Annotated in this window: 26 protein-coding genes (2 of these 26 cut by a window edge); 8 read left to right on the forward strand and 18 right to left on the reverse strand. The window is 70.7% G+C overall.

Features of this window, described 5'->3' with window-relative positions:
* The 7 genes from ACM9HJ_RS24410 to ACM9HJ_RS24440 all read left to right on the forward strand — a co-directional run.
* On the forward strand, positions 1–612 hold the 3' portion of the coding sequence (locus ACM9HJ_RS24410; RefSeq protein ID WP_416574391.1) for a TonB-dependent receptor. The gene continues 2,133 nt to the left of window position 1, outside the view; 612 of the gene's 2,745 nt are visible here — the last part of the coding sequence; its start codon lies off the left edge, out of view; its stop codon occupies positions 610–612.
* A 156-nt stretch (positions 613–768) separates the two neighbouring features.
* Positions 769–1,746 (forward strand): ABC transporter permease, encoded by a 978-nt coding sequence (locus tag ACM9HJ_RS24415; RefSeq protein ID WP_416574392.1) that lies wholly within the window; start codon positions 769–771, stop codon positions 1,744–1,746.
* Positions 1,743–3,665 (forward strand): dipeptide/oligopeptide/nickel ABC transporter permease/ATP-binding protein, encoded by a 1,923-nt coding sequence (locus ACM9HJ_RS24420; protein ID WP_416574393.1) that lies wholly within the window; start codon positions 1,743–1,745, stop codon positions 3,663–3,665. The genes ACM9HJ_RS24415 and ACM9HJ_RS24420 overlap by 4 nt, the downstream gene beginning before the upstream one ends.
* Positions 3,662–4,678: an ABC transporter ATP-binding protein gene (locus ACM9HJ_RS24425; RefSeq protein WP_416574394.1), complete on the forward strand. Its 1,017-nt coding sequence runs from the start codon at positions 3,662–3,664 to the stop codon at positions 4,676–4,678. The genes ACM9HJ_RS24420 and ACM9HJ_RS24425 overlap by 4 nt, the downstream gene beginning before the upstream one ends.
* Positions 4,671–6,227, forward strand: coding sequence for an ABC transporter substrate-binding protein (locus ACM9HJ_RS24430; protein ID WP_416574395.1), 1,557 nt, complete (start codon positions 4,671–4,673; stop codon positions 6,225–6,227). Before ACM9HJ_RS24425 ends, ACM9HJ_RS24430 begins: the two co-directional genes overlap by 8 nt.
* A 12-nt stretch (positions 6,228–6,239) precedes the next feature.
* Entirely contained in the window at positions 6,240–8,084 is a 1,845-nt protein-coding gene (locus ACM9HJ_RS24435; RefSeq protein ID WP_416574396.1) for a CocE/NonD family hydrolase, read from the forward strand.
* A 102-nt stretch (positions 8,085–8,186) separates the two neighbouring features.
* Entirely contained in the window at positions 8,187–9,071 is an 885-nt protein-coding gene (locus ACM9HJ_RS24440) for an alpha/beta hydrolase (protein WP_416574397.1), read from the forward strand.
* Between the two features lie 42 nt (positions 9,072–9,113).
* Here the strand turns inward: ACM9HJ_RS24440 and ACM9HJ_RS24445 are convergent, their stop codons facing one another.
* The 4 genes from ACM9HJ_RS24445 to ACM9HJ_RS24460 form a co-directional block, all read right to left on the reverse strand.
* A complete protein-coding gene (locus ACM9HJ_RS24445) occupies positions 9,114–9,542 on the reverse strand; it encodes a CBS domain-containing protein (RefSeq protein ID WP_416574398.1) in 429 nt (142 codons plus the stop codon).
* Between the two features lie 111 nt (positions 9,543–9,653).
* Positions 9,654–10,706, reverse strand: a complete 1,053-nt coding sequence (locus ACM9HJ_RS24450) for an alpha/beta fold hydrolase (protein ID WP_416574399.1) — start codon at positions 10,704–10,706, stop codon at positions 9,654–9,656.
* Between the two features lie 71 nt (positions 10,707–10,777).
* Positions 10,778–11,503: a hypothetical protein gene (locus ACM9HJ_RS24455; protein ID WP_416574400.1), complete on the reverse strand. Its 726-nt coding sequence runs from the start codon at positions 11,501–11,503 to the stop codon at positions 10,778–10,780.
* The gene (locus ACM9HJ_RS24460; RefSeq protein ID WP_416574401.1) at positions 11,500–13,602 is read right to left on the reverse strand and encodes a SpoIIE family protein phosphatase; all 2,103 of its coding nucleotides are present in this window, start codon (positions 13,600–13,602) and stop codon (positions 11,500–11,502) included. Before ACM9HJ_RS24460 ends, ACM9HJ_RS24455 begins: the two co-directional genes overlap by 4 nt.
* 227 nt (positions 13,603–13,829) lie before the next feature.
* On the opposite strand from ACM9HJ_RS24460, the gene ACM9HJ_RS24465 reads away from it, so the two are divergent.
* Entirely contained in the window at positions 13,830–14,864 is a 1,035-nt protein-coding gene (locus tag ACM9HJ_RS24465) for an ABC transporter substrate-binding protein (RefSeq protein ID WP_416574402.1), read from the forward strand.
* A gap of 5 nt (positions 14,865–14,869) precedes the next feature.
* Here the strand turns inward: ACM9HJ_RS24465 and ACM9HJ_RS24470 are convergent, their stop codons facing one another.
* The 14 genes from ACM9HJ_RS24470 to ACM9HJ_RS24535 all read right to left on the reverse strand — a co-directional run.
* Entirely contained in the window at positions 14,870–17,293 is a 2,424-nt protein-coding gene (locus ACM9HJ_RS24470; RefSeq protein ID WP_416574403.1) for an MFS transporter, read from the reverse strand.
* Positions 17,294–19,111 carry a hypothetical protein gene (locus ACM9HJ_RS24475; protein WP_416574404.1) on the reverse strand — a complete coding sequence of 606 codons (1,818 nt, stop codon included), beginning with the start codon at positions 19,109–19,111 and terminating at the stop codon, positions 17,294–17,296.
* Positions 19,108–19,524, reverse strand: a complete 417-nt coding sequence (locus ACM9HJ_RS24480; protein ID WP_416574405.1) for an ATP-binding protein — start codon at positions 19,522–19,524, stop codon at positions 19,108–19,110. Before ACM9HJ_RS24480 ends, ACM9HJ_RS24475 begins: the two co-directional genes overlap by 4 nt.
* Positions 19,525–19,577: 53 nt before the next feature.
* Positions 19,578–19,910, reverse strand: a complete 333-nt coding sequence (locus tag ACM9HJ_RS24485; RefSeq protein ID WP_416574406.1) for an STAS domain-containing protein — start codon at positions 19,908–19,910, stop codon at positions 19,578–19,580.
* Between the two features lie 89 nt (positions 19,911–19,999).
* Entirely contained in the window at positions 20,000–21,784 is a 1,785-nt protein-coding gene (locus ACM9HJ_RS24490) for an acyl-CoA dehydrogenase family protein (RefSeq protein WP_416574407.1), read from the reverse strand.
* Complete coding sequence (locus ACM9HJ_RS24495; protein ID WP_416574408.1) at positions 21,781–25,515, reverse strand: type I polyketide synthase; 3,735 nt, start codon at positions 25,513–25,515, stop codon at positions 21,781–21,783. The genes ACM9HJ_RS24490 and ACM9HJ_RS24495 overlap by 4 nt, the downstream gene beginning before the upstream one ends.
* Complete coding sequence (locus ACM9HJ_RS24500; protein ID WP_416574409.1) at positions 25,512–29,966, reverse strand: amino acid adenylation domain-containing protein; 4,455 nt, start codon at positions 29,964–29,966, stop codon at positions 25,512–25,514. The genes ACM9HJ_RS24495 and ACM9HJ_RS24500 overlap by 4 nt, the downstream gene beginning before the upstream one ends.
* Positions 29,963–34,303, reverse strand: coding sequence for a type I polyketide synthase (locus tag ACM9HJ_RS24505; RefSeq protein WP_416574410.1), 4,341 nt, complete (start codon positions 34,301–34,303; stop codon positions 29,963–29,965). Before ACM9HJ_RS24505 ends, ACM9HJ_RS24500 begins: the two co-directional genes overlap by 4 nt.
* Positions 34,300–39,645: a type I polyketide synthase gene (locus ACM9HJ_RS24510; protein WP_416574411.1), complete on the reverse strand. Its 5,346-nt coding sequence runs from the start codon at positions 39,643–39,645 to the stop codon at positions 34,300–34,302. Before ACM9HJ_RS24510 ends, ACM9HJ_RS24505 begins: the two co-directional genes overlap by 4 nt.
* Positions 39,645–44,705, reverse strand: coding sequence for an SDR family NAD(P)-dependent oxidoreductase (locus ACM9HJ_RS24515; RefSeq protein WP_416574412.1), 5,061 nt, complete (start codon positions 44,703–44,705; stop codon positions 39,645–39,647). Before ACM9HJ_RS24515 ends, ACM9HJ_RS24510 begins: the two co-directional genes overlap by 1 nt.
* Before the next feature lie 3 nt (positions 44,706–44,708).
* Positions 44,709–50,207, reverse strand: a complete 5,499-nt coding sequence (locus tag ACM9HJ_RS24520; protein WP_416574413.1) for a type I polyketide synthase — start codon at positions 50,205–50,207, stop codon at positions 44,709–44,711.
* Positions 50,204–54,601, reverse strand: coding sequence for a type I polyketide synthase (locus ACM9HJ_RS24525; protein ID WP_416574414.1), 4,398 nt, complete (start codon positions 54,599–54,601; stop codon positions 50,204–50,206). The genes ACM9HJ_RS24520 and ACM9HJ_RS24525 overlap by 4 nt, the downstream gene beginning before the upstream one ends.
* Positions 54,602–54,610: 9 nt before the next feature.
* Entirely contained in the window at positions 54,611–55,528 is a 918-nt protein-coding gene (locus ACM9HJ_RS24530) for a class I SAM-dependent methyltransferase (protein ID WP_416574415.1), read from the reverse strand.
* On the reverse strand, positions 55,525–57,671 hold the 3' end of the coding sequence (locus ACM9HJ_RS24535; RefSeq protein WP_416574416.1) for a type I polyketide synthase. The gene runs 3,190 nt beyond the window's last position; only the last 2,147 of its 5,337 coding nucleotides appear in the window; its start codon lies beyond the right edge, outside the window; its stop codon occupies positions 55,525–55,527. The genes ACM9HJ_RS24530 and ACM9HJ_RS24535 overlap by 4 nt, the downstream gene beginning before the upstream one ends.

Raw genomic sequence — 57,671 nt, forward strand, 5'->3', positions numbered from 1 at the left:
CAGATCCTGAACAACTGCGCCAATCTGGGCGGGCCCTATTGCGATCTGGTCCGCCGTGACGCGGCCACCGGTGAAATCCTGAACCTGCGCCAGGTGGTGCAGAATTTCAGCCGCATCAAGGTGGAGGGCGTGGATGCCACCCTGCGCTACGGCTTCGACACGGAGATCGGTCATTTCACCGCACTGCTGGACGCCGCCCGCCTGATCCATTTCATCAATTACGTGCCTCAGGCCGATGGCAGCGTGCTGAAGGATGAACGCACCGGCAAGTCCGACACGCCGCGATCCTCCTACCCCCGCTGGAAGGGTCAGGCGTCGCTACGCTGGAGCAGCGGGGCCTGGGATGCCGGCTGGAAGACCCGCTATATCGGCGACATGGCCGACATCCCCAACAATGCCGTCAATGGCGGCCGCGTGAAGGAGGTCTTCATGCACGACCTTCAGCTTGGCTACACGCTGGAGGAGAGCGGGACGAGCTTCACCCTGGGCGTCGACAATGTCTTCGACCGCATGCCGCCGGCATCGGCCGCCAACAACCCGATCAATTTCGACATCTATTCCTACGATGTGCGTGGCACCTACGCCTACGCCAGGATCATGGTGAAGATGTAAGAAGTTTGCATGTTCCCTCAGGCGCCGGGCGCCGCCATCCGGCGGCTTGGCTTACGCGCCACGTGGCGCGGGCCGGCAGTCGCCGGCCTCCGACGGTCATGGGCAATGACCGTCGGTAAGCTCCTGGCTTCCGGGTAACCGAAGGACCCATCCCCCATGGTCTTCTTCCTCGCGCGCCGCCTGCTGCAGAGCCTGTCCGTGCTGCTGGTGCTGTCGGCGCTGATCTTCACCGGGATCTATATGATCGGCAATCCGGTGGACATCCTGATCAATCCGGAGGCCACGCCGGCCGACCGGGCGGCGGCGATGACCGCGCTGGGCCTGGACCGGCCCTTGCCGGAGCAATATCTCTCCTTCCTGGGCCGGGCACTGCAGGGCGATCTGGGCCATTCCTTCGTCTTCAACGAACCGGCCATCCGCCTGATCATCGACCGGTTCGGCGCCACGCTGGAACTGGCCATCGTGGCCATGGGCATCGCCGTCCTGTTCGGCATTCCGCTGGGGCTCTATGCCGGGCTGAAGCCGGCCAGCATCGCCGGACGGTCGATCGAGACCGGGTCCATCCTGGGCTTCTCCCTGCCCAGCTTCTGGCAGGGGATGATGCTGGTGCTGATCTTCTCCGTCACCCTGGGCTGGCTGCCGTCGGGCGGGCGTGGGGAGACGGGGAGCCTGCTGGGGATCGAGACCAGCCTGGCCACCCTTGACGGCTGGCGCCACCTGCTGCTGCCGGCGGTGAACCTGGCGCTCTACAAGCTGGCCCTGGTCATCCGCCTGGTCAGTTCCGGCACGCGCGAGGCGATGCCACTGGATTTCGTCGGTTTCGCACGGGCCAAGGGTCTGTCGCCGGCCCGCGTCGTTTGCGTCCATATCCTGAAATATATCCTGATCCCCATCATCACGGTGCTGGGGCTGGAATTCGGCGGGGTCATCGCCTTTGCCGTGGTGACGGAGACCATTTTCGGCTGGCCCGGCATGGGCAAGCTGATCATCGACAGCATCAACCAGTTGGACCGGCCGGTCATCGTCGCCTATCTGCTGGTCGTCGCGCTGCTGTTCATGACCATCAATCTGGTCACCGACATCGCCTATACCATGCTGGACCCGCGCCTGCGGCTGGGCGGAGGCAAAGCATGACCACCGCCGCCATCGCCCCCACCCGTCCGCCCCGCCGGCAAGCGGCCCTTGCCCTGCTGCGCGATATCTGCGCCAGCCGCCGGGCGCGTGTCGGCCTGGTCCTTCTCATCCTGCTGCTGACGGCCGCCCTGCTGGCCCCGCTGCTGGCGCCGCAGAATCCCTATGATCTGGCGCAGCTCGACCTTGCCGACAGCCATCTGAAGCCCGGCGCGGTGGGCGCCACCGGCATGGTGCATTGGCTGGGCACCGACCTGCTGGGCCGCGACATGCTGTCGGGCATCCTCTATGGCCTGCGCACCAGCCTGTCGGTGGGCTTGCTGGCCGGTTTGCTGGCCGCCGCCCTGGGCACATCCGTGGGGTTGGTCGCCGCCTATACCGGCGGGCGGGTCGATGCCGCGATCATGCGGCTGGTCGATCTGCAATTGAGCCTGCCCAGCATCCTGGTGGCTCTGATCCTGCTAGCCATTTTCGGCAAGGGGCTGGACAAGATCGTCCTGGCCTTGGTCATCGTGCAATGGGCCTTCTATGCCCGCAATGTCCGCGCCACCGCCCTGTCGGAAGCCGCCAAGGAATATGTGGAGGCCGCAAGGAGCCTGCGCCTGGGCCGGATGCGCATCCTGTTCGGCCATTTGCTGCCCAACTGCCTGCCACCCTTGATCGTCATCGGGTCGTTGCAGACGGCCAGCGCCATCTCGCTGGAGGCGACGCTGAGCTTCCTGGGCATCGGATTGCCGGTGACCCAGCCGTCGCTGGGCCTGCTGATCGCCAACGGCTTTTCCCACATGCTGTCGGGCAAATACTGGGTCAGCGTCTTTCCCGGCGTCACCCTGCTGCTGCTGGTGGCCAGTATCAATCTGGTGGGCGACCAGCTTCGCCTGCTGCTGAACCCCCGCCTGCGGCCACAGCCTTTGCCGCCGGCGATGGACCTGGAACGGCCGGCGCTGGCCGCCGATCCCGGCAAGCTGCTGTCGGTGCGCGGGCTGAAGACCTATTTCTTCACCCGCAACGGGGTAGTGAAATCCGTGGACGGGGTCGATTTCGACTTAGGTGCCGGAGAGGTGCTGGGTCTGGTCGGGGAAAGCGGGTCGGGCAAGTCCATCACCGGCCGGTCCATCATGGGCCTGATCGACCCGCCGGGCCGGGTGGTGGGCGGTTCCGTCCTGCTGGATGGGCGCGAACTGCTGGACCTGGACGAGGAGCATATCCGCGATCTGCGCGGGCGGGAGATCGCCATGATCTTCCAGGACCCGATGATGACCCTGAACCCCATGCTGCGCATCGATACGCAGATGGTTGAGGCGCTGACCGCCCATGGTCCCGTCACCCGCCGGGCGGCGGAGGATCGTGCCGCCGCCGCCCTGTCCAGCGTCGGCATCGCCGATGCCGGGCGCCGGCTGAAAGCCTATCCGCACCAATTCTCCGGCGGCATGCGCCAGCGGGTGGCCATCGCGACATCCATGCTGCACCGGCCCAAGCTGATCATCGCGGATGAGCCGACGACGGCCCTGGACGTCACCGTCCAGGCCCAGATCCTGGCGGAGATGCAGGAGATGGTGGCCGCATCCGGCACCTCGCTGGTCTGGATCACCCATGATATCGGCGTGGTCGCCGGCCTGGCCGACCGTATTGCGGTGATGTATGCCGGCCGCATCGTGGAGATCGGGCCGGCGGATCAGGTGCTGTCCCACCCCCGCCACCCTTACACGAGCGGCCTGCTGGACAGCCTGCCGCACCGGGCGGAACGCGGCAAACCCCTGGCCCAGGTGCCGGGCAGCCCGCCACACCCCGTCCACCGCCCGCCCGGCTGCGCCTTCACCCCGCGCTGCCCACGCGCGACGGAACTCTGCGGGGTGATGCCGGCGATGCAGGGCGACCTGCATCAGGTCCGCTGCTTCCACCCGATGGAAGGTGAGCCATGAGCATGAAGAATGAAGCCATGGTGGCGCTGGACAATGTTTCCATGCGCTTCGGCCCCCGGCCCGGCCCTTTGGCAAGGCTGGGTCTGACCAGGGCGCCCGACATCGTGCAGGCGGTGCGGGATGTGACCCTGGATATAAGACCCGGTGAGGTGCTGGGGCTGGTGGGGGAAAGCGGCTGTGGCAAGTCCACCCTGGGCCGCGTGGTCGCCGGGCTCTACCGGCCCAGTGCCGGAAGATTGCTGGTGGAGGGGCGCGATCCCTGGACCCTGCCGGCTGGAGAAGCCAAGGCGCTGGGCCTGGGCATCCAGATGATCTTCCAGGACCCGATGGCCAGCCTGAACCCGCGCCTGCGCATCCGCCGCATCATCGGGGAGGCGGCACAGGCCCATGGCATCATCGATGGCGGGCAGATGGCCGACTATGTCGCCGGCCTGATGCGCCGGGTCGGCCTGGATCCGGCGATGATGGAACGGTTCCCGCACGAATTCTCCGGCGGGCAGCGGCAGCGCGTGGGCATCGCCCGCGCCCTGGCCGTGAAGCCGCGCCTGCTGGTCTGCGACGAGTCCGTTGCCGCCCTCGACGTGTCGGTGCAGGCGCAGATCCTGAACCTGTTCATGGAACTGCGCCAGGAACTGGGCCTGACCTATCTGTTCATCAGCCACGATCTGGCCGTGGTCCGCCATATCAGCGACCGGGTGGCGGTGATGTATCTGGGCCGCGTGGTGGAGCGTGGTCCGGCAGAGGAGTTGTTCGATGCCCCCCTCCACCCCTATTCCCGCGCCCTGGTGGGTGGGGCGCTGGCCGACCATGTCGGCAAGCGGCGCTTCACCGGCCTGAAGGGGGAAATCCCATCACCGTTGCGCCCCCCGTCCGGCTGCGCCTTCCACCCCCGCTGCCCCATCGCGGTCACCACCTGTCACCATACGGTGCCGGCGATGGCCGACATGGCACCGGGATATCGCGTCGCCTGCCATCTGGCGCCTGCATCCAGCCGGGAGGTCGCCCATGCGTAAGCTGATCCTGGCCCTGCTGTTGCTGCTGGCGCCGATGGAGGCCCCTGCCCAGACGGTGACCATCGCCGTGCAGGCCGAACCCAGCTCCGTCGATCCGCATTTCTCCGCCACCGGCGTGAACCAGGAACTGGCCGCCCATGTCTTCGACACGCTGATCGCGCGGGATGCCACCCTGGCCCTGGTGCCGGGTCTGGCCACGGCCTGGCGGCGGGTCGATGCGGTAACCTGGGAATTTGACCTGCGCGACGGTGTGCGCTTCCATGACGGATCGCCGTTTACGGCGGATGATGTCATCTACAGCTTCCGCCGCGCCCCCACCGTACCCTTCTCCCCCGCCTCTTTCGCAGGGCGGGTGGCGCAGGTGAAGGAGATCGTGGCGCTCAGTCCCAACCGGCTGCGCATGGTGACGCGCAAGCCCTATGCCCAGCTTCCCTACGATATCAGCTTCATCACCATCCTGCCCAAGGGTCTAGGGACCAAGGTGGCGACGGAGGATTTCAACGCCGGCAAGGCCGCCATCGGCACCGGCCCCTACCGCTTCATCCGCTGGGCCCATGGCGACCGCATCGAACTGGTCCGCAATGAGGATTACTGGGGCCCGAAGCCGGGTTTCGCCAATGTCACCTTCCGCTATATCAGCAATGATGCCGCACGCGTGGCGGCCCTGCTGTCCGGCAATGTCGATGTCATCGACGCCGTGCCGCCGGCCGATATCGACTGGCTGCGCCGGCGTTCCGACCTGAACCTGCTGCAAAGCCCCACCGTCACCCTGCTCTATCTGCACCTCGACAGTGCCCGCGATGACAGTCCCTTCGTGCAGGCGCCGAGCGGCGGCAATCCCCTGCGCAAAGCTGATATCCGCCGCGCCCTGTCCCTTGCCATCGACCGGCAGTTGCTGATCGATAAGGTGCTGTCCGGGGCCGGCGTGCCGGCCAACCAGATGGTGCCAATGGGAAGCGTGGGCTTCAATCCCGACATCCCGCCCGCCGCCCATGATCTGACTGAAGCCAAGCGTCTGCTGGCAGCGGCCGGTTTGTCCAAGGGCTTCCGCCTGACCCTGCATGCCACCAACAACCGCTATGTCGGTGACGGGCTGGTGTCCCAAGCCGTGGCCGCCATGCTGGCCCGTGCCGGGATCGAGGTCGCGGTGGAGCCGCTGCCCAAGAGCGTGTTCCTGCCGCGCGCATCGAAGCTGGAATTCAGCGTCCTTCAATACGGCTTCGGATCGGTCACCGGCACCTCCCTGCTGGGCATGCGCTCCGTCGTCGGCAGTTTCGATCCGACGCGTGGCAGCGGCGGCATCAATCGCGGCCGCTATTCCAACCCGGAGGTCGATCGGCTGATCGACGCCGCCGAACAGGCACCCGATGCCGCGGCATACGAGGAAAACCTGCGCGGAGCCGCGGCCATCCTGGCCGCCGACACCGGCATCATCCCGCTCTACCACCCCACGACCAACTGGGCGGCGCGCAAGCACATCAATATGCAGCCGCGCCGCGACGAATGGAGCCTGGCCCAGTTCATGGCGCCAACTCCCGAAAGCCCTTGAGGAACCGAGATCATGACCATCCTGCCCGGCGCGCCCTATGATGTGGCGGTCGATGAAGATGTGGAGATGCGCACCCGCGACGGGGTGCGTCTGGTCGCCGACATCTACCATCCCGTGGCCAACTGCACCCGTCTGCCCGGCCCCTGGCCCGTGCTGCTGGAGCGCACGCCCTATGACCGGCGCGGCGTGAACCTGTCCGAGTACAGCCTCGCCAACCCCAACCCGCGGTCACGGGTGGAGATCGCACAACGTTTCGCATCATCCGGCTATGTGGTGATGATGCAGGATTGCCGGGGCCGCTACGCATCCGAAGGCACGTTCGAGAAATACGTGAACGAGGCCGAGGATGGGTATGACACGCTGGCCTGGATCACGGCCCAGCCCTGGTGCGACGGGCGGGTGGGCACGTTCGGCCTGTCCTATGGCGCGCATGTGCAGATGGCCATGGCCTGCCTGAACCCGCCCGGCCTTGCCTGCATGGTGGTGGATAGCGGCGGCTTCTCCGACGCCTATCACGCCGGCATCCGGCAGGGGGGCGCGTTCGAGCTGAAGCAGCTGACCTGGGCCTATAAGCAGGCCCTGCTCAGCCCGGCGGTGATGGCCGATCCCGCCCATGTCCAGGCGCTGCTGGATGAAGACCTGTTCGACTGGTTCCGCCGCCTGCCCTGGAGCGAGGGCCATTCCCCCCTGCGCAGCGTGCCGGAATACGAATCCTATGTACTGAAACAATGGCGCCAGGGCGAGTACGGGGATTTCTGGCGTCAGGTCGGCCTGTCCGCCCGCAACTACTACGCCGCCTGCGCCGATGTACCGACAGTGCATCTCTGCGGCTGGTACGATCCCTACGTCACCACCATCATCTCCAACCTGACCGGTCTGTCGGCGGCCAAGCAGGGGCCGACCCATATGGTCATGGGGCCCTGGACCCATGGGCAGCGGTCGCGCACCTATGCCGGTGACGTGGATTTCGGCCCCGCCGCGACGCTCGACGGCAATCTGGCCGATGATTACGACCGGTTCCGCCTGTCCTGGTTCGATCGTTGGCTGAAGGACGGCAAGGCCGATCCGGCCGACGCGCCCGTGCGTCTGTTCGTGATGGGCGGGGGCAGCGGGCAGCGCAACGCCGACGGCCGCCTGGACCATGGCGGCCGCTGGCTGTCGGCACAGAACTGGCCCCTGCCCGGCACGGATTTCCGTACCTTCCATCTACACGCCGATGGCGGCCTGCGGGCCGAAACATCCACCGGCCAAAGCCTGTCCTGGCGCCACGATCCCACGCATCCGGTCCCCACCATCGGCGGCGCCCACACATCGGGCCAGCCGGTGATGGAACCCGGCGCCTATGATCAGGTGGAACGCGCCGATTTCTTCGGCTGCGAAATGCCCGGCCGGCCGCTGGCCGAGCGCGACGATGTGCTGGTCTTCCAGACCCCACCTTTGGAAAGCGACACCACCATCGCCGGCCCCATCGATCTGGTGCTTCATGTCAGCAGCGACCGGCCCGATACCGACATCGCCCTGAAACTGATCGATGTCTATCCCGACGGTTTCGCCATGAACCTAAGCCACGGCATCCGCCGCCTACGCTATCGCGACGGTTGGGAAAAGCCCAGCTTCATGGAACCCGGCAAGGTCTATGAGGTGCGGATGGAGATGTTCCCCATCGCCAACCTGTTCAAGGCGGGCCACCGCATCCGCCTGGATGTCAGTTCCAGCAACTTCCCGCATTTCGACGTGAACCTCAATACCGGCGGGGCGCAGGGCATGCCCGACACGCCGGTCGTGGCCGCCAACCGCCTGCATCTGGACACTGATCATCCCTCGCGCATCACCCTGCCGGTGCAGCCCTTACCCTGAAAGCCCGCCCCCTTACCCGCCATCACCATGGCATCGGTGACGGGGCTGCCGCTTCTATTGCATCATCGACGGGAAAGTCGGCGGCAATGGGAGAGATCGGTGATGGCCAGGACATGGAAGCGGCTTGCGTCAACCCTCATGCTGGCGCTGGCCCTGACGGGGCTGGCGGCCGCCCAGGCACAGCAAGCGCAGCAGACGCCGCCCGGCTACACCATGCCGTCCACCCATATGTTCGACATCACCTCGGATGGCGGCGACATCTACCGCATCTTCGTGTCCTTCCCGGCCACGGAGATGCCGGCCGACGGCTATCCCGTCCTATATGTGCTGGACGGCAACGCCATGTTCGCCAGCTTCGCCGAAGCACGCCGCATCCAGGAATATTACGAGGTGGGCAAGGGTATCGTGGTCGGCGTGGGCTATCCCGGCGACCAGGCTTATGATGTGCGCCGGCTGGATGATTACACCCCGCTCCTGGTCGATCCGCCGCCGCCCAATGTCCGGCATCTGGCCAAGTACAAGAGCGGTGGACAGGACAAGTTCCTGGATTTCCTGACCGGCAAGCTGCGCACGGAAATATCCCGCCGCTACAAGATCAATGCCGATCGCCAGTCGCTATTCGGCCATTCGCTGGGCGGGCTGGTGGCCCTGCACACGCTCTACACAAGGCCCCAGGCCTTCCATTCCATCGTGGCCGCCAGCCCGTCACTGGAATGGAACGACCAGAGCATCCTGAAGGAGGAGCGGGAATTCACCGCCCGCGTGCTGGCCGGCAAGGTGCCCAGGACCAGCCGCCTGATGGTGGTGGTGGGCGACCGCGACATCGATGACGAACCCGGCCCCGCCGCCGCCTTCATGAAGCGGATGGATGCGCTGGCCGTCCATGGCCTGCGCTCCCGCTTCCACCGTTATGCCGATGAAGGGCACATGACCGTGCCGGTACGCGCCGTCCCCGACACGCTGCGCTTCGCGTTCGAGGTGCATTGATGGTGGAAGGGCCGGAGCATCGATTGCCCCGGCCCTTGTACCTCACCGCTGGTTATGCGCCCCAGCCGGGCGGGAAACACCGCCCAGGGCACGGGCGGCGGCACTGGCATCGTTCACCGCCATGTCGCCCAGCGACAGGATGCCGACCAGCCGCTTGTCGCGGTCGATCACCGGCAGGCGCCGGACCTGGATGTCGCCCATGTTGCGGGAAACGACCTCGATCTCCTCGTCATCGAAACAATATTTGATGTTCTTGCTCATCACCTCGCGCACCTTCGTGCCCGGTCCCTTGCCCGTGGCCACGGCGCGCACGGCGATGTCGCGGTCGGTGATCATCCCCACCAACTGGTCATCCTGACCCACGGGCAGCGACCCGACATCCAGGTCGGCCATCAGCTTGGCGGCCTGCTCGATGGTCTCCGTCGGATCGGCGACCTGCACATTGCGCGTCATCGCTTCCCTTACCTTCATGTCGATCTCCATCATGTGCGGCCAGACGATGTCGCCCGGTATTTCCCGGACACCCCAGAATGGAAACGGCCGGGCGCCCAAGGGGTTCCCCCATTGTCCCGGGCGTCGGGGTCAGCCGTGGCGCAGGGCTGTCGGGGTAACGGGAATGGAGCAGGGGCCATCCGGCCCGCTTCCCGCCAGGAAACCACCGATCATGTCGATCTGGTTGGGATCGGACAGGGCCGGCGTATGGCCCGTCTGCGGTACATGTGCCACGCAAAGACCGGGATATCGCCCCATACGGGCCAGCACCGGCGGGCGCAGCGCATCGGACAGCATGCCGTGCAGCACCAGGGTGGGCACGGTCAGCAGCCCCCATTCGGCCCATTGGTCCAGCGCCTGGCCGGCCCCGTCGGCATAGGCCTGCATGGCGCGCGGGTCATGGCGGTAGATGCGGCCGCCCTCCGTCTGCGACCAGCATGTCTGGTGCCAGGCATTATGCAGCCGCTCCTCCTCCGACAGGGGGCCGTCCTGCTTCTGCGCGGCACCGACGCGGCGCAGAAGGGCATCGGGGCTGTCGAACAGGTAATGGCGCGCCACCGCCTGCGCGCGGCGCGCCCGGCGGGCGGCGGGGATGTAGGGACCGACATCGTTCAGCACCAGCCGGTCGATCAGCCCCGGATCGCGGGCGGCCAGCGCCAGTCCCACCGACCCGCCCAGCGATGATCCCAGCAGCAGCATGCGCCGCCGCCCGAGATGGCGCAGCAGGGCCAGCACCTGCGCGCAATATGTGGCCAGATTGTAATCGCCCTGCACCGGCATCCAGCCCGAGAGGCCACGCCCCACCCAGTCCAGCGCCACCACATGGAACCGGTCCGACAGCCGGTGCGCCAGATAGTCGAAGCGCCGGGCGGTATTGACGATTCCGCCCACGCAGAGCAGCAGCGGCAGCGACGGATCACCCCAGGCCGTGTAGGCGCAGCGGATGGCCACATCCCGGCGCAGCCGCGCCGGCCAGTGCCCCTGCAGGCGGCGATGATAGACGAAGTCGTAATGATGCAACGCATAGGCGCCGGCCCAGCGCGCCTCGATCGCCGCCACGCGCTGCGCGCACCTTTCCCAGCCGTCGGCGTCACGCGGCGGTACGGGGATTTCGCGGTCCGGGGAGAATGCCACCACCGTCACGGGGAAAGGGTTCCTTAACAGCAACGCCTATCCGTATAGCATGCCGCCCACGAAAGGATATCCGCAACCGGTCAGCCCGTTCTTTTGATGTAAAACAATAGGATATCCCGCACCGCGTCGCCACGCGGCGCCGGTTCGACCCCGTGGAAGGACATGTCGTCCTTCACGAACCAGAATAGGCTGTTGGGCAGGAAGGGCGCCGTCCAGGCATGGGTGAAGGCCTCGCGCCCGTGATGGCGCCCGCCCCAACAGCGGAAATCCGGATCGCGCGGCGCATAAAGCGCCGTCCCCTGCGCCCGGTTGGCATCGTCGGGCGGCAGATAGAACAGCAGGGTCAGCACATTGGGCGGATCGGACGTGTGGGGCAGCACCCCCGGCCCACCCCGGTCGCGCACCAGCAGCAGCGAGGTGCGCCAGGACCCCAGCGCCGTCCCCTCCGCCCTGAACCGCGCCGCCACGGGGCTTTCCGCCAGACGCAGCAGGTTTTCCCCGAACGCCCGGCCCAGCGTGCGCGTCCGCAATTCCCGCCAGAAACCGGCACGGTCCGCATCCATAAGGGCATCGGCCGCATCATCGATGACCAGCCCGCGCCGCGCCGCATAATCCCCCGCCGGGTCCCAATCCGCCGACAGCGGCGTGTAGGCCGCATCATCGGGCAATGCCGCGCGCAGGGCGGCGTAGAAATCCGATGGAAACACGTCCGCCACCCAGCCGTGCCAGTGCGGGTCGGGCATCAGCGGCGTGGCGGCGATGCGGGCCTGCGCCCAGGTTCGGGCGGCGTCGAAATCGGGCTTCATGCGGGCACCGTCGCATAGCGCAGGGAAACACAGGTGATATCGTCGGCCTGCGGTGCGCCGCGGGCGAATTCATTGACCAGGGCGACCATGTGCCCCGGTACCGCACTGTTGGCCAGGGTGGCGATGGCGGGGGCGCCGGCGATCAGGCGCGGATCGCCGAACAACTGTTCATCCACGTCGAACGCCTCCGTCACCCCGTCGGTGAACAGGAACAGCGTGTCGCCGGGCGACAGGAACAGCTGGCCGTCGTGATATTCCATATCCTCCACCACGGCCAATGCCGTGTCGCCCGTGCCCGGCAGCACGGCGACGGTGCCGTCGCCACGCACCAGCAGCGGCTGGTTATGGCCGGCATTGCAGTAATCGAAGCGGCCGGTCGCGGGATCCAGGATGCCGTAGAACAGGGTGACGAACATCAGTTCCGGGTTCTCCGCCGCCAGCAGGTCGTTGACCTGCGCCACGCAGCGCGAGGGGGAATGGGTGAAGCCCGCCGTCGCGCGCAGCAAGGTACGGGAAATGGCCATGAAGAAGGCGGCCGGCACGCCCTTGCCCGACACGTCGGCCACCGCCACGCCCAGCCGCCCATCGGGCAGCGGGAAATAATCGTAGAAATCGCCCCCCACCTCCTTGGCCGGCACCATGGCGCCGGCCACCTGGGTCCCGGCATGCAACAGCGGCGCCGAGGGCAGGATGGAAGCCTGGAGCTTGCGGGCGATCTCCAGTTCCTGCTGCAAGCTGATGAATTGCGTCTTGGTCATCAGCGCGTCGCGCAGTTCCGCTACCAGCAGCGACAGTTTCTGGTGCTGTTCGCGCACGCGCAGCGACATCTTGCGGAAGGCCGGGGCCATCATACCCAGCGCATCGCCGCCGCCATCGGCCGCCTCCGCACCTGTCCCGGCCGGCGGCTGGCGGTTGGCCTCCGCCTCGATCTCCGCCAGATCGTTCAGCAATTCCGCCTTCGCCCCCTCGGCCAGCATGCCGGCCAGGGCCGTCATCTCCTGGCGGATGAATTGTTCCTGGCGCTGGCGCTGGCGTTCACGGCGCTCACGCGCGGCGGACAGGGCCTCCAGCGTCTCGCGGAAGAAGCCGACGGTGCGCACGATGCGCCCCACCTCGTCATTGCCGGCCGGCCGTTCAAACCGGATGGCGGTATTACCGCGGGCCAGCGCGTTCAGCACGTCGATCGCCTCCTCCAGCGGCGTGAACGCGCGGCGCATGGACGCGTTCAACAGCCAGAGCAGGGCCAGCAGCGTCACCGCCGCCAGCATCAGCACGATCTGTTCCGTCAGCTTCTCGATCTCGTACCCTTTGGTGGCGTCGGTCACGGCCAGCAGCCTGCCCACCATCTGGCCGGCACGGTCCTGCAACGGAATGGTGGCCAGCATGACGGTGCGGTCGCCGATGGTCCGCGTCTCGAACGCGGCGCGTGCCGCCAGCCCGCCATGGGCCGTCAGCTCGTCCCACAGTGCCTGGTTGGTCCCGGCCTCCAGCTTGCCATCCGTATCCTCGATGAAGGCGTCGGCCACATCGCCATGTTTGAACAGGGGCAGCACCTGGGCGATGTTGGTGGCCAGTGTCAGGCTGCCCACCATGGCCCCGTCCGGCCCGGCCAGAGGCAGCAGCAGGGTGGCCATCGCCCCGTGACGGCTGTCATTCTCGATGCCGCTGATGGCCGTACCCGCCTGCAATCCCTGTATCCGGGTGATGTCATCCATCATGGGTTCGGGAAAGGTGGCGGCCAGGGTGGTGAACAGGATGGTGCCATCGGCATCCTGCACCTCCACCCGGTTCTGCCCGCCCAGCCCCGCCAGATCGGCCGCCAGCAGTTGGCCCAGCCGCTGCACGCCCGCCCGGTCGCCCTTGGCCACCGAAGCGGCCAGCCGGATCGACAGGTCGCCCGTGCGGTCGGCGCGCCAGCGCAGCCGTTCCACCAGATGGGCCACCGACTGGTCCAGCAGCGTGCGGGTCCCGTCCAGGATCACGGCGGCATAACGTGCGACCACGATCCGCTCCCGCATCAGGCCGGCATAGTAAAGACCGCCCGCCAGCAGCAGGCAGCTGGCCGTGACCATGGTTATCACGCGGGTGCGCAGCAGCATGCTTCCTCCCCGGATGCGGGAAATGCCGGTTCGACATCTGTGAATACCGGCGGCGACTGCCGCCGCGCGGCACGTGCCGCGTAGCCAAGCCCACTTATGTGGGCGCCGGCGATTGAGGCCCGGCGATCGGTTACGATCGCCGGGAACAGGTAAATTGGTGCGCCGCGATTGTGTCTGGTATGATTGACGGGTGCAATCCGGCACTGTCGATCATCTGGCGGCTGTCCATGAGAAATACACGGCATCTGGTGGGGTGGCTGTTCCTGGTGCTGGCGCTGCTGCTGCCCGCCCACGCATCCCTTGCCCAGGAGCCGCCGCCGGCCAAGCGCGTCTACATGGTGCTGTGGCGCGGCGAGACGGAGATGGAACGCGGCTTCCGCGACTATTTGGAGGAACAGGGGCTGGCGGTCGACTATACCGTCCGCAACCTGGACCAGAACCTGGCCGGCCTGCCGGACCTGGTGGCGGAGATCAAGCGCGAACGGCCCGACCTGGTCTATAGCTGGGGTACCAGCGTCACCCAGAACCTGGTGGGCACGCTGGGCAGCACCGATCCCGACCGGCATGTCACCGACATTCCCACCGTGTTCATCTTCGTCACCGACCCGGTCGCCGCCGGCATCGTGGAGGATCTGGACCGGCCCGGCCGCCCCCTGACCGGCACCTCCCACATGGCGCCACTGGACAGCCAGCTGAACGCCATGGAGGCGGTGCTGCCGTTGAAGAAGCTGGGCAATATCTTCAACGCGGCAGAGGCCAATTCCCGGCTTTATGCGGAAAAGCTGGCGCAGGTGGCGGAAGGGCACGGCATCCAGGTCCTGAACCGCCCCATCCCGCAGAACGAACAGGGCCAGCCCATGGCCGACGCCATTCCCGCCCTGCTTGACACGATGGTGGCCGACGGGGTGGACTGCCTCTATATCGGACCGGACAGTTTCCTGGGCCGCAATGCCGCCACCTTCACCCAGGCGGCACTGGAACGCGGCCTGCGCACCTTCGCCGCCACCGAACAGCCGCTGCGCGGCGGCAAGGCGCTGATGGGCCTGGTTTCCAGCTATTACAATCTGGGCCGCTTCACCGCTGCCAAGGCCAAGCGCATCCTGGCCGACGGCACCCCGCCCGGCGAGATCCCGGTTGAAACGCTGCGCCGCTTCACCTTCCTGGTGAACATGGACGTAGCCCGCCAGCTGGACACCTATCCGCCGATGAGCGTGCTGCGCTTCACCGAGGCGCTGAACGCGCCGACGACCACCGCGCGGTAAACCCATCATGTCACCCGGCGCGGCAGGAAACGCAAGCCGGCGGCCAACAGCAACGTAGCGCCCAGACACGAGAGGCCGATGCCGGCCAGCCCCGCCCCCTCTCCGCCCTGGGCCAGCAGGGACGCCATCACCACGGGCCCGATAAACAGCCCCACCCGGTCCGCCACGCGGTAGACGGCCAGCACCAGCAGCCGCCCGGCGCTGGCTTGTTCCACCGCAGTCTCATCGAAGATCAGGGTGACCAGGCAGGACATGCCGAAGGCCTGGGCGGTGCCCAGGGTAATGATGGCCAGCACCACGCCCGGCGTCGTTGGCACCAGCAGGGCCAGGAAGGCCGATACCGCCGTCAGCCCGCCGCTGGCCAGCACCAGCCGCCGCGCAGCACCCGGCCCGCCCGCCACCCGCCCCCAGAAGGGCGTGGTCAGCGCCATCAGCAGGGCATAGGCCATGATCGCCCGCCCCGCCTCCGACGGGCTGTTGCCCAGGTCGGCCAGACGCAAGGGCGCCCAATAATAGATGAAACCCGCGATCATCAGGCGCGCCGGCAGGGCCGCCAGCAGCAGCAGCGCCATGAAGCGCGGATTGCGCAGCAGCAGGCCCAACCCGGCCAGCACCCGGCCGTCGGCCGGTACCGGCGGCATCATCGCCCCTTCCCGTTCCGGCCCCGACAGGGTGCCCATGGATAGCAGGAAGGGCACCGATGCCAGCGCGAAGGCGGCCGCCACCAGCAGTGTGGCGGCGGGGCCGGCATGGTTGGCGATCAGGCTGCCGGTGACCGTGCCGCAGACGGTGCCCGCGAAGAAGATCGACAGATAGCCGGCATTGGCCTGGGCGCGGTGGTCGGCCGGCACGGCCGCCAGCATGCTGTCCTGCACCAGGATCATCACCGCCCCCACGGCCAGCCCGCCCAGCACCCGGCCGGCCAGCAGCATCCACAAACCGTCGGCCATGCCGCAGACGGCCAGACCCAGCGCGCAGAAGGCCGCGACAGCACCCAGCAGCAGCGGCCGCGGCAGCCGGTGTGCCAGCAGCCCGGTCAGCGGCTGCGACAGGGCGACGGCCAGCCAGAAGGCGGAGATGGGCAGGCCCACAGCCGTCGCCGCATCCAGTCCCTTCAGGTCCGCCCCCAGCAGGGAACGGGCATAGACCGGCAGGAAGCTGTGGGCGAAACTATCGGCGAAGACCAGCAGGAAGAAGCCCAGACGCACGAAGGACAGCAGCCGGTCCGCCTGCCGCCGCCCGGTCTCCGTCCTGCCCCCCGCCGCCACCAGCGTACCGACCAGGAACCGCCGCAGCTCCATCGCCGCCAGCAGCACCACCAGCACCGCCATGCCCATGTCCAGCATGATATCGACCAGGCGCCCGCGCACGAAACCGGCATCCGCGCCCACGAACAGGGTGCCGGCCAGGGCCCCGCCCGCCCGGACGGGTTGCGCCAGGATGCGGATGCCATCCACCTCCGGCAACGCGCCCGCATTGCCGGCAGGCCAGGCCGACAGGGCCGCACGTGCCGCCTCGCCCTCAAGTCCCACCGCATGGCGGACGGCGCCGGTGGCATCGGCCAGAGCCAGCAGGGTGATGCGCGGTTCCAGCGCCAAGGTGCCGGCCATGTATTCCGGCATGCCGCCCAGCCGGTCGAACGGCACGCCCAGCCCCAGGGCATGGCCAATATCGGACCCGACGGCGATGGCAAGCGCCCCGGCCGTGCGGTCCAGTTCCGGCAGCAACGTTTCCTCGAATGCCGGCAAGGCCCGTACCAGGCCGAACCCCAGGCACAGGACCAGGGCGCCGGTGGCGACGGCACCGGTCCAGCGGATCAGGAACCCATCCGGATCGACGGGCGGGTGGGTGCGCAGGCGCCGGAACAGCCCGAACAGCCCCAGGCCCATGAACAAGGTCGCCGGCACCATATCGACCATCAGCCCGGCGCCCAGCCGGTGGGTCATGACCCGGGTCCGCTCCCCCACCAGTCCCGCCTCCAGCATCAGCACCAGGGTGCCTTCCTGCTGGTCGAAACTGTTGCGGATGGGGAAGGCCTGCAGCAGGAGCCCGCGCCATTCCCGCGCCTCCAGCGACGGACCGGACAGCCAGCCATCCGGCAGGTCGCCCGGTCCCAGGGCCGGATCGCTGCGCCCGATCAGTTCACCATCGGCGGCCAGCAGCAGGGCACCCTGCACCGCCGGCTGCGGCGCCACGGCGCGGGACAGGATGGCATCGGCCCCGGGCAGGGAGGAGAGCGACAGGCCCAGCGCCATGTTGCGCTCCAGCGTGGCGCGGATCGAGCGGGCCACCACATGGCCCTGGTCGGCCAGCAGCGACACCATGCTGCGCCGATATTCCAATACGCCCAGGGCCAGGAACAGGGCCGCCGCCGCGACCAGGACCAAAGCCGTGGACAGGACCGTGCGCAGTACCACGCGGCCCGGCATTCACGCCGCCCCCGTCGTCCGGTCGCGCGCCGCCAGCAACGGCAGGCCACCCAGCAGGCCCAGCCCCACGCCCAGCAGCGCCAGCCCCTGCGGCCCCAGTGTCGGCCCCAGGCACAGGCAAAGGATGGCGCCCGCCAGCATCGCCAGCAACAGCGTCCGCGCCAGTTCCCACCAGGGCAGCACACCCCACAGGCCGCGTAGCAGCAACAGCGCGGCCGCGATGCCGGGCACCAGGGCCAGCAACAGAAACGGCGTCTGGTCCGACCGGCCGGCCGCCAGCATCTGCCAGGACGAGAGCGAAAGCGGCACCAGGCCCACGCACAGGCCGAACAGGCAGAGGCGCCGGCGCTGCGGCAGGTCGCGTACAGCCAGCCGCTCCCCTTCCCCCTCCAGCCCCATCTGGCCACGAGCCCAGCGGATGACGGCATTGACGGCGGCCACGACGCTGATCGCGTCGTCGTCGGGTCCCGGAGCGGCCAGGAAACGGAAATCGCCGGCCCCCGCCAGGGCCGCCACCCGGTAGACGGCCGCCAGCGACAGGTTGCCCAGGCGCATCAGGCCCAGGGCCACCGCCTCCAGCCCGATCAGCAGGATGGCAAGGGCCAGCAATGCCAGATTGCGAAGCAGCGGCAGCAGCATGCTGCCCGTCACGTCCCGTGTACGCGCAACCTTGAGGGAACCCACGTTCCTGCCGCCGGCGACGATGGCAAGGCTGAACCGTTCCGCGTTCTCTACCTGGTCCGGCATATGCGGGTCGGTATAACTGTAAAGCACCCGCCCGTCGGGTGCCGCCACTTCAGCCCGGATGAAGCCGTCCTCCGCCTCCACCGCCGCCGCCAGCAGCGGCTCCACCCCCACCAGCCGGTCGAAGGGAATGCCAAAAGACAGAGCGCGCTCGATCTGCCCGACGATGGAATAGCCGGTCAGCCGCGCCCGTTCTGTAATCAGCGGCGGTACGGAGCGTTCCATCTGCTGATAAACGGTCCAGACCAGCGCGCCGCCGGCCGCGGCCAGGATGGTCAGCAGCGCCACCCCCAGCCGCAGCGACCGGGCGCGGGCCAGTTCCCGCAACGGCGCCACGGAGGTCGCGGGCCGCTCGGCGGCAACGGGGATCACTTCCCCCTCTGTCCGCGCACGCAAGGCCATGATCCGCCGGGATAGCGGATCCAGCCAGTCGGGCACGGCGCCCCCGTCCAGCGCCCCGATCAACGAAGCCCGCAGCAGGCCCAGCCGCCGGGCCCGGCGCCATGCCTCCGCCAGGCCGGTCAAGCCGGCGACCAGCAAGGCCACGCAACCGATGGCGACGATGTTGCGGGCCAGTTGCATCAAGGCGACGTGGTTGTCCTCGCGCGCCTGCACCTGTGGCACGCGCAGCGACACCGCACCCACATTTTCCCCGAAGGCGCCATGGATGGGCTGGATCACCACCAGTTCATCCTCCCGATCCAGGACGATCTGGGCGTCCTGCTCCAGCGCCGTGCCCGACGGCCATTGCGTCTTCCAGCCGACATCGGACGGGTTGGTGCTGAACCGCACCTCCCCCCCCACATCATAGACAGTAATGGCGGAAACCGAGGGCGCGAGGCGTCGTGTGCGCTCCAGCAACCCCTGCAGGCCCGGCAGTTCTTCCAGCGGCAGGCCCAGCGCCAACCCGCTTTCGATATTGGTGCCCAGCCCGGTGGCCAGGCGGCGGAAGGTCTCCACCTGCGTCTGCGATTGCGCATCCTGGAAGAAGCGGACGGACAGCAGCCCGCCGCCCGCCACGAACAGCAGCACCAGCAGCACGAAGGCGGTCAGGGCACGGCCGAAGGCGGTCACGCGGGCCGCCTCTTGGTAAAGCGCAGGCGGTTATGGCCGTCGACGCGGGCATAGGCCACCTCGTCCATCATGCTGCGCAGCAGATGGATGCCCAGCCCGCCGACCTCCCGCTCCTCCAGTTCCGCATCGATGTCCGGCCCCTCGCGCTCCAGCGGGTCGAAGGCGGGTGCGTCGTCCACCACCTCTCCCGTCACCAGCGGCCCGTCCAGCGCCAGCCGCACGGTGATGGCGCGCCCCGCCTGCCCACCCAGCCCGTGCTGGATGGTGTTGGTCAGGACCTCTTCGAAACAGATGTTGAACTGGAAGGCGAATTGCGGCGGCAGGTCATGGCTGTCACAGAATTCATCGACCCGTTCGGCCAGCGGGGCGATCTCCTGCAACCGGCTGTCCAGGACCAGGACGATTTCCGCCACGCCTTTCCCCCATCGCCATGAAACCGGTGGAGGCCGGCCACCGCCGGCCCTTGTCAGCTCAGCAGGTCGACCCCGCTGGCGCGGCTCTGCGCGAACTGGAACAGCTTGGTGAAGCCGCTCAGTTCGAAAATCTGGAACACGTTCTCGTTCATGGAAGACAGGACGAGACGGCCCTGCGCCGCCTTGGACAGCTTGGCGCATTTCAGCAGCGTGCGCAGGCCGGCGCTGCTGATATAGCCCACCTGCTGGAAATCGATCAGCAGGCGGCCGGAGGCACGCCCTGCCCGTTCCACCAGGAAACCCTCGATCTCCAGATAGTTGTTGCTGTCGATCCGGCCGGTCAGCTCGATGATCACAAGCTCGCCATGGATGATTTCGGAGAACATCGTCCTGATCCCGGTGAAACAATTCTGTTGGACGTCAAACTTTCGCCATCATGACGCAGGCGGGCGCATGAGGAAACAAAACAATACCATCACGCCGGCGGTACCCGGGTGATCACATCGCCCAGCAGCCAGTCCAGGCTGCCGGCCATGACCTGGGCACTGACCGAGGCGCTGGCATCGGCCTGCCAAGCGGCGGCCCCCACCAGCGCGTCGGCCGCTCGCGCCGCGGCGTCGCGGCAGAAGATGTCAGCCAGTTCCTGCAATTGCGGCGCCTGCGGGTTGCTGGCAACCGCCTCGGTTTCCACCCGCGCCAGGGTCACGGTCTGGGTCCAGAGCAGGATCAGGGCGCGGCCGATGGCGATCAGGGCTGGCTGCTGGGCAAGCGCGCCCTGGATGCCGCCGCTGCGGGTGATCAGGGCGCGGGTGGATTGGGCGATCTGGGTGGTCAAGGCGGCGGCCGCCACCAGATGCGCCCGGTTGGCCGGCGACAGGTTGGTGGTGGGCGGCACCGGCTGCTGGGGCGGCACGGGATCGCCGCCGGCCGCCGCGACCAGGGACGAATTGCCGACATTCAGTTCCATCAGGGCATTGGTCGTGCCGAAGATGCGCATGACCCGCATGTCGCGGTAGAACCGTTCCACCGGATAGGGGGGCAGCCCGCGCCGCGCGAGCGAGGTCGCCGTCTCGTACCCGCGCCCGGCGATCAGCGACATGGTGGCGTCGATTACGCTCCAGGCCGTGTCGCTGCACCAGGGCTTCATCGCCGTCCATTCGGTCCACAGGTCCAGGTTGCCCGCCACCTGCGACAGGGTCAGCCAGCGCAGCACGCTTTCCTGCGCGAACACCTTGGCCGCCGCGTCGGCGATGGTGGCCTGGGTGGCCTGGTAGCTGGACAGCGGCTGTTCCATGTAGGAACGGTCGCTGAAGCCCCGTGCCCAGGTCAGGCTCAGCTTCGAGGCCGCCAGGGTGATGGCGTTGATGAACATGCGGTTGGGCTGCTGGATCTCCATGATCACCGTCAGGCCCTGGCCCGGCGTGCCCACCATGCGGCCCACCGGCACCTTGTAGTTCTTGAATTCCAGCACGGCGTTGGCCAGCCCCTTCAGGCCCATATAGGTCTGCGGGCTGGCCACGCGGAAGCCGCGCTGGCGCGTGTCGATGATGAAGACGGTGATGCCGATCTCACCCGTCGTCCCTTGCGCGAAGGTCGTGCAGGGCACGACCAGCAGGTCGGCCAGCGGCCCGTTGCCGATATAGCATTTGCGGCCATTGATGACGTAATGGCGCCCATCCTTGCTGGGGATGGCCGTGGTCTGGAAGATGGGGTTCGATGCCCCCTGGTATTCCACCGCCGACAGGCCGGAAATGGCGCCGTCGGCCACCATGCGGGCCACCTTCTGCCGCTCGCCCGCATCCGGCATGTAATCCAGGTAGGAGGGAGAGCCCAGGTAATTGTTGACCGACACCGACATGGCGACGGCCGTGCACCAGCTGGCCGTCACCTCCACCATCCGCGCCATGTTCAGAGGCGACAGGCCGTCGCCGCCATATTGCTTGTCCAGCATCAGCTTCTGCCAGCCGGCCCGGCGGTACAGCTCCACGTAATCCGGCGGCAACTTGCCCCGCGCGTCTATGCGCGTCGGGTCGAAATGCGCCTGCAGGAATGCCGCCTGTTCCTTGACCATCGCGTCGCCCAGGGCCGCGTCGGCGGGGTCCTGTTCCGGAAAGGGCAGCATCAGGTCCCAGCGGAACAATCCCGCCGCGGCCGATTTCAGGAAGCCCGGCGCCGGGTTGTGCGGCGTGGCCGCCGCCAGCAGGCGCATGATGGTAACCGGATCATTGGGGATCGGGTGCTTGATGTCGGCTGCGGTCATGGCACGTCCTCCGGCATTGGCGCGGCGGGTTGTGGGGAGAATATCTTTATAATGGCATTTGCAACAGTTTTCACGTACGGATGCTGCAATAAGGTCATATGATTTCCGGGAATGCGCACGACCTGGACGCCACCCAGGGCCAGATCGGACCAGCCCCAATCCTCCCGCCGGTCGGCGGATGTGCCGGCGCTGGCCGTGCGCAGCAGGGTGACGGCGCCGCGCCAGGGCCGGGGGTGATAGCCGACCGTGGCCCGCGCATTTCCGGCATAGACCCGGACCATGGGCCACAGCCCCTCCGCCCCCGCCCCGCCGCGCAGGGTCATGTAGGCGCGCAGATACGGCATCATATTGCCCATCACGGTGACGAACAGGAACCGCGCCGCCTCCAGGGGGTTGGGCGTCTGACCCTTGATCTGGGCCGGCGTGTCGATCAGCAGGACCGAGGCCGGGGTGCGTCCGCGCCGGTCCAGTTCGCGCGCCAGCTCGAACGCCACGGGCGCACCGAAGGACCAGCCGGCCACATGCACCGGGCCTTGCGGACAGACCTGTTCGATGGCATCGGCAAACACCGCCGCCTGCCTGCCCAGGTCCGCCAGTGCCGGGCCGCCATCCTGCATGCCCGGCGGCATCAGGGCATAGAAGGGCTGGTCCGGCCCCAGTTCGGCCGCCAGCGGGAAATAGGGGAAGGCCGTGCCCATGATGGGGGTGGCCATGAACAAGGGGGGCCTGGCCCCTTCCGGCTGGATCGCCAGCAAGGTGGGGGGCAGGGAAGGGGCCGCCCTGCCCGTTCTGCTGTCCAGCAGCAGGGCCAGCCCCGCCAGGGTCGGGGCCTGCAGGAACTGCGTCACGGTGGGCGCATCGCCGAACGCCGCCCGCACCCGCTTCAGCAGGGCCAGCGCCATCAGGGAATTGCCCCCCGACAGGAAGAAATTCGCCTCCGCCCCCGCCGGTACCGTGCCCAGCACGGCCTGCCACAGGGGGGCGAGACGCCGCTCCGTCGCGCTGAAATCCGCGTCCGCCGGGATATCGGCCGCCGCGGGGGCGCAAGCGGCGGACGCCACGCGCTGTGGCGGGTCGATCCAGTAGCGGCGATGCTCCCAGGCATAGGCCGGCAGCCGCACGCAGGACCAGCGTCGCGGCAGCCAGGGTTCCAGCGACACGGGTTGCCCCGCCGCGAACAGCCGTCCCATGGCCTCGGCAAAGGCAAGGGTGGCATCCCCGTCGCGGCGCAAGGTGCCCAGCGCCAGTCCCGTCCGCCCCACCCCCGCCAGGGTCGCCCGCACGGGCGCCGTCAGCACGGGATGGGGGCTGGCCTCCAGGAAGACACCGAATCCCTGTGCGGACAGGGCCTCCACCGCCGCCTGGAACCGTACCAGGCCGCGCAGGTTGCGCCACCAGTAATCCCCATCCACCTCACCGTCACCGACCCAGGCGCCGGTGACGGTGGAGAAGAAGGGAATGGCGGGCGCCCGGGGCTGGATGCCGGCCAATGCCTCGCGCAGCGGTGCCTCCAGCGGGTCCATCTGCGGCCCGTGCGAGGCCACGTCCACCTTGACCCAGGCGGCCGACGCGCCATCGGCCTCCAGCACCGCCGACAGCCGCTCCAGCGCCGCACGGTCACCCGACAGGACGCAATTGCCGGGACCATTGGCCACGGCCACGGCGACCAGATGCCCGATGTCCAGCGCCGCCAGCGCCTGTTCTGCCGCGGCCGGTGCCCGGTCCACGGCCAGCATGGCCCCCTGGCCGGCCACGGTGCGCAGCAGGGCGCTGCGCCGGCAGATGATGCGGGCCCCGTCCTCCAGGCCGAGCGCACCGGACACGACGGCAGCCGCCACCTCCCCCATGGAATGGCCAATGACGGCGTCGGGCACCACGCCCCTGGCGCGCCAGAGTGCCGCCAGCGCCACCTGCATGGTGAACAGGGCGGGCTGCACCACGTCGATCCGGTCCAGACCCGCCACCGGTCCCTCCCCGCGCAGGGTGGCTGCCAGGTCCCAGTCGATCCACGGCGCCATGGCGCGGGCGCAGGCGGCGACGGTGTCGCGGAACACCGGTTCCGCCGCCGTCAGGTCGCGCCCCATGCCGGGCCATTGCGACCCTTGGCCGGGGAAGATGAACACGCAGCACCGTGCCGATCCCAGCCTTTCGGCCTGCAAATCCGCATCGCCCGCGACAGCGGGCGCCACGGCCGCCAGCGCCGCCGCCAGTTCCTCCCGGCTGCGACCGGCCACGGCCAACCGCCAGGTCAGCAGGGCACGGCGGTGGAAGGCCGTGCCACAGATGTCCGCCAGCGCCGCATCGGTTCCCGCCAGGAATTCCGCATAGCGCCCGGCCAGACCGGCCAGCGCCGCCGGCGATTTCGCCGACAGCAGCAACAGGCCCGGCCCCTGCCAGTCCCCGTCCGTGCCGCCCCCGGCTGATGGCGGCTGCCCCACGATCACATGCGCGTTGGTGCCGCCGATGCCGAAGGCGCTGACCCCGGCCAGCCGCTGCCCGCCCAAGTCGGACCAGTCCTGCCGCCGGTCGGCCAGGATGAAGGGGGTGCGCTCCAGCCCCAGGGCCGGGTTGGGTTGCCCGGCATGCAGGGTCGGCGGGATCACCCCGTCGCGCACGGCCAGCGCCGCCTTGATCAATCCCGCCACCCCGGCGGCCGTATCCAGATGCCCCACAGCCGATTTGATCGTGCCCAGCCGGCAATAGCCCGTGGCCTTCGTGCTGCGCCGGAACGCGTCGGTCAGTGCCGCCACCTCGATCGGGTCACCCAGCGGCGTGCCCGTGCCATGCGCCTCGACATAGCCGATCTGTCCGGCATCGACGCCCGCCACCTCCTGCGCCAGCGCCACGACGCGGGCTTGGCCCCGGACACCGGGTGCGGTGTAGCCGGCCTTGGCCGCCCCGTCATTATTGACGGCCGTCCCCAGGATCACCGCATCGATCAGGTCGCCATCGGCCAGCGCATCGGCCAGCCGCTTCAGCACCACCACCGCACTGCCGCTGCCGAACAATGTGCCGGCGGCATCGGCGGCGAAGGCCCGGCAATGCCCGTCGGGCGACAGGATCATGCCTTCCTGGTGCAGGTATCCGGCCCCTTGCGGCACGGTGATGGTCGATCCGCCGGCCATCGCCACGTCGCATTCATAGGCCAGCAACGCCTGGCAAGCCATGTGGACGGCGACGAGAGAGGTGGAACAGGCCGTTTGCACGGTGATGACCGGCCCCGTCAGGTCCAGCTTGTAGGCCACGCGCGTGGCCAGAAAATCCTTGTCATTGCCGATGATGGTGGCGAAGTCGGCGGCCGTATCCTCGCTGACCGCCCCCGCCCCCCGGAACAGGTTGTGCAGCAGATAGGTGGGCACGCCACAGCCGGCATAGAGGCCGATCGGCCCCGCGGCCCGCACCGGGTCGATGCCGGCCTGTTCCAGCGCCTCCCACGCCACCTCCAGGAACACGCGCTGCTGCGGATCCAGTCTTGCCGCGTCCAGCGCGCTGTAACCGAAGAAGCCGGCATCGAACCTGTCATGGCCGTCCAACAGCCCCTGGCGCGGCACGAAACCCGGATCGCGACGGACATGCTCGGGCACGCCGGCGGCCCGCAGCTGATCCTCGGTCAGGGTCGATATCCCCTCCACTCCGTCCAGCAGGTTCCGCCACAGCGCGTCCACGCTGCCGGCACCGGGGAAGCGCCCGGCCATGCCGATGATGGCAATCCCGTCCGGCTGCTCGCTCATGCCGTCTCTCCCGTCACGGGCCGGCGGCGACGGGCCAGGGCCGCGCGGCGCAGCCCGGCGCGGTCGCGCGCATCGTCCTCCCCGTCACCCTCCGCCGCCCCGCCCGCCAGCATCCCGGCCAGCCCGGCGATGGTGGGCAGGCGGAACAGGTCGGTCATGGCGATGCCACCGGCCGGCAGGATATCGGCCAGATCGGCGTTCAGCCGGGCCTGCAACCCGGCCAGCAGCAGCGAATGGCCGCCCAGGTCGAAGAAATTGTCGTTCACGCCCACGCTCTCCCGTCCCAATATCTCCCGCCACAGGACGGCCAGCCGTTCCTCCACGCCCGTGCGCGGCGCCACCGGCGCCAACGCCGATGCGGCGGTGGGATCGGGCAATGCCTTGCGGTCGATCTTGCCGTTGGGCGTGCGCGGCAGCGCCGCCAGGAAGGTCCAGGCCGTGGGCAGCATGTAGGGCGGCAACCGCTCCGCCAGATGGGCCAGCAGCGCGTCCGCCCCCGGTGCCGCCCCGTCCGGTACGATCCAGGCCGCCAGCCGCCCTTCGCCATCGGCACCGGGGCGCACGGCGGCCACCGCTTCCGCCACACCCGCATGGGTGACCAGCACCGCCTCGATTTCCTCCAGCTCGATACGGAAGCCGCGCAGCTTCACCTGATGGTCGGCGCGGCCCTGGAACAGCAGCACCCCGTCGCCGCGCCAGCGGGCCAGGTCGCCGGTGCGGTAGACCCGGCCGCCCGGCACGAACGGATCGGGCTGGAAGCGGTCCGCTGTCAGGTCGGGCCGGTCGTGATAGCCGGTCGCCACCCCATCCCCGCCGATCAGCAGTTCGCCCGTCACGCCCATGGGCACCGGCCGGCCGGCGGCATCGACGATATAGACACGCGTATTGCCGATGGGCCGGCCGATGGGCACGGGACCGGGGCCGCGTGCCACCTTCTGCGCCGTGGACCAGATGGTCGTCTCCGTCGGCCCGAACATGTTCCACAAGGTGCAACCCGCCCCTTCGGGCAGCAGCGCATCCGCCAGGTCGCGGGGCAGCGCCTCCCCGCCCACCAGCATGGTCAGGCCGGGATCGGGCCGCCACCCCGCTGCCAGCAACAGGCGCCAGCCGGCCGGGGTCATCTGCATCAGGCCGGGTCGGCAATCGGCCAGCCGCCGGGCCAGCTTCACCCCGTCGCGCCCCTCCTCTGCCGTCGCCAGTTCCACGGCCCCTCCCACCGACAGCGGCAGGAACAGTTCCAGCCCGGCAATGTCGAAGGACAGGGTCGTCACCGCCAGCAGCCGGTCGCCCGGCCCGGTGCCCAGCAGGTCGCGCATCGCCAGCAGGAAATTGCCCAGATTATGCTGGCTGACCACCACCCCCTTGGGCCGACCCGTGGTGCCGGACGTGTAGAGGATATAGGCGGGGCTCGACATATCCGGCGCCAGGACCGGCGGGGCCGCATCGGCGCTGCCCGGCAGTGTCGCCAGCCGGCAGCCGGTACCGGCCAGCACGGGTGCCGTACCCGCATCCACCAGCACCAGGGCGCAGCCGGCATCCCCCACGATATAGGACAGCCGGTCCACCGGGTGCACGGGGTCCAGCGGCACATAGGCCGCACCCGCCCGCCAGACGGCGATCAGCGCCGCCACAAGGTCGGGTGTGCGGTCCAGGCAGATGCCGACCCTGTCGCCCGGTCCGATCCCTTGCGCCGCCAGCCAACCGGCCAGGGCACCGGACCGCGCCCACAGGCCGGCATGGGTCAGTATCTGTGTGCCCTGCGTCACGGCTGGTGCATCGGGCCGGCCCACCGCCTGCGCTTCCAGTAGTGACAGCGGATGCGTTACCGGCCCCGGCAGGCCCGTCTCGTTCCAGCCGTGTGTCACCAGGGCCAGTCCGGCCGCGTCCAGCAGCGGCAGGTCGGCCACGGGCAGGTCGGGATCGGCCAGTGCCGCCGGCAGCAGGGTCAGCAGATGACCGCGCAGCCGGTCGATGGTGCCTTCATCGAACAGGTCGCTGTCATACTTGATCTCCGCCGACAGTCCCTCGCCCTCGGGCCGGAACTCGAACGTCAGGTCCAGCTGCGAGCCCTGCAGATCGATCTCCAGGGCCTGGAACCCTGTCGCGTCGCCGGCCGGGGCCATCTGGTTCTGCAACACCACCATGGCCTGGAAGACCGGCGGCCGGCTGGGGTCGCGGGCGACGGCCAGTTCCTCCAGCAGCAGCGGGAACGGATAGGCGCTGTGCCCCAGTGCCGCCGCCGCATCCGCCGCCGTGCGCGACAGCAGCGTGGCGAAGCTGGGCCGGTCGGCGAAGCCGGCACGCAGCATCACGGGATTGATGAAATCGCCGATGGTGGCGGCGAACCCCTCATCCGCCCGCCCCGCCGTGGGCGTGCCCAGCAGCACCTCTCCCGCCCCGCTCCACCGGTGCAGCAGCGCCTGGCAGGCCGCCGCCAGCAGCGCGAACAGGGTCACACCACGTTCGCGCGCCACGGTCCGCGCGGCGGCACCCAGTTCCACCCCCAGGGCGAAGCGCAGCGACGCCCCCCGGAAGCCCTGCAGGGCCGGGCGCGGCCGATCGGTCGGCAGGTCCAGCACGGGCAGCGGCCCGGCCAGCCGTTCCCGCCAATGGGCCCGCGCTGCCCCGCCCGCCGCACCGTCCAGCCAGGACCGCTGCGCCGCCGTGAAATCGGCATAGCGCCGGGCCGGGGCCGGCGGCAGGGCCGCCCCCGTCATCTGGTGCGCCAGACAGGCGCGCAGGTCGCGGGCCAGCAGGGCCAGGGACCAGAAATCGATGACGATATGATGCAGCGCCAGGAACAGCACGAAGCACCCGCCGCCGCGGTCGAACAGCACGGCCCGCCAGCCCAGGCCCCGCTCCAGGTCGAAGGGCCGGGCATAGGCGTCGGCGATGGCCCGGTGCAGCCGGTCCCCGTCCCAGCCCGCGGCATCGACATGCCCGATCTCCAGCGCCAGGCCGGGGGACGGTTCCTGCACCGGCTGCCCGTCGACCAGGGGGAAGCCGGCATCCAGCACGTCATGCCGGCGACGCAGCAGACCCAGCACCGCCACCAGCGGGCCTGCATCGGGCAGGCCGTCGATCTGCACGGCAAAGGGCAGCGTGTAGGCGGCACTGTCCGGCGCCATGCGCGACAGGAACCACATGGAACGCTGGTTGTAGGAAAGCGGCGACCGGGCGGGCGCCGCCTGTCGTTGCTGCTGCTGTAAGCGCAGCATCAGCAGCTTGCGCCTGGCCGGCGACAGGGCGGACAGGTCGATCCCCGGCGGCAGGGCGGGCGCCGCCCCCTCCTCCACGGCGTCGGACAGGCGGGTGACGAGTGTGTCCATCAAGGCCTCTGCTTGCCCCGCCCCCAGCAGCGGGTCGGGGCGGGTCAGGGTCAGTCCCAGGCTGCCATCGCCACCGGTGACGGCGGCCAGCACCAGTTGCGTGGCCGGCGGCACCACGGCGAAATCCAGCGCCGATGCCCCCGGCACGGCAACCCGGCCCAGGTTGGTCAGGCCCAGCCGGTCGGGCGTGAACCGGCCGATATCGGTGGTTGCCGCCGCCAGCATGCCGGGTTCGGCCAGCCGCGACAGGGCGGCGAGATGGAAGGGCAGCAGCCGTTCGGGCGCCGCCCGGTCGCGCACCGTACCCGCGACCTCCCGCGCCAGGGGCCAGAAGGGCGCATCGGGGCCGGCGGCATGGGCCGTCGTCACCTCCGCCACGGCCAGGGTGAAATCATCCCCCCCGCCCAATGCCGCCCCCACCGAAACGGGAGAGGTCAGGCTGAACCCGCCGGCCCGGCCCGTGGCCGGCAGCAACGCGGCCGCCAGGGCGCCATGCAGGCTGGCCCCCTCCCGCCGCGCCCGGCCGGCCAGGGCATCGACCAGACCCGCCGGCAGCCGGCGATGGGTCAGGCGCGCCTGCCAGACGGCCGGGGCCAGGGACAGCGGCGGCAGGATGGCAGACGGTGCCGGCATCGCGGCGACAGCGGCCGCGCGCGTTTCATAGGCGGGCGGGAATGCCCGCTCCCCACCCGCGTCGCCCAGCAATGCCGCCAGCAGCCGCATGCCGGCATGGGCATCCCCCAGCGCATGATGGAAACAGGCCAGCAGGTCGGCCCCGCCATCGCCGCCGCGCAGCAGGACCACCCGCCACAGCGGTCCGTCCTCCGGCCGGAACGGGGTCGCCAGTTCCGCCTCCGCCACCGACAGCCAGGCCCCGTCCCCCACCCCGTCACGCACGGTCAGGGGGGCCGGACCGGCATCCCCCCGCCACCAGGGCGGCCCGCCGGGCGCGATGCCGGCGCGCAGCAACGGATGCGCCACCTGGGCCGCGGCCATCGCCGCCGCCAGCCGACCGGTATCGGGGGCCAGGTCCAGCCGGGCGCGAACCACGACATTCATCGGCCGGAACCCATCCAGCGCCAGGAACAGCTGTTCCAGCAGACCCGCCGCCCGCCCGCTCATGCCGCACTCCCGGCGGCTTCGGCCGCCAGCAGCGCCTCCACCTCCTCCTCCGACAGAGTGTCGATATCGGCCATCAGCCGGGCCAGATCACCGTCCGGCACAGCGGGCTCCGCCGCCGGGGCCGCCGACAGCAGCTTTTCCACCTCAACCGCCAGGGTGACGACACTGCCCCCGGCCAGCGAGGCCGCCAGCGGCAGGGAGACACCGAACCCCTTCTCGACATGGCGGTGCAGTTCGATCGCCGTGAAACTGTCCAGCCCCTGGCGCAGCAGCGACAGGTCGGGGTCCAGCAGCGTCGGCGCGATCGACAGCACCTGCGCCGACAAAACCGCCATGGCAGCCTCGATCGCCGGCAACCGGGCCGGAACTGGCAGCGCCAGCACTTCCGCCCGCAGGTCGCGTGCCGCCGGAACCACGGCCGGCCCCTCGCCCCGCACCAGATCGGCGATCAACGGGGCCGGCGCCGATCCGGCGCGCAGGCCCCGGAACCGCCCCCAATCGACCGGCAGCGGCGCCAGCACGGGCGCGTCCAGGCCCAGGACGCGGTCCAGCACCGCCATCACCTGTTCCGGGCCCAGCAGGTCCAGGCCGATATCCATGGCCCCGCCACCCGCCGCCAGGCCGGGGCCGGCCAGCACGGGCCAGGCCACGGACAGGGCCGGCCGGCCCTGCGCCCGCCGTGCATCCGCCAGCGCATCCAGCCCGGCATTGGCCGCCGCATAGACCGCCTGCCCCGGCGCCCCCAGCAGGCCGGCCAGGGAGGAGCAGAGCAGGAACAGGTCCAGCGGGTCATCCCGCGTCAGCCGGTCCAGCAGCAACGCGCCGTCCAGCTTGGCCGCCAGCACGGCACGGATGCGGTCCGGATTCTGGGCCGCCAGGATGCCGTCATCCAGCATGCCCGCCGCATGCACCACGCCGCGCAGGGGCGGCAGGGTACGGCGCATGTCGTCCAGCAGGGCCGCCATGGCTCCGGTATCGGCGCAATCCGCCGCCCGCCAGATCACACGCGGGTCGGCCCCGTCACCGGCAGGATCCGGCCGTCGCGACAGCAGCACGACATCACCCGCGCCCCGCGCCAGCAGCCAGCGGCACAGCGTGCGGCCCAGACCGCCGGTGCCGCCCGTCACCAGATAGGTGCCGTCGCCACGCAGGCGTGGGACCGTGTCTGGGCCCTGGACAGGCAACAGCCGCTGCCGCTGCACGATCCCGTCGTCAAGCCGGAACTCATCCATGCCCGGCCGCGCCAGGAGGCTGGCGATGGCGGCCGCATCCGCCCCTTCCCCGGCCAGCAGGCGATGGCCCGCCCGTTCCGGATGTTCCAGCGCGAAGCCGCGATGCAGGCCCCACAGCGCGCCGGCCACCGGCGTCGGCTCTGTCACCAGCAGATGCACGCGCCCCGCAGACCCCGTCAGCGCGACCGCCGCTTCCGCCACCATGGCCGCCGCATCGCCGGCCCCGTCGGCGACCAGTACCAGATCCGCACCCGCCGGCGCGCCCGGTACCGCCAGCGTATCGGCCAGAACCCCGGCCCCCGGCCCCAGTGCCAGCGCCCGCAGGGGACCCGCACCGACGGCCGTTCCCTGGTCCGGCACCCAGCCCGGCGCATAGAGCGGTACGGGCTGCGCCGCCATGGTGAACGACAGGGGCGCGTTGCCACTGCCTTCGTGCCAGAAGCGCCGCCGCTGCCACGGGTATGTCGGCAGGTCCAGGACCCGGCCGGCCGGGTACAGGCGATCCCAGCGGATCGTGTCGATACCCGCCCCGTAAAGCCGGCCCAGCGCCGACAGGACCCCGACATGATCGTCCGTTCCCCGCCGCAGGCCGGGCACCACCATTGCCGCCACGCCCCCGACCACTGCGGTGCGGGCGATGGCGGGGCACAGGGCGGGATGCGCCCCGATCTCCAGGAAGACCGGTGTCGCACCGGCGGACAGCAGCTGTTCCAACGCGCCGCGGAAATCCACCCGCTCCCGCAGGTTGCGCGCCCAATAGGCCGCGTCGGGCGCCCGGATCAGCGGGGCGGCGGTGACGGTGGAGATCATCGTCAGGCGCGGTGTGACGGCCGTCAGCCCCGTCAGTTCGCCGGCCAGGGCCGCGGCCGGCCCCGCCATCCGCGGGCCGTGGAAGGCGATGGGCACCGACAGGCGCGTTGCCTGGATGCCCCGGCTTGTCAGGTCGGCCACCAGCCGGTCGATGGCGTCCCCATCGCCGGAAACCGCGACACTGTCCGGCCCGTTTATGGCGGCAACGGCAAGGTCCAGGCCCAGCCGGTCGATGGCGGCCCGTGCCGCCGTCTCCTCCAGGGCCAGCGCCGCGGTGGCCCCGGCGGCCTGCCGCGACAGGCGGGTGCGGGCCACGGTGATGCGCGCCGCCGCCTCCAGGGTGATGCAGCCGGCGGCATGGGCCGCCGCCACCTCGCCCAGGCTGTGGCCGATCACCGTCTCCGGTTCCACCCCCCAATGGCGGTACAGCGCCAACAGCGCCACCTGCAGCACGAACAGGCCGCAGGCCGCCGCCATCACATCGGTCACCGGCACATCCACCCCGTCCGGCCGGTCCAGCAGCAGCCCGGCCACGCCCGGGCCGCCGGCCGCGACGATGGCGGCGTCGGCCTGGTCCAGTGCAGCGCGGAAGGCCGATTCCCGCATCCCCAAGCCTGCTGCCGCCCCCTGCCGGAGATTGCCCTGTCCGGAAAACACGAAGACCAGGGGGCCGGTGGCGGGTTCGCCAACCGTCGCGTCGGCCAGTGCCGCCGCCAGCCCTGCCGCATCGGCCCCCACCACGGCCAGCCTGCAGCGATGATGGTCGCGGCGCCGCGCCGCGGTATAGGCCATGTCCCCAGCCGGCGGATCGGCATCGTTCAGCCAATCCCGCATGCGCGCCGACAGGTCGCGCAGTGCCGCCGGACCGCGCGCCGACAAGGGCAGCAGCACCGGCCCGTCAGCCATGGTCGCAGGGGCCGCTTCTGGCGCCGGGGCCAGCACGACATGGGCGTTGGTGCCCGACCAGCCAAAGGAACTGACCCCGGCCAGCCGCCTTTCCCCTGTCCAGGGCGTGGGTGCCACCGGCACCTGGAACCGCGTGGCGGCAAAGGGGATTTCCGGGTTGGGCGCCTGGAAATGCAGGTTGGGCGGCACCATCCCCCGCTCCATGGCCAGCACTGCCTTGGCCAGCCCGGCAATGCCGGCCGCGCCCTCCAGATGCCCGAAATTCGACTTCACGGCCCCCAGCAGGCAGGGCGGGGCCGAACCGCCCAATATCTCCGCCAGCGCCTCCACCTCGATCGGGTCGCCCAGGCGCGTGCCGGTGCCATGCGTCTCCACATAGGTGACGTCCGTGCCCGACCGCCCGGCCATGGACAGGGCCCGGGCGATCACCGCCTTCTGCGCCTGCGCATTGGGGGCGGTCAGGCCCAGACTGGCGCCGTCCTGGTTGGTGGCGGAACCCAGGATGACGGCCCGCACCGGATCACCGTCGCGCAGCGCATCCTCCAGCCGCTTCAGCACCACCATGCCGCCGCCTTCGCCGGAGATCACCCCGTCGGCGCGGGCATCGAAACTCTTGCAGCGATAATCGCCGGGCCAGTCGCCCATGCGGGCCGTGGCCGTGGGGAACAGCGGCAGCAGGCGCAGATTGACCCCGCCGGCCAGCGCCAGCGACACCTCCCCCGTGCGCAGCGCCTGACAGGCCAGATGCACCGCGACAAGGCCTGAGGAACAGGCCGTGTCCACCGCCATGGCCGGCCCGCGCAGGTCCCAGAGATAGGCGATACGGCCGGCCGCCACATTATGCGCCGTGCCCGTGGCGCTGTGCGGCGTCACGCCGGCCGGATCGGCGGCCTGCAGGAAGAAATAGTCGCTGGACTGGCTGTGCACCCCGACATAGACGCCGGTATCGCTGCCGGACAAGGTCGATGGTGGGATGCCGGCATGTTCCAGCGCCTCGTGCACCACCTCCAGCAGCAGGCGCTGCTGCGGATCGATATCGGCCGCCTCCCGTGGCGAAATACCGAAGAATTCGGGATCGAAACCATCAACCTGGGCCAGGAAGCCACCATAGACCCGCCTCTGTTCCGCATCCGGAACGCCCAGCGACCGGAAGAAGGTCGCCTGGTCCCAGCGGCCGGCCGGCAGTTCCACGATCCCGTCCACCCCGTCCAGCAGCATCCGCCAATAGGCGTCCGGCCCCTCGGCCCCACCGGGAAAGCGGCAGCCCAGCCCGATCACGGCCACGGGCGGCACGGCGCGGGCGGCGGCATTCGCGGCCTTCAGGCTGCGGATCTGGCGCAGCGCGTCGGCCAGCAGCTTCTGGTAGTCAGGGCCCGGATCGATATTCATGGGCGGGCATTCTCCGCGAAATCCTGTTCCAGTTCGGCGGCCAGCAGCCGGGCGAGTTCCGCCGTCGACAGATCGTCGAAATCCTCTTCCACCGACGCCGATGGCGGGGCCACGACCTCTGCCGGAACCACCGCATCACCCTCAAGCAGCCCGGCCAGATGGTCGGCCAGGGCGCCGGGATTGGGATGGCGCCAGAGCAGCGTCGCCGACAGGGCCAGACCGTAATCGCGCTGCAGCCGGTTGCGCACGCCCATGGCCATCAGGCTGTCGATGCCCAGCCCGGCCAGGGCCGTGCGCGCATCGATGTCGGCCGCGTCGCGACCCGTGACGGCCGCGACATGGGCGATGACGGAGCGGACGAGCGCCGCCCGCCGCGCCGGGCCGGACGGGGGCAGGACATCGCGTGCCGTCCCCTCCGCCTGCACGGCCCCGCCGCCCGCCAGCAGGTCGGCGAAAAGCGGATCGGCCGCCACCTCCGGATAGGCGTCGCGCCAGCGCGGCACGTCCAGCGGCAGCACGGTCAGCGCCGCGGGCATTCCGCCTGCCGGCCGGGCCAGCAGCCGGCGCAGGATGGTCGCGCCGCGCGCCGGATCGATGCCGCCGATCCCCTGCGCCGCCAGCCTTTCACCCCGCCCCGCCGACGCCGCGGCCAGCCCGACCTCCGTCCAGGCCGACCAGCCGACGGACAGGGCCGGCACGCCCTGCCCCCGCTGCCAGGCGGCCATCGCATCCAGGAAGGCGTTGGCCGCCGCGTAATTGCCCTGTGCCGGTCCGCCGAACAGGGCGGCGGTGGAGGACATGTGGATTACGAAATCCAGTTCCCGCCCCGCCAGCGCCCGGTGCAGCGCCCAGGCCCCCGCCAGCTTCGGGGCCAGCACCCGATCCAGCCGGTCCGGCCCCATGGCGGACAGCGGCACGTCATCCAGCGTGCCGGCCGCATGGATGACGCCGCGGATGGGATATGTAGCGACCAGGGCCGCCACCGCCGCCGCATCCGTCACGTCCAGCGCCGCCTCCTGCACCGTCACGCCCCGCGCCCGCAGGGTGGCAAGCCGTGCCACGCCAGCTGCGTCCGGTCCGCGTCGTCCCGCCAGGACCAGGGCGCGGGCGCCGGCGTCGGCCAGCGCTTCCGCCAGGACCAGCCCGATGCCGCCGAACCCGCCGGTGACCAGCACCGCACCCTTGATGCCGCCCGACAGCGGCGCCTGGTGTGCCAGGGCGGCGGCATCGTCGCGATCCAGGGGTTTGAGACGGGCACCGAAGGCCTGGCTTCCCGCCAGCCGCACCTGCCGTTCCGGCCCGTCCGCCAGCAGCAGGCAAGCCAGCGCCCCGGCATCGACGGCGCCGTCGAGTTCGATGAAGCCCGGCCGGTGGCCCGGCAGTTCCTGCATCGCGGTGCGCGCCAGGCCCGCCATGGCGGCATGCCGGGGGCCGGCCGGGAACAGGGTCCACAGGCGCGGCCCTTCCCCCTCGACCCCGGCAAGCGCACGGCACAGCGCGGCCAGCGATCCCACCCCCGCCGCCTGTGCCGCCATCAGTCCGGCCGGCGACAGGTCCGCGATATCGTCCGTGTCCGCCAGCGCCGACAGGTGCACGATGCCGGCAAGCCCCGTCGGATCGGCATCCACCCCATCCACCGCCCGCCGCACGGTACAGCCGGCCCGCGTCAGGGCCGCGGCCAGGGCCATCGCAACATCGCCCCCGCCGACCAGCAGCCAGTTTCCCGGACGCCGGGCCGCACCGGGCGGCGGCAGGGGCGACCAGTCCAGGCGGTAGAGCCAGTTGGCCAGCTCCACATCCGCCCCATCCTCCAGCCGCCGGAACCGTACCCCTTCCAGCGCCACCAGCACCCGGCCGGCATCATCCAGCAGAGCCACGTCGCCCACCGGGTCGTCCCCGCCGGGCCGGGCCGTCGCATGCACCCAGGCCGCATCTTCCATGGACCCGGCGGCGGACAGGCTGTCCACGGCGACGGGCACGTGCGGCGCCCCGCCATCCCTTCCGCGCAGCACCGCGATGGCCAGCGCCTGCAACCCGCCATCCAGCAGGGCCGGATGGATGCGGTGCCCATACCCGGCGGCAATGGCGGGTGCAGGTGACAAGCGGGCCAGCACCTCCCCCGCCCCCGTCCGGATATCGGACAGCACGCGGAAACGGGAACCCAGTTCGACCCCCGTGCCCGCCGCCGCCACGTAATAACCGCCGGCATCCAGCAGCAGGGGGCAGCGGGCGGCGATCCGCGCCAGTACCTGATCTGGCCGCGCCGGAGCCGGTACCGCCGACAGCGTGGCCTGCGCATGCAGGGCCCAGCCGCCGTCCCCCCTGGCATGGATGGACAGGCGTCCCCCGCCGTCCGCATCCCACCGCACGGTGCTGTGAAGGGGGACGACATCATCCCCCGGCACCAGCAGCAGGCGTTTCAACGCGATGTCGGTCACCGCCCCGCCCCCGGCCGCTGCCAGCGCCATGTCGAGATAGGCGGTACCCGGCAGCACCATGGCCCCGCCCACCTTGTGGTCGGCCAGCCAGGGCAGCGCCCGCACCGACAGGCTGCCCCGCCAGGCCTGATCCGGCCCCGGCTGGTCCACCGCCCCACCCAGCAGGGCGTGGTCGGCAACGGACAGGGCCACGCCGCCACCCCGCTCGGCCGCCGCCAGCCAATGGCGGGTGCGTATCCAGGGATGGGTCGGCAGGTCGGGCACCACGGGGTGCCGGCCCTGCAACGCCACCCAGTCCGGCTCCGCCCCCCAGCCGGCCAGCCGGCCCAGCGTGGCCAGCAGGTGGGCGACCTCCTCCTCCCCCCGGCGCAGGGTGCCGGTCAGGCGGATGGGATGGCCCAGCCCCGCCAGCCCTTCCTCCAGCCCCGGCACCAGCACCGGATGCGGGCTGACCTCCAGGAAGATGGTCGGCCCCTCGGCCGCCAGCCGTTCCACCACGGGCCACAGGCGCACCGGCCGGCGCAGATTGTCCGCCCAATAGCCGGCATCCAGCCGGTCCCCGGCCATCACCCCGCCCGTTACCGTGGAATGCAGGGGAATGGTGCTTGTCATCGGCGTCACCCCCGCCAATGCCCGCGTCAACGGCGCCAGCACCGGATCCATCTGCGCACTGTGCGAGGCGTAATCCACCTTCACCTGCCGGGCGAAGATACCGGCCGCGTCCAGCGATGCCACCAAGGCCGCCACCGCGTCGGACCGGCCGGCCACCAGCACGCTGCGCGGGCCGTTGATCGCGGCCAGCGACAGGGCGTCGCCATGGGGGCGGATGGCGTCCAATGCCTCCGCCTCCGCCATCTCCAGCACGGCCATGGCCCCGCCAGCCGCCCGTTCCGCCACCAGACGGGACCGGGTGCAGATGATGCGGGCGGCATCGTCAAGGCTCAAAGCACCTGCCGTGCAGGCGGCCGCCACCTCTCCCATGGAATGGCCGATGACGGCATCGACATTCAGGCCCCAGGCCAGGAACTGCCGGGCCAGCGCCAGTTGCAGGGCGAACAGGGCCGGCTGCACCCGGTCGGCCGGCAGGGCGTCGAACGATGCCGCATCGAGATCCAGCAGGTCAGACAGGCGCCAGGAGACGTGGGGGGTGAAGGCCAACTCGCACGCCGCCAGCGTTTCACGCACCACCGGCAATGCCGCCGCCAGTTCCCGGCCCATGCCGGCATATTGCGAGCCCTGGCCGGGGAAGACCATCACCAGCCGCACGCCCTCTTCCGCCTTCACCGGTGCCAGTGCGGTCGACAAGGAAGCCGACAGGTCCGCGACCGTGCGGCCACCGACCACCAGGCGCCAGGGATGGCGACTGCGGCGCTGGGCCTGGGTGGCGGCGATGGCATGGGCGTCGCGGGCCGGGTCCTGCGCCCGCAGCCAGTCCCGCCAGGTGCCGATGCTTTCCACCAGCGCCTCCCGGCTTTGCGCCGACAGCAGCAGCAGGGCCGACAGGTCGGGCGAAACCCCGGCCGGCGCCGGTTCCATGCCCTCCTCCAGCACCATATGGGCGTTGGACCCGCTGAAGCCGAAGGCGCTGACCGCGGCGAAGCGGCGGCCCCGACCCGGCCAGGCGGTCATGGCGGTGGGCACGTCCAGGGCCCCGCCGGCCCAGTCGATATGCGGGTTGGGCCGGTTGAAATGCAGGTTGGGCGGCACTTCCGCCCTTTGCAGGCACAGTACGGCCTTGATCAGCCCGGCGATGCCGGCCGCCGCCTCCAGATGCCCCAGGTTGGACTTCACCGCGCCCAGCAGCAGCGGCCCCGCCCCATCCGCGCGATAGGCGCGGGCCAGGGCACCCGTTTCGATCGGATCGCCCAGGGGCGTGCCTGTGCCATGGCATTCGACATAGGCGACATCGCCCGCCGCCACGCCCGATACCTCCAGCGCGCGGCGGATCACCGCTTCCTGCGCGCGGCCATTGGGGGCGGTCAGGCCGTTGCTGCGGCCATCCTGGTTGATGGCGCTACCACGGATCAGGGCCAGGACCGGGTCGCCATCGGCCAGCGCCTTCGACAGGGTCTTCAGCACCACCATGCCGCAGCCCTCGCTGCGGACATAGCCGTCGGCGGCGGCATCGAAGCTCTTGCAGCGGCCGTCCGCCGCCATGGCCCCCAGCTTGGAGAAATAGATGGCGCCGTCGGGCGACAGGATGATGTTCACCCCGCCCGCCAGCGCCATGTCGCTCTCGCCGGCCCGCAGGCTCTGGCAGGCCAGATGCACCGCGGTCAGCGAGGCGGAACAGGCCGTGTCCACCGCCAAAGCCGGCCCGTTCAGGCCCAGCAGATAGGACAGCCGCCCCGCCGCCACGCTGGCATTGTTGCCGGTGCCGAAATAAGGGTCGATGCGCAGCCGGTCCTTGCGCGTCTCCCCATATTCCAGGGTGGCGGTGCCCAGGAAGATGCCGGTGGCGCTGCCCGCCAGGCTGCGCGGCGGCTGGCCAGCGCGTTCCAGCGCCTCCCACGCCACCTCCAGCACCAGCCGCTGCTGCGGGTCCAGGCTGTCGGCCTCGCGCGGTGCGATGCCGAAAAAGGCGGGGTCGAACCCGTCGATCCCGGACAGGAAGCCGCCCCAGCGGCTGGTGGTCCTGCCCGGCGCGTCGGGATCGGGGTCATAGACCGCGCCCAGGTCCCAGCGGTCGGCCGGCACCTCGGTGATGGCGTCGGTGCCGCCGGCCAGCAGGTCCCAGAAGGCTTGCGGGCTGTCGGCCCCGCCGGGGAAGCGGCAGCCCATGCCGATGATGGCGATCGGCTCCGCGTTCAGCACCTCAATCCCGCCGGCGCGGTCGCGCAGCGTGCGGACGGCCAGCGCCAGCTTGGCGGGCGGCAGGCCCACGATCCTGTCCAGCGCCGACATCAGCCGCCCCCCAGCGTGCGCATCACATCCTCATCCGACAGATCGGCCAGGCTGCCCAGCACATCATCGATGTCGTTGGCCGCCGCTGCCGCCGGGGCGGCAACCGGGATCGCTTCCACGACCGCGAACAGTTCACCGTCCAGGAAGGCGGCGATATCGGCCACCGTCGGGTGGTCGAAGACCAGCACGGCCGGCAGCGTCGCCGACAACACCCGCCCCAGCGCGCCCCGCAAATCCACGGCGGCCAGGCTGTCCAGCCCCAGTTCGCGCAAGGGCCGGCGCGGGTCGGGCCGTTCCCCCGGCGCCAGGCCCAGCACCGATGCCGCCTGCCTTGCCACCAGGTCGACCAGTTCCCGGCGCCGCCGGTCGGGCGCCAGGGCCGCCAGTTCCGCCCGGCGGCTGTCTTCACCTTGGCGCTTGGGCAGCAGGTCGGCGAACAGGGCGGGACCGGCGGCCATCGCCGCCCAGTCGATCTCCGCGATCGTCACCATGGCGGGTGTCGCGGGATCGCCCAACACCCTTGCCAGACCGGTCAATGCCGCCGACGGCTTCAGCGCCCGCAGGCCCCGCGCGGCCGCGCGGCCGGAACCGGCACGCACCGCCATCCCGACTTCCGCCCATGGGCCCCAGGCGATGCTGGTCGCCGGCAACCCCTGCAAGCGCCGCCATTCGGCCAGCCTGTCCAGATAGCGGTTGGCGGCGGCATAGGCGGCCTGTCCGGCATTGCCCGTAAGCCCGGCCAGGGAGCCATAGAGCACGAACAGGCTGAGCGGCCGGTCCGCCGTCAGCCGGTGCAGTGCCCAGGCGCCGCCGGCCTTGGCCGCGATCACCGCGGATGCGCGGGCGGGATCGATAGTGGCGATGGTGGCATCCTCCAGCAGTCCCGCCGCGTGGAAAACCCCGTCCAGCGGCGGCAGGCCCGCCAGCCCCGCCGCCAGCGCCCGGCCCAAGGCCGCCTCATCCGCCACGTCGGCCGCCAGATAGGTCACGCGGCAGCCGCCGGCCGACAGCTCCGCCAGCAGCGCCGCATCACCCGGCCGCCGGCCGATCAGCAGCAGCCCGCCGGCCCCGCCATCGGCCAGCCAGCGCGCCGTCGCCAGCCCCAACCCGCCCAGCCCGCCCGTGACCAGATAGGATCGGTCCGGACGCGGCACGAAACCCGACCCCGACGGTGCCGGCAACCGGCGCAGGCGCGCGACCATGGCCTTGCCCTGCGACCAGCGCACCTGTTCCCCGGGCAGCAGGCGCTGGCCATCACCGGTGCCGCCCATCCGGCCCGCATCCTCCAGCCCCACCGTCAGCGCCAGCCCCTCCAGCAACCCATCCGCCGGGCTGCCGAGCCGGGCGCTGCACCATACGGGGCCGGACGTCGACCGGACCTGATCCAGTGCCGCCAGGAAGGCGGCGGGATCGGGGGCCAATGCCTCCCCGGTTCCCGCTAGCAACAGGCCCGCCGGGACGGTGGGTGCCGCCAATGCCGGCTGCCAGTCGATGGCGTAAAGACCCGCCACCTCGCCCTGCAGGGCGGTTTGCGACAGGCGGCGGATGGTGAAACCCTCGATGGACAGCAGCGGCCGGCCATCGTCGGGATCGGTGATCGAAACGTCCAGGGTGACATTGTCGGCCGCCAGCCGCGCCGCCCCCGCCGGCCCGCCGGCCACGGCGATGGCCACCCGCCCCGGCAACGGCCCCGCCACCGTCAGGCGCTTCAGATGGACGGGCATGGAGGCGCGCAGGCCCGCCCGGTCGCCCGCCTGCGCCGCCAGCCAGTCCGGCCCGCCGATGACCTGCAGGCAGGCATCCAGCAGCAACGGATCGACCGGCACCGATCCCGTCCGGCCGATATCGACCAGGGCCGAGGCCGAGGCCCCGTCGATGCAAAAATCCGACAGCACGCGATAGCTGGCGCCCAGCGACAGGCCGACCCCGTCCAGGAAATCATGGAAGGCCGCCGGATCGGCCCCCCGCCCTGCCGCCCTCGCCGCCGCCGCCGTCACCGTTCCCGCGCCATGGCGTCCCTCGGCATGGCAGGTCCAGCCGCCGGCCCCATCGGCACTGCACACACGGAAAGTGCCATCGGCCGCGGTGACCAGCTGCAATCGCCGGCTGTCCCCATTCTCAAGGGTCAGGGCGGCGCGGAAATCCACATCCTCCACCGCCCCCTTGCCCGCCGCCAGGGCGAAGGCCAGGAAGAAGGCCGCCGGCACGGTGATGCGCCCGAAATAGCGGTGATGGTCCAGGAAGGGGAAGGTCCCCACCCCCACCAGCACCTCATGCACGACCTCCCGCCCGGCAATGTCCAGCCGGCGGCCCGGCAAGGTGCCGGATGCCACCGCCCCCGCCTCGGCACGTGGCGGGAAATCGACCCAGCAGCGGCGATGCTGCCAGGGATAGGTGGGCAACGCGGCGACGGGGCGCGGGGTCGGGAAGGCGGCGACAAGGCGTACCGGCGCGCCCAGCGCATGCAATTCGCCCAGGGCCGACAGCAAGGTCGCCCGTTCCGGCCGGTCGCGGCGCAGGGTGGCCACGGCCCGTCCCGGACCCTCGCCGACGATCTCGCGGACGGAACGGGTCAGCACCGCATGCGGCCCGATCTCCACGAACAGTTCCACCCCGTCGCCCGCCATGGCGGCAACGGCATCGGCGAAGCGCACGGGTGCCGCGATGGTGTCCGCCCAATAGGCGGCATCGAACCTTGCCTGCCCGTCGCGCCGCCGCCCGGTCAGCGTGGAATAGAGCCGTACCTGCCCGTCCGCCGCCGGCGCCAGCCCGTCGAGCGCCATGCGCAGTTCCGGCTGCAAAGCCACCATCGACCGGCTGTGGAAGGCGTAGCACACATCCAGTCGCCGCATGGCTACGCCCTTGGCCGCCAGCGCCGCCAGACCCGCCTGCGTCCCCGCCACCACGCAGGAGGTGGGCGCATTGATGGCGGCGATGTCCAGGCCGGTGCCAGCGATCAATCCCGCCAATGCATCAGGCGGCAGGTTCACCGAAGCCATGCCGCCGCCGCCATGGGCCGCCTGCATCACCCGCCCGCGATGCACGGCCACGCGCATGGCCTGGGCCAGGTCCAGCAGGCCGGCCGCATGTGCCGCCGCGATCTCCCCCACGCTGTGCCCGGCCACGGTGTCGGGCTCCACCCCCCAATGGGCCAGCAGCCGGGTCAGGGCGATCTGGATGGCGGCCAGCACGGGCTGTGCCACCACCGTCTCCGCCAGCCATTCGCCATCGGCCAGCATGGCGCTGATGGTCCAGCCGGTCAGCGGTTCGACCAGCGCGTCGGCCTGCCCGATCACCGCCCGGAAGACGGGTTCCGCGGCCAGCAGGTCGCGGCCCATGCCCGCCCATTGGCTGCCCTGGCCGGAAAAGACGAAGCCCGTCCGCCGGCGGCGTGCCGGTTCCTCCGGCCCCACCTCCCCACCCTCGGCCAGGATGGCGCGCAGGGCCGATGCCGCCCCGGCATGGCCCTCGGCCACCACCGACAGCCGGTATTCATGCGGCGTGCGGCGCGCGCCCGCCGTGAAGGCGATATCGGCGAACGGTACCGGCGGGCTGCTTTCCAGCCAGTCCGCCATGCGCGCCACGGCGTCGCGCAAAGCCGGCCGGCTGCGCGCCGACAGGGGCAACAGGAAGGGGCCGGCGGGCGGGGCGGCGGATACCCCCGTCCCCGGTGCCTCGCGCAACAGCACATGGGCATTGGTGCCCGACCAGCCGAAGGAGCTGACGGCGGCGATGCGCGGCCTGTCCCCGGCGGGCCAGGAGGCCGGTTCCCGCACGATGGACAGCCGCGTGCCCGCGATCTCGATATTGGGGTTCAGGGCCCCCAGCCGGCGATAGGGCGGGACCATGCCCTGGCGCAGGCAGAAGACGGCCTTGATCACCCCGGCCAGACCCGATGCCGCCCCCGCATGGCCGATATTGGCCTTCACCGCCCCCAGCAGGCAGGGACCGGTGGTGTCGGCGACACCATAGGTCTCGGCCAGCGCCTCCATCTCGATCGGGTCGCCCAGCGGCGTGCCCGTGCCATGCGTCTCCACATAGCCGACATCGCCGGCGCCCAGGCCGGCCCGCGCCAGGGCGCTGCGGATCACGTCCGCCTGCGCCTTCTGGTTGGGGGCGGTCAGGCCGTTGCTGCGCCCATCCTGGTTGATCGCCGTGCCGGCCAGCACCGCCAGCACCGGATCGCCATCGCGCCGGGCGGCATCCAGAGGCTTCAGCACGATCGCCCCGCAACCTTCGGCAATCACCACCCCATCGGCACGCGCGTCAAAGCTCTTGCAGCGCCCGTCCGCCGCCATCATCCCCATCTTGGACGATGGCACCAGCGACATGGGCGACAGCAGCACATTGACCCCGCCGACCAGGGCCATGTCGCATTCCCCGCGCTCCAGGCTCTGCGCCGCCAGATGCAGTGCCACCAGCGACGACGAGCAGGCGGTATCCACCACCAGGGCCGGCCCGCGCAAATCCCACAGGTAGGAGACGCGCCCCGCGATGGCGTTCAGCGCCACGCCCGTGCCGGAGAAGGGCTGCAGCTCCTCCAGCCGGTCGAAGGTGCGGGCGGAATATTCATGATTATAGGCGCCGACGAACACACCGGTACGGCTGCCGGCCAGCGATGCGCGGGTTTGTCCCGCCGCCTCGAACGCCTCCCACGCCACTTCCAGCATCAGGCGCTGCTGCGGGTCCATCCAGGCCGCCTCGCGCACGCCCAGCCCGAAGAAGGGCGCGTCGAACCCCGCGACATCGGCAAGGAACCCGCCCCAGCGTGTGGTCATCTTGGCCGGAACGTCGGGGTCGGGATCGTAGAAGGCTTTCCAGTCCCAGCGGTCGGCCGGGATTTCCCCGATCGCATCGCCGCCATCGGCCAGCAGGTCCCAGAACCGTACCGGATCCTCCGCCCCACCCGGATAGCGGCAGCCCATGCCGATGATGGCCATGGGCACGGCCGTGTCGCGGGCGGGCGCGGTCTCCGCCTGGGCCGCCTTGCGCTGCAGGTCGCGGACCAGCAGGGCCAGTTTCTGCGGTGACAGGCGGGAAAGCCGTTCCTCCAGCTCCATGGCTCAGCCCTCCGCCCGGTAGCGCTGTCCGGCCTCGTCCTCCGACAGGCCCTCCAGCATGTCCAGCAGGCCGTCCAGGCTGTCCAGATCATCGTCCGATGCAGCGGGCCCGGCCCCGGCCAGCAGCGGCACCTCCATGCGTTCCGCCAAATGCAGGGCCAGATCGGCCACGGTCGGGTGTTTCCAGACCAGGGTGACGGGCAGCTTCAGGCCGGTATCCGCCTCCAGCCGGTTGCGGGTCTCCAGCGCCATCAAACTGTCGAAGCCCAAATCCTTCAAGGCCGTGTTGCGCTCCACCGCCTCGGGCGACAGGCGCAGCACGCGGGCCAGCACATCGGCCAGATGCGCCTCCAGCCTGCCCTGCCGGGCCCAGCCCACGGGTTCGGCCAGGAGCGCGCCGCGCAGGTCGGTCGCCACCTCGCGCACCGGTGCGGCCGGCAGGGCGATGTCGGACAGCAGCGGAGATGCCGCCAGCGCCGGATAGGCCTGGGCCCATCGGCGGCGGTCGAAGGACATCACCGCCAGTTCCGCCACATCCAGGTCGAGGCAGCGCATCAGCAGGTCCAGCCCGCGTTCGGCCGGTAGGGCTTCCACCCCGCGCTGCGCCAGCCCGTCCACCGCCCCGGCGACCAGCCCGATCTGTCCCCAGGGCGACCAGTTGATCGACAGGCCCGGCAGCCCGCGCGACCGCCGCGACCGGGCGACGGCGTCCAGGGCGGCATTGGCCGCCGCGTAATTGCCCTGTCCGGGTGAGCCGAGGAAGGAGGCGAGGCCGGAGAACAGCACGAAGAAATCCAGCGAGCGGCCGGCCGTGCCCTCATCCAGGATCAGGGCGCCGCCCTGCTTGGCGGCCAGCAACCGTTCGAAGCGCCCGGCATCCTGTTGCAGCAGGATGCCGTCATCCAGGCTTCCCGCCGCATGGATGACACCGCGCAGGGGGCGATCCGGCCGGTCGATATCGTCCAGCAGCGCCAGCATGCGCGCCCGGTCGGCCACATCGACCTGTCTTATATCCAGTTCCACGCCGGTCGCGGCGATGGCGTCCAGTGCCGTCGCCAGCACCTCTCCCGGCGGACGCCTTCCGGTCAGGACCAGGCAGCCGGCCCCGGCCCTGGCCAACCGTTCGGCGACGGCCAGCCCCAGACCGCCCAGGCCGCCGGTGACCAGATAGGTGCCGTCGCGGCGCAGCGCCGCCGGCTCGCCCGGCGTCACCGCAACCCCCGTCAGCCGCGCCACCGACAGGCCGCCACCGCGCACAACCACCTGCGTCTCTGGCTGATCGGCCAGCAGCAGCCGGGCGAAGGCCGCCCAGTCGTCCGCACCAGGCACCGGGGGCAGGTCGGCCAGGCTGCACCGTAGTTCCGGATGCTCATGCGCCACCGTCCGGCCCAGGCCCCAGACGGGCCCCTGCGCCGGTACCGCGCCGTCAAGCTGCACCCCGGCCGTGGCCAGCCACAGGCGGGGCGGGTTGCGCGAGCCCGCACGGGCCAGCCCCTGCACCAGATGCAGGGCGCCGATAACGCCCTGCCGCCGTTCCTCCGCCGGCGTCAGGCCGGGCAGGCCCAGCGCCCCCAGATGCACGATGCCGGCGAATGCTCTGGTCACGGTCTCCGGCACAGCGGAAACCGTCTCCACCCGGGCGCCGGAGGTGGTCAATGCCGATGCCAGGGCCGCCCGCTCCGCCTCTCCACCGCCGACCAGCAGCCATTGACTGCCCGTCGCCCCGACTGGGGGTAGTGGTGCCGACCGCCAATCGATGCGCCACAGCCAGGACGCATGGTCGGGTGCGGCGTCGGGCAGCAGGGCGTGGGCGTCCTGATAGGAGATGGGCCGGTCCAGGGCCCCACGGTTATGGGCCAGCAGTTCGGCCACCGGCGCATGCGGATCATGGACGGCCGACATCAGGGCATAGATCATCAACCCCGCATCCAGCGCCCGCCCCACATTGGGATACATGGCGACATGGCGCACCAGGGCCGGGTCGACGGCGGGATCGGCCGCCACCCTGGCCAGGTTGTCCTCGAAATCGCCGTCATACAGGCAATTGGCGATGGGGCCGCTGACATCGGTGCAGGACAGCAGCCGCATGCGCGCACCGGCCAGCAGTTCGGCGAACTGTGCCGTGGTGGCCGAATAGGTGGACAATTCCGGCAGGTCGACCGACGAGGACCCGGTGGCCAGCACTTCCGCCAGGATCAGCCGCCCGCCCGGCGCCAGATGGGTGCGGATATTGGTGAACAGCGATGCCTTGTCGGCGATCAGGCCCGATACCTCGAACCCGAACACCAGGTCATAGGTGCCGGGGAACGGCGTGGCGGCACTGTCGCGCTGGTACAGCCTTACCCGCCCGCCCAGCCCCAGCCCGGCCGCCCTTCCATTGCCGATTTCCGCCTGGCGGGCAGACAGGGTATAGCCCTCCACCGACAGGCCGGGATTGGCACCCGCCAGATCGATCAGATCGCTGCCATAGCCGCAGCCGAAATCGAAGGCGCTTTTCAGGCTGCCCATCTCGATGCCCCGGAACAGCAGCCGGCGCAGTTCCCGCTGGCCATCGACCAGCAACTTCTGCTGGGCCGGGTCATGTTCGGGCTGGAACACGGTACGCAGCCAGGAGAAGCCGGGTACGCGCACGGGCAGCAGGCTCCAGGTCAGGTAACCGCTCAGCACCTCCTGCGAGGCTTCGACCCCGCCTTGGGCCAGCCGCGCCTCATGATAGGCCGCACCCTGGTCGTAATAACCGCCGATCTCCGTCTGTCCGGCGGATGCCGGAGGCGGCAGGATGGTGCGGGCACCGTCCACCGGTTCCGCCCAGTAGCGCTGGCGCTGCCAGGGATAATGCGGCAGGTCGATGGGCGGCACGGGGCCGGGCAGCAGCGCGGCCCAGTCCAGCGCGGCACCGGCAGCGTAAAGCGCCCCCGCCGCTTCGGCCAGCGGTCCCGCCGCCGGCACGTCGCGGCGCAGGCAGGCGACGGCGCGCGACAGCCGGCCGGCGGCCTGGATATTCTCCGTCATGGCCGGGACCAGCACCGGATGCGGCCCCAGTTCGACCAGGACATCCGTGCCCCGGGCCACCAGCCCCTCCACCACCGCGCCGAACAGCACGGGCTGGCGCAGGTTGCGGCACCAGTAATCCGCATCCAGCTCCCCGCCCTTCACGGGCAGGCCGGTGACGGTGGACAGCATGGTCACCAGCCCGTCGCGCGGCGACAGGTCGCGCAGCAGCATTGCCAGTTCCGGCAGCAGCGGGTCGACCTGCGGGCTGTGGCTGGCCACATCCACCCTCACCTTGCGGGCGAAGACGCCGTCCGCCTCCAGCCGTGCCGCCAGCCTGTCGATGTCATCGGCATCGCCGGCCAGCACAATGGACCGGCGGCTGTTGGCCACCGCCACGGACAGGGTCCCCCGGAACGGGGCGATCCGTACCTCCGCATCCTCCAGCGACAAGTCGGTCAGCAGCATGGAGCCCTGGCCGGCGATGCCGGACAGCAACCGGCTGCGCAGGGCGATGATGCGGGCCCCATCCTCCAGCGACAGGATGCCGGCGACATGCGCCGCCGCCACCTCCCCCATCGAATGGCCGACGACAGTATCGGGCACGATCCCCCGGGACCGCCACAGCGCGGCCAACGCCACCTGCAGGGCGAACAAGGCGGGCTGTACCAGATCGATCCGATCCCAGGCCGCACCCGCGCGGATCAGGCCGGCCACGGACAGGCCCAGATGCGGCGCCAGCGCCCCGCTGGCCGCCTCCAGCGCACCAGCGAAGGCAGGATCACCCATCAGGTCCCTGGCCATGCCGGTCCATTGCCCGCCCTGGCCGGGAAAGATGAAGACCACGCGCGGCCGCGACGCCACCCCGGCACTGGCCAGCGCCTGCCAGCCCTCGCCTTCACTCCCCCCCTCCAGCCAGCCGGCCAGTGCGGCGCGCAGGCCGGCGGCATCGGCGGCGGTCAGGGCCAGCCGGTGCGGATGATGCGCCCGGCGCCGCGCCGTGGCCCGGCACAGGGCGGCGGCATCATCCCCGCCGGACAGCCGGTCCAGATAGGCAGCGGCCAGATCACGCAGGGCGCCGGGGCCGCGCGCCGACAGGGGCAGCAGCAGGGCCGGGGGTTGATCCGCCACCGGCAGCGCCGGCGCGCCGGGTGCCGCCTCCACCACGACATGGGCATTGGTACCGGCAAAGCCGAAGGCGCTGACGCCGGCCACGGGCCGCACCGCATCCCACGGCCGGGCACTGGTCGGCACCCGCAGGTCGGCGGCCGACCAGTCGATCTCCGGATTGGGCCGGGTGAAGTTCAGCACGGGCGGAATGGTGCGGTGCTTCAGCGCCAGCACGGTCTTGATCAGCCCGGCCATGCCGGCCGCACTTTCCAGATGGCCGAGATTGGTCTTCACCGCCCCCAGGACCAGCGGCACGCCCCGCAGTTCCGCCGGACGCAGGGCGCGGGCCAGGGCGTTGACCTCGATCGGGTCGCCCAGGCTGGTGCCCGTGCCATGCGCCTCGACATAGGAGATGTCGGCCGCATCCACCCCGGCATCGGCCAGGGCGCGGGCGATCACCGCCTCCTGCGCCGGACCATTGGGCACGGTCAGGCCATTGCTGCGGCCATCCTGGTTCACCGCCGACCCGCGCAGCACGGCCAGGACAGTGTCGCCCGCCGCCAGCGCGTCCGACAGGCGCTTCAGCACCACCACGCCGCACCCCTCACCCCGGACATAACCGTCGGCGGCTGCGTCGAAGCTCTTGCAGCGCCCATCGCGGGCCAGGGCCCCCATGCGGCAGAAATACAGCGTCGTCTCCGGCGACAGGATCAGGTTGACCCCACCGGCCAGGGCCGCATCGCATTCCCCCGCCCGCAGCGCTTGGATGGCCAGATGCACGGCCACCAGCGACGATGAACAGGCCGTGTCCACCGCCATGCATGGCCCCTGCAGGCCCAGCAGATAGGACAGGCGCCCCGCCGCCGCACTATAGGCATTGCCCGGCCCGTAATAGGGCTCGCGCCGCGTCAGGTCACCCAGCACGCGCAGGTAATCGCCGCTGCCGATACCCAGATAGACGCCGGTGCTGCTGCCCGCCAGCCGGTCCAGCGGCAGTCCCGCATCCTCCAGCGCCTCCGCCGCCACCTCCAGGAACAGGCGGTGCTGCGGGTCCAGGCTTTCCGCCTCGCGCGGGGAGATGCCGAAGAAGCCGGCATCGAACCGGTCGACCTGTTCCAGGAAGCCACCGTCGCGGGTGTAGATCCTGCCCACCGCATCGGGATCGGGATCGTACCAGGCATCCGCATCCCAGCGGTCGGCCGGTACCCGCCCCACCGCCGAACGGCCCTGGACCAGCAGGTCCCAGAAGGCGGCGATATCGGCGGCACCGGGGAAACGGCAGCCCATGCCGATGACGGCGATGGGGGCATGGCGCGCCCCCTCCAGGTCGGCGATCCTGGCTTCGGCTTCTTCCAGCAGCAGCAGCAATTCGCGGGTCGGGTCCAGCGTCTCGTCCCTCATCGCGTGCTCCCCCGGCGGGCGGCCAGTTTGCGCTGCACATAATCGGCCAGGGCCGCCTCGTCCATCGATGCCACCTTCTCGCGCAGGGTGCTGGATGCGGGTTCCTTCACCACCACGGCCGGGGATGGCAGATCGCCGGCGATCAGGCGAGCCAGGGCCGCCAGCGTGGGATGGTCATAGGTCAGGGTCGCCGGCAGCGGCCGGCCGGTCCGGCGGACCAGCTCCGCGCGCAATTCAAGGGCCATCAGGCTATCCATTCCAAACATGCTGAACGGCTGGTCGGGATCGACCGCCATCTCCCCGCCCAGGCGCAGCACCGACCGCACCACCCGCCCGATCTCCCGCTCCGCCAGCCGCAGCCGGTCGCCGGGCGGGGCCTGGTCCAGCAGGGCGGCAAGGTCGCCCGTCGCCGGCACAGCCACCGCGCGCGGGGCCAGCCGGTCCAGCAGGGCGGTATCGTCGAAGGCGCGCCAGGCCTGCCAGTCGAAAGGCAGCACGGCAACCGGCCCCGGCCACCCGGCCAGGGCGACGAAGGCGGCCAACCCCGCCGCCGGGTCCAGCATCCGCACGCCCCGCCTTGCCCAGGCGGCACCGTCCGCATCGGCCGCCATGCCCAGGCCGCGCCAGGGGCCCCAGGCGATGCTGGCCACCTTGCGGCCATCGGCGGACAGGGCGGATGCCGCCGCATCCAGCCAGGCATTGGCGGCGGCATAATTGCCCTGGCCCGCCGACCCCAGCGTGCCGGCGGCAGACGAGAACAGGGTGAGGAAATCCAACTCCACCCCATCGGCCAGGGCCAGCAGGCTGGCCAGACCATCCAGCTTGGGCGCCAGCACGGTGGCGAACGCGTCCCAGTCCAGGCCCGACAGCACCCCATCGCGCAGCAGCCCCGCCGCATGCACGATACCCGCCAGCGGCGGCGCACCCGTGGCAGCGATCGCCTGCCCGACCGCATCCGCATCGGTGATGTCGGCCCGCACGGGCATTGCCACCACGCCGCCCCGCGCCAGTTCATCCAGCAATCCCGCATCCGGGTCCGACCGGCCCAGCAGCAGCAGGTGCTTCGCCCCAAGCCGTGCCAGATCGCGGGCCACGGCCAGGCCCAGCCCGCGCGTGGCCCCGGTCACCAGATAGGATCGGTCGGGCCGCAGCGTAACCGGTGTGGCCGAAGCCGCCGCCACCGGCAGCAGCCGCGCCGCGCGCCACCCGCCACGCCAGGCCCATTGCCGTTCCCCCGCCGCCCGGCAGACACCCAGCCGGGGTAGGAGGTCGCGGATCACCGCCGCCGCATCCGCATCGTCCGACAGGTCCAGCAGCACGGGGGCGGCTTCGGCCCGTTCCAGTGCCGCCGTGCGGCCCAGGCCCCAGAGCGTGGCGCCGGCCGGGCTGGTCACCACCCCTTGCGCACCTCGGGTCACCCACAGCGCGGGTACGTCGACAGTGGCCAGGGCCAGGGCACCCTCCAGCACCGGGCGCAGGTCCCCCGTCCCTGCCCGGGGGGGCAGGTCCAGGGCCGACAGATGCAGCACCCCGGCAATGTCCACCATCCGCCGCCCCGCCAGTTCCCCCGGCGTGACGCATTCCATCTCCAGACCGGCGGCGGCCAGCGCAGCGGCGACACCGCCCCGGTCTGGTACCACCAGCCAGCTTCCGGCGGGCATCATACCGGCCGGCGGCTCGATCGGTTCCCACGCCACTCCCAGCAAGGGCGGCAGAGCGGCCAGCGGCTCGGTGATCCAATGGCGCACCCGCTGGAACGGGTATGTCGGCAGCGGCACCGGACGGCGTCCACCCGCCACGTGCAATGCTTCCAACCGCACGGCCACCCCGGCACTCCAGGCACCGGCCACGCATTCCAGGAACCGGCGGCGATCCTGCCCGCCGGGCCGCAGGCTGGACAGCCAGGTGATGGCGGCATCCGGCAGTTCCCGCCGCGCCAGGGCCACCAGCGCCGGGCCGGGCCCGATCTCGATCACGCAGCCGATACGCCGGCCAGCCAGGGCGCCCAGCGCCGGGGCGAAAGCCACCGGTTCACGGATCTGCCGGCCCCAATAGGCCCCATCGGGGACCACCGTCACCGGCAATCCCGTCAGGGTGGAAACCCAGGGCAGCGACGGCGCCCCGGCGGCGACAGTGCCGGCCAAGGCCGCGAACGGCACCACCGCCGGGTCCATCAGCGGGGAATGGAAGGCATGGCTGACCGCCAGCTTCTTGCAGCGGATGCCGCGTGCCGACAGGCCGGCGGCAATCGCGTCCAGGGCCGCCGCATCACCGGACAGCACCGTTTCCGCCGCCCCATTCAGCCCGGCGATGCCCACCCGGTCGCCGGTAAGGCCGGCAAGATCGGCCGCCGGGGCGAACACGGCGATCATGGCGCCGTCGCGCGGCAATGCCTGCATCAACCGCCCGCGCGCCACCACCAGCCGCGCCGCATCCTCCAGCCCCAGCACGCCCGCCGCCCAGGCGGCGGCGAATTCCCCCACGCTGTGGCCCAGCACCAGATCGGGTTCCACCCCCAGCCCGCGCCACAGCGCCACCAACCCTGCCTGCAAGGCGAACAAGGCCGGCTGAGCATATGCCGTGTCGTTCAGTCGCGGATCATCCCCGCCGCCCAACCACATATCGGCCAGATCCGGCAGGTCCGCCATGGCAGCCAGGCAGCGATCGACCGTCGCGCGGAACAGCGGCTCTTCCCGATAAAGCCCGGCCGCCATGCCGGCATATTGCGTGCCCTGGCCGCTGAACAGGAAAGCCACACGTGTCCGCCCGCCGGCTGCCGCCGTGCCGTGCTGTCCGTCACCCACGGTCAGGCGGGTGACGGCATCGGCCATGTCATCGGCAACCACGGCCAGCCGCTTTTCCAGCCTTGCCCGGCCCGTGGCCAACGTCCAGGCGGCATCGGCCAGGGCCGGCGCATCGGGGGCCGACAAGGCCGCCGCCATGTGGCCGCACAGGGCCGACAGGGCCGCATCATCGCGCGCCGACAGGGCCAGAAGCTGCGGCCCCGCCGCAGCCTCCACCACCGGCGCCAGCGCGTCATCGGCGCGGATCACCAGATGCACATTGGTCCCGCTCATGCCGAAGGCACTGACCCCGGCCACGCGCGGCCCCTGCCAATCGGTCAGGCGTACGGGCACCTCGGCCGGTACCGCACCCAGGTCCAGGGCCGGGTTGGGCCGGATGAAATGCAAATGCGGCGGGATGCGGCCGTGGCGGATCATCAGGGCCACCTTGATGGTGGCGGCGATGCCGGCCGCCGCCTCCAGATGGCCGATATTGGTCTTCACCGTGCCGACATGCAGCGGCGTGGTCCGTCCCTGCTGCACAGCGGCCAGTGCCGCGATCTCGATCGGGTCTCCCAGGCTGGTGCCCGTGCCATGTGCCTCCACATAGGTGACGGCATGCGGTTCCATCTCCGCCTGGGCAAGGGCGGCACGGATCACCGCCTGCTGGGCCGACCCGCTGGGTACGGTCAGGCCGGCGGCGGCCCCGCCATGGTTGACGGCCGATCCGGCAATGACGGCGATGATGCTGTCCCCTGCCGCCCGCGCGTCGGACAGGCGCTTCAGCGCCACCATCCCCGCCCCCTCGCCCCGACCGTAACCATCGGCCGACGCGTCGAAGGTCTTGCAGCGGCCGTCGGCGGCCAGGGCCTTCAGCCTTGCCATGGTGACGAACGTGTCCGGCACTAGGATCAGGTTAGCCGCTCCCGCCAAGGCCAGGTCGCATTCCCCGTTCCGCAGGCTCTGGCAGGCCAGATGCACGGCGAGCGCGGAGGAGGAACAGGCCGTGTCCACGGCCATGGCCGGCCCCGTCACGCCCAGCACATAGGACAGCCGTCCGGCCAGGAAGCTGGTGCCCGTGCCGGTGCCTACATAGGCATCCAGGTCGGCCGGATCGGCGCTGGCCCGCACCAGCCGGTCGTAATCCTGGTTCATGGTGCCGATGAACAGGCCCGTGCGGCTGCCGGCCAGACGGTCGGCGGCGATGCCGGCATGTTCCAGGGCTTCCCAGGCCACCTCCAGCAGCAGGCGCTGCTGTGGGTCCATCGTCACCGCCTCGCGCGGGGAGATGTTGAAAAAGCCGGCATCGAAACCGCGCACCTCCGCCAGCAGGGCCGCCTGCCGGCAATAGGATTTGCCCGGCACCGACGGGTCGGGGTCATAGACGGCGTCCATGTCGAACCGGTCGGGCGGAATGGGGGCGACCCCATCCACCCCGTCGCACAGCATGCGCCAATATCCGTCCGGCCCGTCGCCCCCGCCGGGAAAGCGGCAGCCGATGCCGACAATGGCGATCGGTTCCCGCTCCCGCGCACGCAGCCGCCCCTTCATGTCGCGGACGGCGACAAGGGCGGCGCGCAGGGCGGTTGCCTGGTCGGGGGGATTGCTCATCGACAGCCCTTATTCACCCGACGGGGCGGATTTGGTCCGCCGCCCGCCGCGCCGTGGGGATGCGACATCGGCGGCGGCCAGCGGCAGGCCCGGCTTGCGCGCACTGACCAGCACATACTGGAATTGCAGCACGGCCAGGGTCGACTGGTGCCATTGCAGCAAGGTCTCCAGCCCCAGCCGTTTCACGGCGTCGGGGTCGCCCAGCATCTCCATCACATGCTTGCCGAAGCCGACGAACACCTCCTGCGACAGGTCCCGCACCTCGATATCGACGAAGCCCGCCTGTTCCAGCCGGCTGGCATAGGTGTCCAGGTCATAGAGATTTTCCGCCGGAATGGCCCAGAGGCGCGCGGCCAGCAGGTCCACCACCTTGGCTACCAGCGGCCGGTCGCGACGTGGCACGATATCGGCCAGGGCGAGGCGCCCGCCATGGTCCAGCACCCGATAGGCCTCGGAGAAGAAATCGGCGCGGCTGTCGAAATGCAGGGCCGATTCCACGGCCACCACCCGCGTCACCGACCCGGTGGGTACCGGCAGGCGCGTGGCGTCGGCTTGGTGCAATTCCACCCGTCCCTCCAGCCCCGCCGCCTTCACCCGCGCCTTGGCGGCCTCGATCTGCTCGGGAATGACATTGACGCCGATGATCCGTTCCGGCTTCAGCCGTTCGGCCCAGCGTATATCCTGGTCGCCGAAGCCGAAGCCGGCATCCAGCACCACATCCCCCTCCCCGATGCCGGCGGCGGCGGCCACCTGGTCGACCAGGGCAGCAGCAGCGGCATCGTAATCGGCGGGGGGATCAGCCCAATATCCCAGGTTGAGATAAAGACTCTCAAGCCCCAGGGCCTTGGCGGCGCCATAGACGGCGGCAAGGCTGGCGGACGGGGTGCCGTTATCCCCCTTCAGAACCGGCGTGGCGGCAGGGCTCATCTCGTGTCCTCCAGTTCCTGGATCAGCAGGGATGTCAGTTCGTCATCGCTGAGCATGTCGAGATCGGCGTGATCGGTCACCGCGGCCGCCACCGGGGCGGGTCCGGCACTTTCGGCCAGGGCGAACAGATGCTCCAGCAGATATCCGGCCAGCGCATGCAGGTTGGCCCGGTCCAGGATCAGCGTGGCCGGCAAGGGCCGCCCCAGCAGCGATTGCAGTCGGTTGCGGAACTCGATGGCCATCAGGCTGTCCATGCCCAGATCGAAGAAGCCCTGGCGCGCGGGCACCGCCATCCCGGCGGGCAGGCCGATGGCGGCGACCAGGGCCGGGCGCAACATATCCTCCAGCATCTCCCGCCGCCGCTCCGGCGCCGCCGCCGCCAGCCGGGATTGCCAGTCGGCGAAGACATTCTCTTTCGTCCCCGCATCCAGCCTGGCCTTGGGACGCACAGCGTCGAACAGGCCGGCGCGCGTGGCCCCGGCACCCGACAGGTAGCGGCCCCAATCGACGGGTAGGGCCGCCACCTGGGCCAGACCGGATGACAGGGCGCGGCCGATCAGGTCCATGCCTTCATCCCGGGTGAAGGGGCGCACGCCGCGCGCCGTCCAGGCGTCATCATCGCGCACCGCGGCCATGCCACCGCCGGCCCAAGGCCCCCAATTGATCGACAGGGCCGGCAGCCCCGCCGCCGCACGCCGCCGGCACAGCGCATCCAGGCCGGCATTGGCGGCGGCATAATTGCCCTGGCCGGGCGACCCGATCAGGGAGGCGCCGGAGGAATAGCAGACGAACAGGTCCAGCCCCCGGTCACGCGTCAGAGCGTCCAGGATCAGGGCGCCGTTCAGCTTGGGCGACAGGACCGGTTCCGTCGCCGCCCAGTCCAGCCCCGTCAAGGTACGGTCGGCCAGGGTGCCGGCGGCATGGAACAGGCCGGCCAGCGCCGGCCGCCGCACCCCGTCCATCTCGCCCAGCAGGTCGGCCATGGCCGCCCGGTCGGTGACGTCGGCGGCGACGATGCGGATATCCGCACCCGCTGCCGTCAGGGATGCCGGCACCTCCCCGCCCCGCCGCCCCGTCAGGGTGATGTGCCGCGCCCCCTGGCGCACCAGCCATTCGGCGGTCGCCAGGCCCAGTTCGCCCAGGCCGCCGGTGATCAGGTAATTGGCATCGGCCCGGATGGCAGGCGCCGGACCGGCGGGACCCGTCGGCAGCAGCCTGGCCGCCTCCACCCCGCCTTCGCCGATCCGCACCCGGTCCTCGACACCGCCGGCCAGCAGGTGGGCGGCGGTCGCCCGCCAGTCCCCGGGCCCGGCAAGGTCGACCAATCCGCCCCAGCGGTCGGGCAGTTCCAGTGCCGCCACCGCCCCCAGACCCCAGAGCGTGGCATGGGAAAGGTCACCATCCCGGGTCACCAGCCACAGGCGCGGCGTGCCGGGTGCCGCGGCCAGGGCCCGGACGATCGCCAGCGCCGGTTCGATCACTGCCCGCGCATCGCCACCGGCCAGCGGCAGGAAGGCCACGCCATCCGCCACATTCGCCAGGGCCGCCGGCAGTTCAGCCGCCGATACGACCTGCACGCTGCCCGCCCCGCCGGCCCGCAGCGCATCGGCCAGCGGCGACGCATCGTCACCGACCAGCAGCCAGCGCCCGGCCCTGGCGGCGACGGGCGGGGGCAGCTTCTTCCAGTCCAGGCGATAGAGCGGCCCGGCATCGCCGGCCGACAGTGCCCGCATCATCACGTCGCGCCGCGCCCGGCGCAGGCGCAGGCCGCGCGCCTCGGCCACCACGCGGCCCATGGCCGCGTCGTAAAGGGTGAAATCGCCCGCGAACATATCATCGCGGCCTGCCTCCCCCGGCCACAGCACGGCATGGCAGACCAGGTCGCCGCCGGCGTCGCCGAAGAACCGGAAGCTGTCCACGCCCACGGGGATCACCGCCACCGACAGGTCGGTGCCCATCACCGACTGCGACGCCGCCCCGAACACCTGATAGCAGCTGTCATGCAGGCCGGGATGGAAGGCGAAGCTGCCGTCGCGTCGGTCGGACGGCTCCGGCGCGCGCATGCGGCCGATGGCCTCCCCCTCGCGCCGCCAGATCGTATCGACCCACAGATAAGACCGGCCGAAGGTGAAGCCGACGCGCG

It is taken from the genome of Niveispirillum sp. KHB5.9 (genome assembly GCF_048066115.1).
In the GTDB taxonomy this organism is placed as follows: Bacteria; Pseudomonadota; Alphaproteobacteria; order Azospirillales; family Azospirillaceae; genus Niveispirillum.

Excerpts from the sequence above, each read along its gene's own strand:
- ACM9HJ_RS24415 (WP_416574392.1), top strand. The coding sequence starts at position 769 with ATGGTCTTCTTCCTCGCGCGCCGCCTGCTGCAGAGCCTGTCCGTGCTG.
- ACM9HJ_RS24420 (WP_416574393.1), top strand. The coding sequence starts at position 1,743 with ATGACCACCGCCGCCATCGCCCCCACCCGTCCGCCCCGCCGGCAAGCG.
- ACM9HJ_RS24425 (WP_416574394.1), top strand. The coding sequence starts at position 3,662 with ATGAGCATGAAGAATGAAGCCATGGTGGCGCTGGACAATGTTTCCATG.
- ACM9HJ_RS24430 (WP_416574395.1), top strand. The coding sequence starts at position 4,671 with ATGCGTAAGCTGATCCTGGCCCTGCTGTTGCTGCTGGCGCCGATGGAG.
- ACM9HJ_RS24435 (WP_416574396.1), top strand. The coding sequence starts at position 6,240 with ATGACCATCCTGCCCGGCGCGCCCTATGATGTGGCGGTCGATGAAGAT.
- ACM9HJ_RS24440 (WP_416574397.1), top strand. The coding sequence starts at position 8,187 with ATGGCCAGGACATGGAAGCGGCTTGCGTCAACCCTCATGCTGGCGCTG.
- ACM9HJ_RS24445 (WP_416574398.1), bottom strand. The coding sequence starts at position 9,542 with ATGAAGGTAAGGGAAGCGATGACGCGCAATGTGCAGGTCGCCGATCCG.
- ACM9HJ_RS24455 (WP_416574400.1), bottom strand. The coding sequence starts at position 11,503 with ATGAAGCCCGATTTCGACGCCGCCCGAACCTGGGCGCAGGCCCGCATC.
- ACM9HJ_RS24460 (WP_416574401.1), bottom strand. The coding sequence starts at position 13,602 with ATGCTGCTGCGCACCCGCGTGATAACCATGGTCACGGCCAGCTGCCTG.
- ACM9HJ_RS24465 (WP_416574402.1), top strand. The coding sequence starts at position 13,830 with ATGAGAAATACACGGCATCTGGTGGGGTGGCTGTTCCTGGTGCTGGCG.
- ACM9HJ_RS24470 (WP_416574403.1), bottom strand. The coding sequence starts at position 17,293 with ATGCCGGGCCGCGTGGTACTGCGCACGGTCCTGTCCACGGCTTTGGTC.
- ACM9HJ_RS24485 (WP_416574406.1), bottom strand. The coding sequence starts at position 19,910 with ATGTTCTCCGAAATCATCCATGGCGAGCTTGTGATCATCGAGCTGACC.
- ACM9HJ_RS24490 (WP_416574407.1), bottom strand. The coding sequence starts at position 21,784 with ATGACCGCAGCCGACATCAAGCACCCGATCCCCAATGATCCGGTTACC.
- ACM9HJ_RS24495 (WP_416574408.1), bottom strand. The coding sequence starts at position 25,515 with ATGAGCGAGCAGCCGGACGGGATTGCCATCATCGGCATGGCCGGGCGC.
- ACM9HJ_RS24500 (WP_416574409.1), bottom strand. The coding sequence starts at position 29,966 with ATGAGCGGGCGGGCGGCGGGTCTGCTGGAACAGCTGTTCCTGGCGCTG.
- ACM9HJ_RS24505 (WP_416574410.1), bottom strand. The coding sequence starts at position 34,303 with ATGAATATCGATCCGGGCCCTGACTACCAGAAGCTGCTGGCCGACGCG.
- ACM9HJ_RS24510 (WP_416574411.1), bottom strand. The coding sequence starts at position 39,645 with ATGTCGGCGCTGGACAGGATCGTGGGCCTGCCGCCCGCCAAGCTGGCG.
- ACM9HJ_RS24515 (WP_416574412.1), bottom strand. The coding sequence starts at position 44,705 with ATGGAGCTGGAGGAACGGCTTTCCCGCCTGTCACCGCAGAAACTGGCC.
- ACM9HJ_RS24520 (WP_416574413.1), bottom strand. The coding sequence starts at position 50,207 with ATGAGGGACGAGACGCTGGACCCGACCCGCGAATTGCTGCTGCTGCTG.
- ACM9HJ_RS24525 (WP_416574414.1), bottom strand. The coding sequence starts at position 54,601 with ATGAGCAATCCCCCCGACCAGGCAACCGCCCTGCGCGCCGCCCTTGTC.
- ACM9HJ_RS24530 (WP_416574415.1), bottom strand. The coding sequence starts at position 55,528 with ATGAGCCCTGCCGCCACGCCGGTTCTGAAGGGGGATAACGGCACCCCG.